Raw genomic sequence first — 56593 nt, 5'->3', positions numbered from 1 at the left:
CTGCCCGCAGGCGGGAGGCGGCGCGAGCCGGTTTGCCGGATGGGGCGTATCCGGTCGTATCCCTTTCCCGTGGGGAGGCGCCGGGGTCGCTCACACGACGACGCCGGGCCGCACCGTGAGCTGCTGGTAGCCGCCGCTCTCGTGCCGGACCGTGATGACCGTGGCCTCCCCCGGCTGGGTCCCGGCGACGGCGCGCGCGAGGTCGGTCGCGGAGTCGACGCGCTGGCCGCCGAAGGTGAGCAGGACGTCGCCGCGGACCAGGCCCGCCGCGTAGCCGGGGCCGGGCACGTGGACGCCGATGACCAGGGCGCCGGACTTCTCGGCGTCCAGGACCTCCAGGCCGAGGGTGGCGCGGGCGGCCGGGGGTGCGGGCGGCGCCGGTGCGGACTTCGGGGACGTGGTCGGGGGCGGCGACGCGGGGGCGCTGGGCGCGGCCGGTGCCGTGGCGGTGCCCGGGGCGCCCGGCCGCCCGGCCTGCCGCTGGACGTCGGCGAGCTTGCTCATGCCGATCACCGTGGCGCCGACGGTGCCGAGGCCGACGCCGGACAGCACCAGGACCGCGCCGACGAGCAGGCCGAAGAGCAGTGTCGTCAGCCGTCGGCCCCGGCGCCGCGCGGCGTGCGGGCGGCGCCGGGCCCTGCCGAAGCGGGAGCGGGTGCCGGGGCCCTTGGCGGGGCCGGACCCCTTGGCGGGGCATGTGCCGGTGTCGGTGCCGGGCTCCTGGCCGGGCATCGGCTTGGGACGCAGCGCGGTCTGTTCCATGGATCGCCTCCGGCTGATGCACTACCCCCGGCACTGGCGCACGACGTGCCACGAACGAGTGAGACTGACCCCGCGCCAGGGGCGGAAGGGTCCGCGGCCCACCCGGGGTCAGCCCACGGTGAGCGGCGGGGCCGGGGGCCGGTCGGGGACGAAGCCGTGGGCGCGGCGGGCGAGGTAGTCGGCCTGGTAACGCGGCACGTTGCGGTGCCAGTTGAGGATGCCCGCCATCCAGTTCTCCAGGGCGGTCACATAGCCGTCGAGCATCCCGCGAACCTCGCCCGACAGCGCGAAGTCCTCGCAGACGACCGGCAGTTCGGTCTTGACGACGTGCTGGAACTGCCGCATCCGCTGGTTCAGCAGATCGCCGACGATGGAGAGCGCGGTCGGGTAGTCGCAGCCGAAGAAGTGCTGCACCACCAGGACGGAGTTGTGGATCTCGCCCTCGTACTGGATCTCCTTCTGGTACGAGAACACGTCGTTGACCAGGCAGGCGTAGTCCATGGCGGCGTTCTCCAGGGAGCGCACCGGCCCGCTGCGGTACACCTCCGGGGGGATCGCGGGGCCGTGGCCCATCCGGCACAGGCTCATGGTGAGGTCGGAGCCGAAGGTGGAGCGGCGCATCTCCAGGTAGTCGACGGGGTCGGGGACGCGGTTCTGGATCTGGTTGGACAGCTCCCACAGCCAGCTCTCCGTCATCACGTTCACCGCGGCCTTGAGGTTGCGGCGGGCCGCCTCGTCCATCGGGGCGGTGGTGCGCCGCCACAGGTCGGTCAGGGCCCGCTCCATGGCGTTGGCGGGGACGAGGGGCTCCTCACCGGCCACCGGCATACAGGCGGCGAGGCGGGCGGTGGTGAGCCGGGCGGCGGCGAGGTCGCGGCGGTGGCCGTAGACGAGGGGGTAGTAGTCGTCGCCGTAGGTGCCGAAGGCCAGCCACTGGGAGCTGAGGTCGAGGGCCTCGGAGGTGCCGTCCGGGTCGAGTCCCGCGGCGCACAGCGGCAGGTCGCAGGAGTCGAGCTTGTCCTCGTCCCAGACGCCCTCGCTGAGCATCCCCATGGTCTCGGCCCAGGGCAGCAGTCGGCGCCGCGCCCCGTCCAGGTCGGCGTTGAGCCGGACCTGGAACGGCATGAGGATGTCGGGGACGCGGGAGGGGCCGACCTTCTCGAACGGCACGTGGGTGTAGGCGCGCAGCCGCTCGGCCCCGGCGGCGGCGAGCAGCGCGCGGACGTCGGCGCCCGAGGTGCCGAGGCCGGTGAGGGCGCGGCTCCACGGGGTGGTGGTGGCCCTCTCGTTCATGTAGCGGCTGGAGCGCAGGTGCCACTCGTGGCCGCCGGACTGCCAGTCCTGGAGTCCCTTGGTGTACGCGGCGACCGCGGCGACCTCGGCGGGGGTCAGGCCCCGCTCGGCGGCGAGGGCGGGCACTTCGGTGAGCGCGGTGTGCTCGAACTGGTGCAGCCGGGAGGTGAGGATGTCGTTGACGGTGTCGGCGGCCTCCTGCGTGGTGCAGCCGAAGAAGGTCTCCACCACCAGCACGCCGTTGCTGTTCTCCCCCTCGTCCTCGACCTCGCGCTGGTAGGAGAACAGGTCGTTGCGCAGGTGCACGCCGTCGGAGAACGTCTCCATCAGCACCCTGAGCGGCCTGGATTCGGCGACGGCGGCGGGCACCTCGGCGGTGGCGTACTCCACGAGCCCGGCCGACCAGGGCGCGCCGCCGACCTTGCGGCGCATCTCGATGTACTCGACCGGGTTGGCGATCCGCCCCTCGTTGATGTTGGACAGCTCCCACAGGGACTCGTTCAGCAGGTGCTCGGTGGCGACGGCGAAGCGGCGGCGCCACTCCGTCGACATCGACGGCACGGTCCGCGCCCACAGGTCCGCGAGCCCCGCCTCCACCGGGTTCTCCGGCTCCGGCACGGCGGTGGCGAGGTCCAGCGGCATGAACAGCGGCAGCCGGTCCAGGTGCGCCTTGCCGCCCGCCCGGTCCTGGGTGCGCTTGAACAGCTCCAGGAAGTGGTCGTCGAAGAAGAAGACCCACACGTACCAGTCGGTGATCAGGGAGAGCGCCGGGCCGTCGCAGTCGGGGTGGGTGTAGGCGCACAGCAGGCCGTAGTCGTGCGCTTCGAGGTCCGGCTGCTCCCAGACCCCGGAGCCTTCCAGCATCCCCATCTCGCGCGCCCACGCGGTGGAGTGCGCGCGGGCCTCCTCGACATGCGGGTTGAGCCGCGCGGGGTACGGCATGTAGAAGTGCGGGAGTTCGAAGGGCTGCGTCATGGCCGGGGGCTACCCGGGGCCGTACGGTGCCATCCGCCCGCCGGGACATGATCACACCATCGCGTGAATCACCCGGAATTCACGGTCCTCGCGCTCAGGTCCGTACCTGGATCAGGGCGTGGCTGCCCGCCGTCCGCCAGCGGTCGCCCTCGGCGGCGTCCAGCGCGGCCTCGGTGCGGGCGTCGAGGCCGCAGATGACGTCGGACTTCAGGGTGCGCAGCGCGGCGACCGGGCCGGGGAAGTGGGCGGTGAGGTCGGCGAAGGGCGTGGTCGGCGGCCAGCGCCGGTCGCCCACCAGGCGGCGGTAGTTGAGGTCGCCCTTGACGACGGTCAGCGCGGCGGCGCCGAACTCGGCGCGCAGGTCGGCGGGCAGGTCCGTAAAGGGCAGGGGCGCGGCGGCGAACGGGGGGGCGCGCAGCACGAGCCGCCCCTCCCCCAGCGCGTCCCACAGCCGCCGCCCGTACGCCGCCGCGGCACCCGGCGCCGCGCGGAGCCGCCGCAGGGCGTCGAGTACGTCGGCGGCGGTGGCGTCGGAGACGTAGTACGGGTACGGCTTGACGTAGAGCACGGCCCGTTCGACGAGCCGTCGGTGGAGGACGTGGGCGATGAGCAGCAGGTCGGGGACGAGTTCGCGGCCCGCGTTGTCAGCGATCAGGCAGAGGATGCCGGTGCCGGTGAGCAGGGGCCACAGGGCGTCGCTGTCGTCGGCGACCAGCGCGGGCACCGGACCGGCGGCGTCGGCGCCCGCCGCGGAGAGCCGGAAGCCGAGGTCGGCGCGGTTGCCCCACAGGGAGCCGTGCAGCAGGGCGGTGGCCGCCTCCGGGGCCGGGCGGCCCTCCAGGTCGTCGAGCGCGGCGAGTTCCGCGTCGGTCTCCGGGGCGTCGAGTTCGGTGAGCTTGGCCGGGCGGAAGGGGTCGATGCCCTGCCAGGGGCCGGGGGCGAAGTAGCCGACGGCGTCGAGGAGTCGCCGGTAGAAGTAGCTCTCGGACCACAGCCAGGGCGCCGCGAACCAGGAGCGGCCGGTGTGCTCGCCGAGGCCCCAGGCCGACCAGCGGTCGCGGTCGTGCGCGGCGTCGGGGAGCGGTTCGACCACGCCCTTGAGGCAGCTCGCCAGCAGCGCGTCGAGGGCGCGGTGCCGCTCGGGGTCGTACGGGAAGGCGTCCCGCACCTGCTGGATGATCGCGGGGTGCCGCTCGGCCAGGACGGAGTACGGGAAGGACCCGGGCACGTCACCGAGGATCACGGGCGGGGTGTCGGACATGCGGCTCACGCTACCCGCGCGCCCCGGCCGGTCGCTGGGGGGCGCGGCCCGTCACACGGTGCGGGTCTCGCGTTCCAGTTGGGCGGCGAGGCTGAGGTAGCGGGGGCGGCGGGTCACCGGGACCAGGGCGCGGACGAGGAACCGCCACATCTCGGCGACCCGGCGGGGCAGCCGGGTGTGCGGTTCGAGGGTGCGGCCGGTGACCCGGGTGCCGACGAGGAAGCTCACCAGGGCGTGGGCGGCGGCCTCGACGTCGGTGTCGGGATGGACGTCGGCCTCCTTGACCGCGCCGCGGAACCGGGCCGAGGCCAGGTCGAGGAGTTCCGTGAACGGGTGTGGCAGCGGCGGCCGTACGGCCATCCCGGAGGAGGCGAGCCGCAGTCCCGCGCGGGCGACCGGCAGGTCCACCGCGAGCCGGGTGAGCTGGAAGGTGATCCGCATCAGCGCCTCCAGCGAGGAGCAGCCGGTCTCCTCCACCTCATGGGCCAGCCGCCGCAGGGTCCGGGACTGGAACTCCATGATCTCGTGCGCCAGGTCCTCCTTCGCGGCGAAGTGGAAGTACAGGGCTCCCTTGGTGACCCGGGCGTGTTCGACTATCTCGCTCAGGCTGGTGGATTCGTAGCCGCGACAGTCGAAGAGGTCGGCGGCGGCCTCGATGATCGTCGCGCGGGTCTGTTCGGCGCGTAACTGCCTCGCCATGGCCTGGACTCCCCTGAAAAGTACGGGTCACACCGTATTTTTGTTACCGCGCGCACACGATAACTCACCGGGCTCCGCAACCCTAGAGGGTGGTCGAGAGTCTGACCAGCGTACGACGGTACGCGAAGAGCCCGCCCCCAGGGTCCACAGTGCTGAACTATACGGGGTGGGCGGTTTGATAATGTGCGCGAAATGGCTGGTGGCTGACCGCATATGACAGAAAGGCGGGCCGACCGGTGCCCATCCGCACCGGTCGGCCCGCCCGTCGAGGGAGCCTTGAGAAAAACCTCAGAACGTTAGCTTCCAGCCGTTGAGCCTGCCGGTGTCCTGCGCGTAGAGGTCCTGCACCCGCAGCTTCCAGGTGCCGTTGGCGGTCTCGGCGGAGGCGTTCACGGTGTAGGTGGCCACGACGTTGTCCGCGGAGTCCGAGGAGCTGGCGGACTTCAGCCGGTAGGCCGAACCGTCCGGGGCGACCAGGTCGATGACGAGGTCACCGCGGTAGGTGTGGGTGATGTCCACCCCGACCTGGAGGGTCGAGGGCGCGTTGCCGCTGCGCCCGCTGACGGTGATCGGGGACTCGATCGCCGTACCGGCGTCGGGGATGGACACGGCGGTGGTGGAGCTGTAGGTGGCGCCGCCGGTCGAGCCGCCGCCGCTGACCGCCTGCACCGTCCGGGCCGCGTCGGCCAGCCCGGCGCCGCAGCCGCCCGAGCAGGCGCCGGGCAGGGCCCGCGAGTTGGTCTTGATCGCGGACTCGATCTGGGCGGGGGTCAGCGCGCTGTTCGCCGACTTCATCAGCGCCGCCAGGCCCGCGATGTGCGGGGCGGCCATGCTGGTGCCCTGGTAGTAGGCGTAGGACTCGGCGCCCGGTGCCTGGGTGCCGGAGTTCAGGGTGGAGTAGATGCCGTTGGCGGTGGTGGTGCGGGTCTCGCCGCCGGGGGCCGCGATGTCCACGACCGTGCCGTAGTTGGAGTAGTAGGCACGGGCGCCGGAACGATTCGTCGCCGCCACCGAGATGACGTTGGCGCAGCTCGCGGGCGAGTAGTTGGCCGCGTTGGCATTGCTGTTGCCCGCCGCGACGACGACGGTGGTGCCGCGGCTCACGGCGGCGTTGATGGCGTTCTGGGTGGCCGTGGTGCAGGAACCGCCGCCGCCGAGGCTCATGTTGATGACCTTGGCGACGTTGGTGTTGGCGGGCACGCCGGAGACGGTGCCGCCGGACGCCCAGGTGATGGCGTCGATGATGTCGGAGTCGTAGCCGCCGCACTTGCCGAGCACCCGCAGCGGGGAGACCTTGGCGCCGTACGCGACGCCCGCGACGCCCTTGCCGTTGTTGGTGACGGCGGCGATGGTGCCCGCGACGTGCGTGCCGTGCCAGGAGGAGCCGTAGGCGGGGTCACCGGCCTGGCACTCGTTGGCGGCGGTCCAGTCGCCGGGGTCGGCCGGGTTGCTGTCGCGCCCGCCACCGTCGTTGGCGACGGTCGCGTCGGAGATGAAGTCGTACCCGCCGACGATGTTCGCGGCGAGGTCGGAGTGGGCGACGTAGCCGGTGTCGATGACGGCGACGGTCACGCCGCTGCCGGTGGCGACGTCCCACGCGCCCGGCACGTTCATGCCCGCGGTGGCCTCGAACAGGTCCCACTGCTTGCCGTAGTCGGTGTCGTTCGGGGTGGCCAGCGGCTTGTTGAGGCGGTCCGGCACGACGTAGGCGACCTGGGGGTCGGCCTCGTACTCGGCGATGACGTCGGCGACGCCCGCGCGGGTGGTGTCCTCGGCGAGGCCGACCAGGGCGGCGCCGGTGCCGAGGCGGCGCTCGAAGTCGAGGCGCTCGCCCGCCTTCTCGCCCTTGGCGGCGGCGTCGGCGGAGGCGGCCCGGTTGGATCTGGCCTCCTCGGCGCCGGACTTGTAGCCGACGATGAGGCGTTCGGCGGTGGTGCCGGGGGCGGCCTCGGTGAGCGCGGGGTCCGCCTGGGCGACCGCCGTGGCGGCGGTGGCGCCGGTGAGCAGGGCGGCGGAGAACGTGGACGCCGCGGCGACGGACACCAGCTTCCGCCGGAGCGTGGGGGATGTGGGGGTTATTCGCATGGGCTTGCCCTTCGTGGCCGTGCTCCGGGCAGCGCGGAGCGGCGGTCGGTCGCCTCTTCGTCGAGGCGGAGGGGAGTTGGTGCGAAGCCGTCCCGGTGGGGATGTTCTCTGTGGGTCGGCTGTGACCGAACGATAGGCAAGGGGTTACTGGTGGGGATACGGGGGAAACCCTCGATCCGGCCGGGAACTGACCCTCTATGTCAACCAGTTGACCGAGGTTGTCCACTTTGGGCTCACCCGTGGGACACCCACGCCGGACACCAGAACGCGCTGTGGGCGCCCCCGGTGACCGGGGGCGCCCACAGCGCGCGGTGCGTACGGCGCGGGTCAGTCCAGACCGACGGAGTTCAGCCAGGCCTTGGCGACGTCCAGCGGGTCCTTGTTCTCCAACTGCACCTGGGAGTCCAGGTCGAGCAGCGTCTTGGTGTCCAGCTTGGCGGAGACCGCGTTGAGGGCGTCGATGCCCTCCTTGGACAGGTCGCCCTCGTGGACCAGCGGGGTCACGTTGGCGAAGCCGAAGAGGTTCTTCGGGTCCTTGAGGACGACGAAGCCCTCCTTGGTGATGGTCGGGTCGGTGGTGAAGATGTCCGCGGCCTGCACGGTGTTCTTGGTGAGCGCGGCCTGGGTGAGCGGGCCGCCCGCGTCGAGGGCCTTGAAGGACTTGAACTTCAGCCCGTACTCCTTCTCCAGGCCGATCAGCCCCTGGTGGCGGGTCTGGAACTCCGGGGAGCCGCCGATGACCAGGTCGGGGGCGATGTCCTTGAGGTCGGCGAGCGTCGACTCACCGGTGAGGCCGTGCTCCTCGGCGGTCTCCTTGTTGATGGACACCGAGTCCTTGTCCTCGGCGGGCGCGGAGTCCAGCAGCGTCAGCTTGGCGTCGAGCTTGGTCTCGACGGCGGCGTTCACCGCCTCCACCGACTTCTGCTCCGCGTCGGGGTCGAGGTAGGCCAGCAGCGAGCCGTTGTACTCCGGCAGCACGGTGATGGTGCCGTTCTTCAGCAGCCCGTACGTCGTCTCGCGGCTGCCTATGTTCGGCTTGTAGGTGACCTTGATGCCCTTGGCCTTGAGGGCCTCGCCGTAGATGTCGGCGAGGAGGATGCTCTCGGCGAAGTTGTTCGAGCCGACGACGACGCTGCTGCCGTCCGCCTTGTCCTCCGCCAGCGGGTCGTCGCCCGAGTCGTCGTCGGAGCCGCAGCCCGCCGCGACGAGGGCCGCAGTGAGGGCGAAGGCGACGGTGGCCACGCGGCGCCTCTTGATGGACCAACTGCTCTTCACTGTAGAAGTCACAATTCCCGTTCCGGGGCTAGCGATTTGGTGGGGCGGGCGGCAGTCCTGCGCCGTCAACTGATCCAATCCAGCTCTTTCTCGGTCAGTCAAGTGTGGTCAGGTCACCAATTGGCGTCGATCCGAACCGAGCAGGTTGTAACGGATTCTTGACATGCAGTGGTGATCGATCACCACAAGAGACGATAGTCTCCCCGCTGTTGACCTCCGGCCACTCGCGACACCCCCAAGAAGGAGGCCCGGTGTCCACGAACGAGGGGCGCGGACTGCGCGGCTTCGCCGACCGCTGGCCGTTCCGACGCAAGCTCAACGTCCTCGTGGGCGTGCCGCTCGCGGGACTCGCCGTACTGCTCACCTACCTGATCGCCGACCAGGTGGACCAGGCCCGGGACGCGGCGGAGTCGGCCCAGCTCGTGCGGGACAGCATCCAGGTCGCGGAGCTGGTCGACCGGGTGGCGACCGAGCACCAGCAGGCCATCCTGCTCTCGGTGCGCCACGAGGCGTCCGGCCCCGGCACCCGGCCCTCCACCGCGGGCTACGAGGACGCGCAGAAGGCCGTCGACGCACAGGTGGAGAAGGTCCGCGAGACCTTCGGGGACCGGCTGCCGGAGACCGAGGCGCAGGCCCTGCGGGAGGTCAACGGCCTGGACAGCCTGCGGGCGACGATCGCGCAGGGCTATCTGCCCGCCGACAACATCGACCCGGCCTACACGGGCGCCTCCATGGGCCTCATCGACGGTCTCGGCCTGGACCGCACCACCCCGCTGGCGACCTCCTACACCGGCAGCCTGCTGGACTCGCTGCTGCGCGCCGACGCCGCCCACAGCGCCTTCGAGACCAGCGTGTTCTCCGCGACGACCGGTGACTCCAACGCCCTGATCGAGTTCATCAGCGCGGTCGGCTCCTACGACGTCTACACCAACCAGGCCGAGCGGTTCGCCCGGTTCGCCTCCGAGGAGCAGACGGCCGAGCTGCGCGGCATCGAGCACAGCCCGGCGCAGGCGACCATCGTGCGGCAGTACGCCGAACTCCAGATCGACCCGAGCAACCTCCAGGCCGGGACGCCGGAGGAGATCCGGGAGAAGTTCACCAGCGCGCTCGCCGCCTACCCCGCCTACCGGCAGCAGGCGCAGACCCGGCTGGAGATCACCGCCTCCCTCATCGACCAGATCGCCGACCGCGCCGACGAGGCGTCCAACGACGCCTGGTGGAACGCCGGATGGCTGCTGGGCAGCGCCGTGTTCGGCTTCGTGCTGTGGCTCGCCTTCTCCGTCGTCGTACGGCGGTCCGTGGTGCGGCCGGTGCAGGCGCTGACCGGGGCTGCCCGGCAGGTCGCGGAGGTGGCCGGGCGGGAGCTGGCGCGGGTCGCGGACGACGACACCGAGGACGACGCGCCGCCGCGGCTGAGCGAGGTGCCGGTCACCGCCCGCGACGAGATCGGTGACCTGGCCGAGGCGTTCAACCACGTCCAGACCACCGCGGCGGCGCTGCTGGAGCGCCAGGTGCTCAGCCGCCGCAACGTCGCGGAGATGTTCGGCAACGTGGGCCGCCGGGTCAGCAACCTCACCACCCGGCAGCTCACCCTCATCGACGCGGTCGAGCGCGGGGAGACCGACCCGGCGCTGCTGGAGCGCCTCTACCGCATCGACCACATCGCGGTCCGGCTGCGCCGCAACGCCGACAGTCTGATGCTGCTGGCGGGCATCCGGGAGACGGTGCTCGGCTCCGGTCCGGTCGACCTCACCAACGTGGTGCGGGCCGCGCTCGGGCAGATCGAGGGCTACCAGCGGGTCGAGCTGCACGCCGGGGCCGAGATCGTGGTGGAGCCCGACATCGTTGGCGACCTGACGCTGATGGTGGCCGAACTCATGGAGAACGCGGTGTCGTTCTCGCCCGCGGACAGCCCCGTCGAGGTGACGCTGCACGCCGGTCCGGACGGCGGCGCGACGATCACCGTGACCGACCACGGGCTCGGCATGAGCGCCGAGCGGCTGGCCGAGGAGAACGCCCGACTGATCCGCCGTGAGCGGCTCGACCTGGTGCCGACGAAGGTCCTCGGCCTGTTCGTGGTCGGCACCCTCGCCCGCCGCTGGGAGATCGGCGTGACGCTCTCCCGCACCCAGGGCGGCGGAGTCACGGCGGAGGTGACCATCCCGGCGTCGCTGCTGCTGACCATGCCGAACCCGCTGGCGGCGGACTCCACGGCGGCGGAGACGGCGCCGCGGGACACCCCCGTCAGCGCCGAACCGGAGCCGCGGGCCCTCAGCGCCGGGCCCACGGCCCCCCGGCCCGCCATCGTCGCGGACGCCCCCGCGGCGGCCGAGGACGACGGCGCCGGGGACGCCGTACAGCCGCTGCCCCGGCGCGTCCCGCGGCGGGACGCGGACGCGGACGCGGCGTTCATCCCCAAGGCCAGGAACGGCGAGGAGGGCGGCGGGCCACGGCCGCTGCGGCGGCGGGTCCGGGGGGCCACGCTGCGCACGACGTCCGCCGAGGCCGAGCGGCAGGCGCTGCTGAAGGCCACGCCGCCCGCGGACGCGGAAGCGGTCCGCGACGCGCTGGAGGAGTTCGAGGCGGCCGTGGCGCGGGCCCACCGCGACAGCGACACCGGCAGCCACCCCGTTCCCCAGCGGCACGACACCCCCGACGCCCGTGCGTCGGCGCGCGCGCAGGACCAGCGCACGCCCGGCCACGGTCAGAACAACCTCCCGGAAGGAGCGGAGCAGTGAGCACGTCGACAGGTGGCACTCCCACGGGCGGCGGCAGCACGCCGGACGACCTGCGGGCCGCCGCAGCCGACTTCACATGGCTGCTGAACCGTTTTGCTACGGAGACCGCGGGTGTCGTCGACGCCATCGCCGTGTCCTCCGACGGACTGCTCATCGCGGTGGCGCAACTGCGTGAGCGGGCGCACTCCGAGCGGCTGGCCGCGATCGTGTCGGGGCTGACCAGCCTGGCCGCCGGGGCCTCCGGCAACTACGGCCTGGGCGCCCTGAACAAGGTCATCATCGATCTGGAGGGCGGCCACGTCCTGGTCTCCGCGATCGGCAGCGGCGCCGTGCTCGGCGTGGTCGCCGACAAGGAGGCCAAGCTGGGCAACATCGCCTACGAGATGACGCTGTTCGCCAACCGCGCGGGCGCCGCGCTCAGCCCGCAGTTGGTGCTGGAGCTGAAGAACACCGTCGGCGTCCCGTCGACGGGCTGACCGGGCGCGACACCGCTCAGGTCTGAGAGAAAGAGAAGAGCGAGCCATGGCGGACGACCGCACCCCGGGCGGTGCCGGGAAGGACGGCCTCCTGCCGCCCCCCGGCGCGGAGCCGGTCGCCCCGTTCCCCGCCGTACGGCCGTTCCTGCTCACCGCGGGCCGGGTGGCGGGCGCCGCGGCCGGTCCGCCGATCCCCGTGGAGACCCAGGTGGTCGCCACCGCCGAGGGGCTCGACGCGCTGGACGGGCTCTCCTTCGAACGGCATGACATCGTCGCCGCCTGCAGGCAGCCGCAGTCCATCGCGGAACTCGCCGCCCGGCTGCGGCTGCACCTCAACGTGGTACGGGTCCTCGCCGAGGACCTGCGCGCCGCCGGACAGTTGGCGGTGCACGTGCCGGACAGCGCCGCCACCCATGACGCGTCCGTACTGCGAAGGGTTATCGATGGCCTCCGCGCCATCCCCGACTCCCGGGGGGTACTCCGTGACACCGACTGAACCACTGACCGGCGCCGCGGCGGCCAGGACGGCCGTACGACCGCCGCTGCCGGTGAAACTGGTGATCGCGGGCGGCTTCGGGGTGGGCAAGACCACCGCCGTCGGGGCGATCTCCGAGATCGAGCCGCTGACCACCGAGGCCGCCATCACCGAGGTCGCGGCGGGCGTGGACGACCTGTCGCTCACCCCGCGCAAGTCGACCACGACCGTGGCGATGGACTTCGGCTGCATCACCATCGACCCGACGCTGAAGCTGTACCTGTTCGGCACGCCCGGCCAGGAGCGGTTCGGGTTCATGTGGGACGACATCGTCGAGGGCGCGGTCGGCGCGCTGGTCATCGTCGACACCCGCCGACTGGACGACTGCTACGCCGCCGTCGACTACTTCGAGCACAAGGGCGTCCCGTTCGCCGTGGCGATCAACGCCTTCGACGGGGTGGTGGAGCACTCCCTGAAGGAGGTCCGCTGGGCCCTGGACGTCTCCGAGGGCGTCCCCGTGCTGGCCTTCGACGCCCGGGAACGCGGCTCGGTGCGGGACGCCCTGCTGGTCGTCCTGGAACAGGCGCTGGCCCGCACCGAGGGCTGAGGGGCCGCCCCCCTCAGCCGCCCCCCTCCTCAGCCGCCGCCCCCGGCGGCGCCTCAGCCGCCGCGCCGTACGCCCGGGGAGACCGTGAGCCTGGCCACCGTCCAGAAGACGCCGAGGGTGGCCAGGGCGAGGACGGCGACCAGGGTGGCGCCGCCGACGACCTTCTCGTAGTCGCGCTGGTAGAGGCCGTCGACGATGTAGCGGCCGAGGCCGCCGAAGCTGACGTAGGCGGCGATGGTGGCGGTGGAGACGATCTGGATGGCCGCGGAGCGCAGCCCGCTGAGGATCAGCGGCAGCGCGACCGGGAGTTCGACCCGGAACAGCACCTCGGCCTCGTGCATCCCCATGCCGCGGGCGGCGTCGACGGGCGCCGGGTCGACGGAGCGCACCGCCTCGTAGGTGGTGACGAGGATCGGCGGTACGGCGAGCACCACCAGCGGGATCATCACCGGGGCGAGGCCGAGGCCGAGCAGCACGAACAGCAGCACCAGCAGGCCGAAGCTGGGCAGCGCGCGGGCGGCGGTGGCGATGAAGGCGAGGGTGTTGCCGCCGCGCCCGGTGTGCCCGGTGACGAGGCCGACGGGCAGTCCGATGGCGGCGGCGATGGCGAGGGCCTCCAGGGAGTACCCGATGTGTTCGAGGAACCGGGTCGGGATGCCGTCGTAGCCGTGCCAGTGGGCGCCGTCGGTGAAGAACGCCTCGATGAAGTTCAGTACGTTCACCGGGTGGCCGCCTTCGCTGCGATGGTGCGGTTGTTCCTGCCGCCGCCGCGCGGCATCCACGGGGTGACCAGGATCCGCAGCAGCACCAGGGCGGCGTCGACGAGGACGGCGAGGACGGCGGTGCCGATGACGGAGAGCCAGACCAGGCGCGGCTGGTTGTAGATCATGCCGCTGTTGAGCAGGTTGCCGAGGGCGCCCTGGTTGCCGATCAACATGCCGACGCTGACCAGGGAGATGCTGGAGACGGACGCCACCCGCAGTCCGGCGATGATGGCGGGCGCGGCGATCGGCAACTGGACCTGGACGTAGCGGCGTACGGGTCCGAAGCCCATGGCTGTGGCGGCGTCGAGGGTCTCGCGCGGCACCGAGCGGACGCCGTCGACGATGGCCGGGACGAACACCACCAGGCTGTAGACGGCGAGCGGGATCATCACGGTGAGTTCGCTGAGGCCGGTGTAGTCGATGAGGATGACGAAGAAGGCCAGCGACGGCACCGCGTACAGCACGGTCGTCACCCACAGCACCGGCGGGTACAGCCAGCGCAGCCGGACGCAGAGCTGGGCGACGGGCAGCGACAGCAGCAGCCCGGCGAGGACCGGGACCATGGCGAGCCGCAGGTGCAGCACGACGAGCCCCCAGTAGCTGTTCTGGAGGTCGCTGGGCATGTCGAACAGGCCGTTCATCGCGCGGCCTTCTCGACCGGCGCGGTGGTACGGCCCCGCGCGTGCGCCCCGCGGATCGCCTCGGCGATGGTCTGCTGGGAGACGACCCCGGCGGCGCGGCCCTCGGCGTCCACGGCGACGGCCCAGCCGGTGGGGGACAGCACGGCGCAGTCGAGGGCGGCGCGCAGCGAGTCGGTGCCCGCGGTGAAGGGCCGTCCGCAGGGCAGCAGCCGCGCCGGGTCGATGTCGCCCGCGGTCAGCCGCTCGGGTTCGGCCCAGCCGAGCGGGCGGCCGTCGAGGCCGGTGACGAGGAGGTAGGGCACGTCGGGCGTGGTGCGGGCGGCGATCTGCTCGGCGGTGGCGTCGACGGCGACGATCGGCCCGGTGAGCAGGTCGAGTCCGGCGGCCGGGAAGAAGGAGAGCCGCCGGATGCCGCGGTCGGCGCCGAGGAAGTCCTCCACGAACGCGTCGGCGGGGTCGGACAGCAGTTCGGCGGGCGGCGCGAACTGGGCGAGGTGGCCGCCGGTGCGCATCACGGCGACCATGGTGCCGAGCTTGACGGCCTCGTCGATGTCGTGGGTGACGAAGACGATGGTCTTGCCCAGCTCGGCCTGGATGCGCAGCAGTTCGTCCTGGAGGCCCTTGCGGACGACGGGGTCGACGGCGGAGAACGGCTCGTCCATCAGCAGCACCGGCGGGTCGGCGGCGAGCGCGCGGGCCACGCCGACGCGCTGCTGCTGGCCGCCGGAGAGCTGGTAGGGGTAGCGGCGGGCGAGCGCGGGGTCGAGGCCGACGCGTTCCATCAGCTCCCGGGCCCGGCCGCGGGCCTTCTGCTTGCCCCAGCCGAGCAGCCGGGGCACGGTGGCGATGTTGTCGAGGATCGTGCGGTGCTGGAAGAGCCCGGCGTTCTGGATGACGTAACCCATGGACCGGCGCAGGGTGTTGACCGGTTGCCGCAGGATGTCGGTGCCGTCGAGGAGGATCGTTCCCTCACTCGGCTCGACCATCCGGTTGATCATGCGCAGGGTGGTCGTCTTGCCACAGCCGGACGGGCCGACGAGGACCGTGATCGAGCGGTCCGGGATGTCGAGGGAGAGCCGGTCGACCGCCACCGTGCCGTCCGGGTACCGCTTGGTGACTGAATCTATCCGTATCAAAACGCCGAATACCCTTCGGGTTTGGCTGTCTCCGCCCACTTTCACCGCGGTCCGCGGGCCGTTGGGGGAGAGTCTAAACCGGTACCGGGAAGCCGGGAGTACGCAGCACCCGGCGTTCGGCGTCCACGGCGTACACCTCGCAGTTGGGGCGGGCGGCGGCCCATGCCACGCCCGCCGTGCCCAGCGCGTACGCCGCGGTGGCGGTGGTGTCCGCCTCGGTGAGGGTGGGGGCGAGGACGGTGACGCTGAGCAGCCCGGTCGCCGGGCGTCCGGTGCGGGCGTCGACGATGTGGTCGCCGCGCTCGTAGCGGGCGGAGGTCGCCACCGCCCCGTCGGTCACCTCCGCCACCGCGCACAGCCGGTCGGCGTGGTCGGGGTGCCGTACGCCCACCCGCCAGGGCCCGCCGCCGACGACCACGTCTCCCCCGGCGTTGAGGCCGGCCCCGGGGCGCACGGAGTTCACGGTCCGGCTGCCCTTCCCCCGGCCGGGATCACACCTCCGCCGTCGGCAGGGTGACCTCGAACCGGCAGCCCCCGGTGACGTTGTGGACGGCGGCCCGCCCCTGGTGCGCCTCGACGATGCCCCGGACGATGGCGAGCCCGAGACCGGCGCCCGCGGGCGGCGTACGGGCGTCACTGCCGCGCCAGCCGGTGTCGAAGACGCGCGGCAGGTCCGCCTCGGGGATGCCGCCGCAGCCGTCGGTGACGGAGACCACGACGCCGTCCGGGCCCCGCTCGGCGGTCACCGCGACCGTGCCGTCGGCGGGCGTCCGCCGGATGGCGTTGACCAGCAGGTTGCCGAGCACCCGGCTCATCTCCTTGCCGTCCACCTCGACCGGCACCTGGTCGACCCGGTCGCCCACCAGCCGCACCCCGTGCTCGTGGGCGAGCGGCGCCGCGCCCGCGAGGGCGTCACCGACCAGGTCGTACACGGAGATCCGGGACGGGCTGAGGGCGAGGGCGCCCGCGTGGATGCGGGAGAGCTCGAACAGGTCGCCCACCATGACGTCCAGGCGCTCGACGGCGGCCCGCATCTGACGCAGATAGCGCTGCGGGTCGCTGGCCACGCCGTCCTCCAGCGCCTCGGACATCGCCCGCAGCCCGGCGAGCGGGGTGCGCAGGTCGTGCGAGATCCACGCGACCAGCTCCCGCCGCGAGGTCTCCAGCGCGCGTTCGCGGTCCCGGGACTCGGCGAGCCTGCGGCTGGTCTCCTCCAGCTCCCGGCTCAGCGCGGCGAGTTCGGCGGTGGCGGGACCGTCAGGGGAGGTGAAGTCGCCGCCGTCGCCGAAGGAGCGCGCGGCGAGGGTGAGGGCGCGGCTGCGGGCGACGACCCAGCGGCCGAGCAGCAGGGCGGTGCCGAGGGAGACGACGGCGGCCATCGCGACCACGGTCGTCACCACGCTCAGGTCGTGCGACGACAGGAACATCGCCCGCGCGACCGCGAGGGTCCCGGCGAGCATCGCGCCCACGGCGACCGCCGCGACGACCGTGACGTGCGCGATCAGCGACCGGCGCCGGATCATCCGCAGCACCCCGGCGCCGACCACCCCGGCGGCGGCGGCGCCGAGGAAGGCGAAGAAGGCGATGAGGAGGGTGTCACGCACGGGTCAGCCTTCCCCTGTTCCGGTGGCGTCGGCGGAGTCGAAGCGGTAGCCGACCCCCCACACCGTCTGGATGAACCGCGGCCTGGCCGGGTCGTCCTCGACCTTGCCGCGCAGCCGCCGCACGTGCACGGTCACCGTCGACAGGTCACCGAAGTCCCAGCCCCACACCTCCCGCATCAGCTCCTCCCGGCTGAACGCCCGCCCCGGGTGCCGCAGGAAGAACGCCAGCAGGTCGAACTCGCGGGTGGTGAGGGAGAGTTCCGTCGTCCCCTTCAGCGCCCGCCGCGCGGCCGGGTCGACGGTGAGTCCGGCACTGCTCAGCACCTCCGAGGGCTGACCCCCGGGCCGCGCCCTGCGCAGCACCGACCCGATCCGCAGCACCAGCTCACGCGGGCTGAACGGCTTGGTGACGTAGTCGTCGGCGCCGACCTCCAGGCCGAGGATGCGGTCGTCCTCGTCGCCGCGCGCGGTCAGCATGATCACCGGCACGGGGCCGTGCCCACGCATCCTCCGGCAGACCTCCAGGCCGTCCATGCCGGGCAGCATCAGGTCGAGCACCACCAGGTCCGGCCAGTGCGCCGCCGCCCGCGCCAACGCGTCGGGCCCGTCCCCGGCACGGTCCACGACGTACCCCGCCCGGTCCAGGTACCCCGACACGACCTCGGCCACGGTGGGATCGTCGTCAACGACCAGCACCCGCGCCCCCACCGCCCCACTCAACTGCTGCTCCATCCGGCCAGCGTCGCACTTCGGGGCCGGGGGTGGGACGGGCGGGCACGAATGTCCCGGATTCGTAAGGAGCCCACCCTTCACTGACCTGTGGACCGCGCGGACACCCCAACGCTCACCGCACCCCCGCCAACCACTCATCCACCGGCCCCAACGTCACCATCCCACTCCCCGCCCCCGCGATCTCCCCCGCCGCGGGCCGCAACCGCTCGCGCGCCGCACGCAGGCCCGCCTGGTCACCGAACCTCCCCGCGGCGGCAGCCTGAAGGCAGCACAGCGCCTCGTACATGAGATCCGGCGGCGGCTCAGGCAACGAAGCCACCCCCACCCCAGTCAACGCCTCCGCCCAGGGCCGGTACGGCCCCCAGTCCTCCCCCAGATCAACCTCCGGCTCCATCCCCCGAGCCACCCGCAGACACAGCAACGCCAACGGCAGCAACCCCCGCTCCGCCCCCGGCATCCCCGCACCATCCAGCCGCTCCGCGGCCCGCCGGTACGCGGACTCGGCCCGCCGCGGACTCCCCACCGCGGCGACCCGCGACGCCCGGTACCACTCCGTGAAGACACCGACGAGATGCAGCTCGTGCCGCGCGGCCAGCCGGTCCGCCGCCGCGGCGTGCGCGTCCGCCCCGGCGAAGTCCCCCCACGCCGACCGCGCCTGGACCCGGATCAAGTGCCCCAGCACCTCACTGGTGACCAGCCCGGTCCGCGCCCCCAGCCCCACCAGCTCCGCACCGATGCCGTCCCGCCGGTCCGCGAGCCCCGCCCGGTCGCAGGACTGCATGAACACACCGTTGAGGGCGAACGCGAGCAGCGCGGGATCGTCCAGCCGCCGCGCGAGCGCCTCGGCCTCGGCGGCGGCACGCGGCCCGCGCTCCGAGCGGATGCCGCGGGTCTCCAGGGCGACGGTGGCGAGCAGTCGGCAGCGCACGGCGTCCTCGGCGGGCCCCGGCGGCAGCGCGGCGAGGGTGCGCTCGGCCGCCGCGACCAGCCGGGCCGACTCCCCGGGGTCGTCGGCGCGGGGCCAGATCGCGGGCACGTCGTAGGCGCCGATGATGCGGGCGGTGAGTTCCGGGTCGCCGTACTCCTCGGCGGCGGTCACGGCGGCCAGCCGGGTCTCCTGGGCGGCCCGCAGCCCGCTGCCGCCGGTCACCGCGAGGGTGCGGATCAGGCCGACGGTGGACTCCAGCCGGGCGCGCGCGCCGGTGGCCACGGCACGGTCGTACGCCGCCGCCGTGCGCTCCCACAGCCGGGCGGCGGTCCCGGCCGGTCCGGTGGGGGCGTCCAGGCGGGGGTGCCGGGTGAGGATGTCGTCCTCCAGGCGGCGCAGCTCGGGCCCGGGGTCGAGGCCGAGGCGTCCGGCGAGTTCGCCGCGGCCCCGGCGCAGCACGGTCAGGGCGTCCGGCTGCCGTCCGGTGCGGTACAGCGCCAGCGCCAGCAGCCGCCGCGCCTCCTCGCGCCAGGGGTGCTCGGTGAGGTGGGCCTCCAGGTCGGGCACCGCCTCGGCGGCCCGGCCCGCGCCGAGCCGGGCCGCCGCGAGCCGTTCCACGGCCGTCAGCCGCAGCTCGCTGAGGCGGCCCGCTCGGCGCGGGTGAAGTCGGCGTCGGCGAAGTCGGCGTAGGCGGGGCCGCGCCACAGGGCGAGAGCGGCGCCGAGGCGTTCGGCGGCCCGCTCGGGCGGCAGCCCCGCCGCCTCGCCCACGGCGGCCTCGAACCGCCAGGCGTCCACGGTGTCCGGGTCGGCGCGCAGCGCGTACCCGGGGCCCTCGGTGACCAGCAGCCGGGCGGGCGCGCGGGGCGGCCGGTCGGGTTCCAGGGCGCGCCGCAGATCACCGACGAAGGTCCGTACGGCGCCCACGGCGCCCGCGGGCGGCTCCGGCCACAGGTCGTCGACGAGCAGGCCGACGGGGACGACGCGGCGGCGGGCGACGAGCAACCGGGCCAGGACGGCCCGGTGCCGGGGCCCCTTCAGGGCGAGGGCGACGCCCCGGCGCTCCGCCGTGACCGGCCCGAGCACCCCGAACGCGACTCGCTCCATCCCGGTACCGCTCCCTTCCGAACCCCGCGCTGACGACCACGCTGACCGCCGCACCGACCGCCGTACTGATTGTCCGCTGATCCGCCCCCGGCAGGCTCGACGTGTCCGTGACCAGCGCCCGAGAGGAACAGCGCACCCCATGACATCCGAATCGACCCCCGAGACGACCCCCGAGACGACTTTCGAGTCCATCCCCGGTTTCCAGCAGCACCGCGTGACCGTCGCCGACGGCGTCACGCTGCACGCCGCGGTCGGCGGTTCCGGCAGCCCCGTCGTCCTGCTGCACGGGTTCCCGCAGACCCACCTGATGTGGCGGCACGTCGCCGCCGACCTGGCGGCCGACCACACCGTCATCTGTCCCGACCTGCGCGGTTACGGCGCCAGCGACAAGCCCGCCGAGGCGGCGGACGGGTCGGCGTACAGCAAGCGCACCATGGCCGCGGACGTGGTGGCGCTGGCCCGTGCCCTCGGCCACGAGCGGTTCGCGCTCGCGGGCCACGACCGGGGCGCGCTGGTCGCCTTCCGCGCCGGGCTCGACCACCCGGAGACGGTCACCCACCTGGCGCTGCTGGACATCGTGCCCACGCTCGACATGTGGGACGTGCTGCACGGCACCAGCGCGGCGGTCGGCTTCCACCTGTACCTGATGGCGCAGCCGCCCGGCCTGCCCGAGGAGCTGATCGGCGCCGCGCCGGACGCCTTCTTCGGCCACTTCCTCGACCTGTGGACCCGCGACCCCGACGCCGTGCCCGCCGAGGTGCGCGCCACCTACCTGCGGGCCTGCCGGGAGGCCGTCCCGTCGATCGTCGCCGACTACCGCGCCTCGGCCGGGATCGACGTCGAGCACGACACGGCGGACCGCGACGCCGGGACCACGCTGCGGATGCCGGTGAGCGTGCTCCAGCAGGACTGGGGCGCCGCCCTCGGCTACGACGCCACCGCCCTGTGGCGCGCCTGGGCGCCTGACCTGGTGCACTCGACGGTCACCTGCGGCCACTTCATGGCCGAGGAGGACCCGGAGACGGTGGCGAAGGCCCTGCGCGACCTGCTGACCCGCTAGGGCGCGACGGGCTACCGGTCCCCGTCCGCCGGGGTGAGCCGCAGCGAGATGCTGTTGATGCAGTACCGCTGGTCGGTCGGGGTCGGGTAGCCCTCCCCCTCGAAGACGTGGCCGAGGTGCGAGCCGCAGCGCGCGCACCGCACCTCGGTGCGGACCATGCCGTGGGAGCGGTCCTCGATCAGCTCCACGGCGTCGGTGTCCTTCGGGTCGAAGAAGGACGGCCAGCCGCAGTGCGACTCGAACTTGGTGTCCGAGGTGAACAGCTCCGCGCCGCAGGCCCGGCAGGAGTAGACGCCCTTGGTCTTGGTGTCGGTGTACTCACCGGTGAAGGCGGGCTCCGTACCGGCCTGCCGCAGGACGGCGTACTCGGCCGGGGTCAGCTCCGCGCGCCACTGCTCGTCCGGCTTCTCGACGTCGTACGACATGAGCCTCAGCCCCTTCACTTGGTCAGGCGGTCCAGGATGCGCGGTCCGAGGTCGGTGACGTCGCCCGCGCCCATGGTCAGAACGAGATCACCGGCCTTCGCCATTCCCGCCACCACGTCGGGCACCTCGGCCTGGTCGTGGACGGCGGTGACGTCGGCGCCCGCCGCGCGGGCCGCGTCGGTGATCAGCTCGCTGGTGACGCCCGGGATCGGGTCCTCGCGGGCCGGGTAGATGTCGAGGACGACCGAGGCGTCCGCGAGGGCCAGGGACTGGCCCATCTCCTTGCCCAGCTCCTGGGTGCGGGAGAACAGGTGCGGCTGGAAGACCACGAGGATGCGGCCGTCACCGGCGGCGGCGCGCATCGCCTCCAGGTCGGCCGTCATCTCGGTCGGGTGGTGCGCGTAGGAGTCGACGACCTGCACCCCGGCCGCCTCGCCCTTGAGCTGCAGGCGCCGCTTGACGCCCGTGTAGGCGGCGAGCGCGGGGGCCAGCTCGGCGGCGGGGATGCCGAGGGCGGCGCCCGCGGCGAGCGCGGCGACCGCGTTGTGCGCGTAGTGGCGGCCGGGCACGGAGACCGTGAACGTCAGCTCCGCGCCGTCGAGCACCACGGTGACCTCGCTCTTCAGGCCCTGCGGTACGACGGACAGGACGCGCACGTCGGCGTCGGCGGCCTCGCCGTACGTCACCGTCCGCACCGATCCGGCCAGCCGCCGGGTCAGCTCGCGCGCGCCCTCGTGGTCCGCGGAGACGACCAGGGTGCCGCCCGGGACGATACGGCCCGCGAAGGTCTCGAAGGACTCGTAGATCTCGTCCATGGACGCGTAGTTGGCGTGGTGGTCCAGTTCGACGTTGAGGACGATCGCGACCTCGGGCGTGTACTTGTGGAAGCTGCGGTCGCTTTCATCCGCCTCCGCCACGAAGATCTCGCCCCGGCCGTGCTCGGCGTTGGAGCCGGGCGCGTCGAGGTCGCCGCCGATGGCGTACGACGGCTCCCGGCCCAGCTCGGCCAGGGAGACGGCGAGCATGGAGGTGGTGGTGGTCTTGCCGTGGGTGCCCGCGACGGCGATCGGGCGCAGGCCGTCCATCAGCGCGGCCAGCGCGTCGGACCGGTGCACGACCGGGATGCCCAGCTCGGCGGCGCGGGCCAGCTCGGGGTTGTCCGCGCGGATCGCGGAGGAGACGACGACGCAGCTCGCGTCGTCGGCGAGGTGCGCGGCGGCGTGCCCGAGGTGCACGGTCACGCCCAGCGCGCGCAGCGCGTCGGCGGTGTCGGAGTCCTTGGCGTCGCTGCCCGCGACGGCGGCGCCCCGCTGGGCGAGGATCTTGGCGATCCCGGACATCCCGGCGCCGCCGATGCCGATGAAGTGCGGTCGGTCCATGGCGGTGGGAAGGCCGGGTGTCATGCGTGTGTCTCCCAGGATCAGGAAGGGCGGGCGTGCGAAGGAAGCCTATAGAGCGGGGGAAGCGTGTGGAGCCGGGCCCCAGCCTAGGCGCCGGGGCCCGGCGGCGCGCCGGACGCCATGCGTCACGCCTTGCTGTGTGAGAACAGCTTCAGCACCGGCACGCCCACCTTGTGCCGGGCGCGGGAGGCCCAGTCGCGGTGGAAGAACTCCTCCACGTAGTGCGGGTCGGTCAGCACGATCACCTCGTCCGCGCCGGTCTCCCCCACGAGGTTCTTCAGCGCGTCCAGGGGGTGGTCCTCGACGAGCCGTCCCCGCGCCGTGCTGCCGGAGGCGCGCAGGGCGGTGAGGGAGACCTCCAGGGCCTGCTGTCCGACGCTCTTCGCCGCCTCGCCCTCGGGCGTCTCCCCCTCGCGCACGGCCTCGTCGAGTTCGCCGAGGGCCACGTCGTCGATGGCCCGCAGCAGCCGGTCGGCCTGTTCGCCGCGGGGCTGGAGCAGCACGTGGAAGGCGACCGGCTCGTCCCCGTGCAAGGTGGTGACGAACTCCACGTCGGCGGAGGTCAGGGCCTTCTCGATCATCAAAACGCTGGTGAACACCGGACGCCCCTTCTCTTCGAGGGCCCCTGGGCCCTCATGTCCTCCGTGGGCCGGTGCCCGGCCCTGCGGAAACCATCCTTCCCCGTGTTCGCACGGGGACCGCGAGTCCTAGTGTGCCCATCGGAAGGTAACCGGAACGGCAGATTCCGCCGATTCGGCACCGGTTGTCCCCACCGCCGCAGGGTCACGGCCGACGGTAACGGGTGAACAGGAAGCCGTCCTCCTCCAGCAGCGACGCCAGTTCGAACCGGTGCGGCACCGCCACCGACGGCCCTCCGGCGATCCGCTGGGCGTCACCGGCGGTGAGCATCGGGGCGACGGTCAGGCACAGCTCGTCCAGCACCTCGGCGGCCACGAGCTGTCCGAGCAGCCGTGGGCCGCCCTCGGTGAGCAGCCGGGTGTGCCCCAGGTCGGCGAGGGCGCGCACCGCCCGCGCGGGGTCCACGCCCATCCCGTCACCGGCGGTCACCACCCGGGCCCCGGCCTTCTCGGCGGCGGCGACCTTGTCGGGGGCCGCGGCGGCGCCGGTCAGGACGAGGGTGGGCACCAGGGGCGAGGTGAACAGCGGGAGCGTGTAGTCCAGCTCCAGACTGGCGCTGACTACCGCGATCGCCGGGGCGGGACCCTGCCCCGCCGCCTCCCGGCGCGCCGCGAACTCCGCACGCGCGCGTGCCGGGCGGTAGCCCTCCCGGCGGACCGTTTCGGCGCCGACGAGCACGACATCGGCCAGCGCCCGCAGGGTGCCGAAGACGCGCATGTCGGTGGCGTTGGAGATGGGCTGCGAGCGGCCGTCGTGCTGCGCGGCCCCGTCCAGCGTGGAGACCATGTTGGCCCGCAGCCACACCCGCGGCCCGCCCGGCCCCGGCTCGGCCTCCGGATAGGCGTAGGCGTCGGCCAGCTCGGCGAGGCTCCACTCGGCCCCGGCGGAGCCGCCGTCGCCCCCGGCGGAACCGCCGTCGCCCCCGGCGGGGCCCTGGGGCGGTGTCTGGTCTGTCTGGTCGGTCACAGGGAACAGGCGTCGCATGACGTGCAGTGTTCCACGACCCTTAGCATGGGTAACCGTGTCGTCTCCCACCTCCGGCTCCCCCGCCCCCGCCCCCGGCGTCGGCCACCCCGCCGACGCGGCCCCGCTGTCCCTGTGCGCCCGCGAGCCGCACGTCCCCGCGGAGCGGCTGGTCGCCGAGATGGTGCCGCCGCCACGCTTCGACTCGGTCCGGTTCGGCACGTACCTACCGGACCCCGACCAGCCCAGCCAGAGCGAGGCCGTCCGCGTCCTGGAGGGCTTCGCGGCCGGGCTCGGCGGCACGAGCGGCACCGGCGGCACCGGCAGGCGCGGCTTCCTCGGCTTCGGCCGCGCGAAGGCCAGGCCCGCGACCGGCCCGCGCGGCGTCTACCTCGACGGCGGCTACGGCGTCGGCAAGACCCACCTGCTGGCCTCCCTGTGGCACGCCACCCCCGCCGAGCCCGCGCTGAAGGCGTTCGGCACCTTCGTGGAGCTGACGAACCTGGTCGGCGCCCTCGGCTTCCAGCAGACCGTGCGCACGCTCTCCGGCCACCGCCTGCTGTGCATCGACGAGTTCGAGCTGGACGACCCCGGCGACACCGTCCTCGTCTCCACCCTGCTCGGCAAGCTGGTCGACGCGGGCGTGGCGCTCGCCGCCACCTCCAACACGCTGCCCGGCAAGCTCGGGGAGGGCCGGTTCGCCGCCGCCGACTTCCTGCGCGAGATACAGGGCCTGTCCGCGCACTTCCGCGCCCTGCGCATCGACGGCGAGGACTACCGCCACCGCGGCCTGCCCGAGGCCCCGCCGCCGTTCACCGACGAGCAGGTGACCCGGGCCGCGTACGCCACCGAGGGCGCCGCCCTCGACGACTTCCCGCACCTCCTCGACCACCTCGCCAAGGTCCACCCCAGCCGCTACGGCGCCCTCACCGACGGCCTGCGCGCGGTGTGCCTCACCGGTGTGCGCCCGGTGCCGGACCAGTCGACGGCCCTGCGCCTGGTGGTCCTCGCGGACCGGCTCTACGACCGTGAGGTGCCGGTGCTGGCGTCCGGGCTGCCCTTCGACCGACTGTTCAGCGAGGAGATGCTGAAGGGCGGCTACCGCAAGAAGTACTTCCGCGCGATCTCCCGCCTCACCGCCCTGGCCCGCGACGCCGGAAGCCTCGTCCAGTCCGGCTGAGCGCCCCCGCCGCCGGGCCATGGCCCCGGGCCCGGCACCGGCCTATCGTGGCAGGAGTAGCCCAAGCGCGCGCCACGGACCCCTGTGCAGCACCCCTGTGCAGCGCCACGGACCTCCGGGCCGCGCCACGGACCTCTGGGCGAGGAGGCCGTCATGGTGGAGGAGCTGCTGACGGTGGCCGTGGCGGCCGGTGCCGCGGGCGCGGTGTACGTCTCCGCGGCGGCCCGGGTCGTCAAGCAGTACGAGCGCGGGGTGGTGCTGCGGCTCGGCCGGTTGCGGGGCGCCGTACGCCCGCCCGGTTTCACGCTGATCGTCCCGTTCGTGGACCGGATGCGCAAGGTCAACCTGCAGATCGTGACGATGCCCGTGCCCGCCCAGGAGGGCATCACGCGCGACAACGTCACGGTGCGGGTCGACGCGGTCGTCTACTTCAAGGTGGTGGACGCGGCGGCGGCCGTCATCAACGTGGAGGACTACCGGTTCGCGGTCTCCCAGATGGCCCAGACGTCCCTGCGGTCGATCATCGGCAAGAGCGACCTGGACGACCTGCTGTCCAACCGCGAGAAGCTCAACCAGGGCCTGGAGCTGATGATCGACAGCCCGGCGGTCGGCTGGGGCGTGCAGATCGACCGGGTGGAGATCAAGGACGTCTCGCTGCCGGACGCGATGAAGCGGTCCATGGCCCGGCAGGCCGAGGCCGACCGGGAGCGGCGGGCCCGGATCATCAACGCGGACGCCGAACTCCAGGCGTCGCGCAAGCTCGCCGAGGCCGCGCAGCAGATGGCCGACACCCCGGCCGCGCTCCAGCTCCGGCTGCTCCAGACCGTGGTCGCGGTCGCCGCCGAGAAGAACTCCACGCTGGTGCTGCCCTTCCCGGTGGAGCTGCTGCGCTTCCTGGAGAAGGCCCAGGAGCAGCCGCGTACGGGGGAACTGACGCCGCGTCCGGAGTGACCCGCGCTACGCGCGTGGTTCCGGTGATCGACGGCCGGTGGTAGACACGTCGGCGCACAGTCCTGTCCGCCAGCAGGAAGGTCCGCCATGTCCGAGACGCAGCACACGTCCACGTCCGGAACGCCGCACACGTCCACGTCCAAGACGCACACGTCCGTGACCCGTCGTCAGATACTCGCCAGAACCGGCGCCGCGGGCGTGGGCATCGCCTTCGCCGGGTCCCTGACCGACCTCTTCGCCGGTACCGCCGCAGCCCAGGGCCTCGGACAGCGGGGGTACGGCCCCCTCGTCCCCGACCCGGCCGGGCTGCTCGACCTGCCGAAGGGCTTCCGCTACCGGGTGCTCTCCCGCGAGGGCGACCCGCTGCGCTCCGGCGAGGGCCCGGTGCCGTCGAACCACGACGGCATGGCGGCGTTCGGTGGCCGCGACGGCCGGGTCCACCTGGTCCGCAACCACGAGAACCGCCCCACCGCCGCCCTCCGCGTCCCGGCCGTCGAGGGGCTCACCTACGACCCGGCGGGCATGGGCGGCTGCACGGCGCTGACGCTGGACGCGGGCGGTGCCGTACGGTCGGAGCGGGTCGCGATCGCCGGTACCGCCGTCAACTGCGCGGGCGGCCCGACCCCCTGGGGCACCTGGCTGACCTGCGAGGAGACCGAGGACCGGGCGGGCACCAACGGCTACACCAAGGACCACGGCTTCATCTTCGAGGTGGACCCGGTGGACCCGCGCCGCACCGGCGCCGTCCCGCTGACCGCGATGGGCCGCTTCCAGCACGAGGCGATCGCCGTCGACCCGCGCTCCGGCGTCGTCTACGAGACCGAGGACGCCTTCCAGCGCCCCTTCGGCCTGTTCTACCGCTTCCTGCCCGAGCGCCCGCTCGGCGGCACCGGCTCGCTGCGCGCGGGCGGACGGCTCCAGGCGATGCGGGTGCCGGGCGTGCCCGACCTGTCCGCCGTCCAGGAGCCGGGCGCCCGCTTCGACGGCGTGGAGTGGGCGGACGTACCGGACCCGCTGGCCACCGACACCCCCGTGCGGCTCCAGGACTTCGGACCGCGCGGCATCACCCACGCGCAGAAGCTGGAGGGCTGCTACTGGGGCGGGCGCTGCGTGTACTTCGTGTCGTCGTTCGCGCGCAGCGGCGACGGCTCGGCCGCCGACCACTTCGGGCAGATCTGGCGCTACGACCCGGCGGGCCGCCACCTCACCCTGGTCGTCGTCTTCGGCCCGGACACCGACGTCCAACTGCCCGGCGAGTCCCCCGACAACATCTGCCTGGCCCCGAGCGGCGGCCTGATGGTCTGCGAGGACGGCGGCGGCGCCCAGCACGTGTACGGCGTCACCCGGCGCGGCGAGGTGTACGCCCTGGCCCGCAACCGCCAGAACACCGGCACCCAAGAGGCCCCCGAGTACGGCGAGTTCGCGGGCGTCACCTTCTCCCCCGACGGCTCGACGATGTACGTCAACTGCTACACCCCGGGCACGACCTTCGCGGTGACCGGCCCGTGGGCGGGACAGCCAGGCAGGTGACCCACCCGCCGCGTCACCCCGGAACGGGAGACTGATCATCGTACTTTCCTACGGTGATCAGTCCCGTACGCAGTGTCATCACCGCCGCCCTCCTGGGCGCCGCGACCGCCGCGCTCTCCGCCTGCGGCACCCAGGAGGCACCCCGCTCCGCCCCACCGGCCCCCTCCACCCCGGCGGCCGTGGTGTCCCGGCCGCCCACGCTGGCGCCGGGGCCCGCCGGGCTGGCCCCCGTCTTCCGGAACGGCCCGCGCGACCGGGGCCGGACCGTCGCCCTCACCTTCGACGCCGACATGACCGCCGACCAGGGGCCGCGCGCGGCGGCGGGCGAGCGGTTCGACCACCCCGAGCTGATCGCGGCGCTGCGGGCGCTGAAGGTCCCGGCCACCGTGTTCATGACGGGGCGGTGGGCCGAGGAGTACCCGGTGCAGGCCCGCGCCATCGGCCGCGACCCGCTCTTCGAGGTCGCCAACCACTCCTACAGCCACCACGCCTTCACCGCCGACTGCCACGGGCTGCCCGCCCTCGACGCCCAGCGGATGCGGGCGGACGTGGAGCGCGCGTACGCCGCCTTCCGCGCGGTGGGCGTACCGGACGCGATGCCCTACTTCCGCTTCCCCGGCGGCTGCTACGACCGGCGGGCGCTACGGGCCCTGGGCGCCACCGGCGTCACCGCCGTGCAGTGGGACGTGGTCAGCGGCGACGCGTTCGCGACCGACGCCGACGCGGTGGCCCGGCAGGTGCTGGACGGCGTACGCCCCGGCTCCGTCGTCGTCCTGCACTGCACCCGCAGCGCCGCCCCGGCGACCGAGCGCGCCCTGCGCCGGATCGTGCCGGAACTGCGGGCGCGGGGGTACCGGTTCGTGAAGGTGTCGGAGCTGATCGGCGCCACGGGCGGAGGGCGCTGAGCGGCTTACGCTGGGAGCATGAGTGACGCCGGTGACAACGACTACTGCCTGATCGACGCGAGCAGGCCGCCGAAGGCGGACGGGCCGCCGTACGCGGAGTGCGTGCTGTGCCGGGAGCCGACGGAGTACCCGGAGTCGTACAAGGGGATCACCTTGTGCCCGGTGTGCGAGTGGCAGGAGGCGCAGCGGACGGCCTGCTCGGGGTGAAATGCCTGCTGGCACACTGGGGGCGTGAGCGACAGTCCCTTCCGTCATGAGTCCACCCACCGTGACCAGGCACCGCAGTTCGTGCTGCCGCTGGTCGTACGCATCGAGCGGTCCGCGCCGCCCGCGCGGACGGACGCCCTGGAGACGGCCGCCCGCGCGGTGCTGGTGATGCTGAGCGACGAGCGGTCGCTGGGCGAGGGCGAGTGGGCCGAGGCGGTGCGGGACTGGCAGGACGCCCGTATCCGCAAGGTGGTGCGGCGGGCGCGCGGCGCGGAGTGGCGGCGCGCGGAGGCGCTGCCCGGGATCACGGTCACCGGGAAGGCGGCGGAGGTGCGGGTCTTCCCGCCGGTGCCGCTGGACGGCTGGCCCAGGGACCTGGCCCGGCTCCAGGTCTCCGGCACCGACCTCGACGACCCCGAGCCCCCGGCCCCGGCCGACCGGGGCGCGCCGGTGCTGTGGCTCAGCCCCGAGGTGGAGATGTCGGCGGGCAAGGCGATGGCGCAGGCCGGGCACGGCGCGCAGCTCGCCTGGTGGGAACTGTCCGCCGGGGAACGCGCGCTCTGGCGCGACGCGGGCTTCCCGCTCGCCGTGCGCACCGCCGACCCGGCCGCCTGGGCCGCCCTCACCGCCAGCGGGCTGCCGGTGGTCCGCGACGCGGGCTTCACGGAGATCGCCCCCGGCAGTTGCACGGTCGTCGCCGACCACCCGGCGCTGCGCCGCTGACCGGCCCGGCCGCGGTAGGCGATCGTCCAACCTCAAATGTTCCTCTGAACGTGCCCGGCGCGGGATTCGGCGCGTGACGCGATGGGCCATACCCCCGGGAAAGGTGCCGAGGAGGGGGACGGGCCATGGAACCGCTGGGTACGGGGATCGGGTGGCGGCCGGAGATCGCGGACGCCGTGGCGGGGCTGCCGGGTGTGGACTGGGTCGAGGTCGTCGCCGAGAACGTCTGCCCGGGGCACCTCCCGGAGCCCCTGCTGCGGTTGCGGGCGCGCGGGGTGACGGTGGTCCCGCACGGGGTCTCGCTCGGGCTCGGTGGCGCGGACCGGCCGGACGCGGACCGGCTGGCCGCGCTCGCCGAGCGGGCCGAGGCGCTGGGCTCGCCGCTGGTCACCGAGCACATCGCGTTCGTCCGCGCGGGCGGGCCGCTGACCGCGTCGCCGCGCCTGGAGGCGGGCCACCTGCTGCCGGTGCCGCGCACCCGGGACGCCCTGGACGTGCTGTGCGAGAACGTCCGCGTCGCGCAGGACGCGCTGCCGGTGCCGCTCGCCGTGGAGAACATCGCCGCGCTGTTCTCCTGGCCGGGCGAGGAGATGACGGAGGGCCAGTTCCTCTACGACCTCGCCGACCGCACCGGCGTACGCCTCCTCATCGACGTGGCCAACCTGCACACCAACCACGTCAACCGCGGCGAGGACCCGGCCGAGGCGCTCGCCGAACTCCCGCTGGAGGCACTCGCCTACGTGCATGTCGCGGGCGGCTTCCAGCGCGACGGCGTCTGGCACGACAGCCACGCCCACCCCGTGCCGCGGCCGGTCCTCGACATCCTGACCGACCTCGCCTCCCGGGTCCGGCCACCGGGCGTCCTGCTGGAGCGGGACGAGAACTTCCCGGCGCCGGCCGAGCTGGAACGGGAACTGACGGCGATCGGGGAGGCGGTGGCGAAGGGGCGGGCGCAGGCGGCACCGGACGGGCTGCGCAAGCGGCCCGCCGCGCCGTCGGCGCCGGACGGATCGCGGCAGCGGCTCACCCCGCCGTCCTCGCCGGACGGATCGCGGCAGCGCCTCGCCCTCCGGCAGACGGCCCTGCTCTCCGCGCTCGTCGCGGGCACCCCCGCGCCCGAGGGGTTCGACCGGGCGCGGCTGCGGGTGCAGTCCCGGGCGCTCGCCGGGAAGCGGGCGGACGTGGTGGCCAAGGTCGCCCCGGAGCTGCCCCGCATCCTCGGCGGCGGCTACCGTCCCGCCTTCCTCGCCTACGCCCACGCGCACCCGATGACGGGCGGCTACCGGCGCGACGCCCTGGACTTCGCCGGGAGCCTGCTGGACGCCGGGCGGCCGCAGGAGGCGCGGGCGCGGCGGGAGTTGCGGCAGTGGTGGCGGGAGCGCTCGGGACCGGCGCCGCGTCCGGCACGGCTGGGGCGGCGGTTGCTGGGGCGGCGGTCCGCGGTCTGACCCGGAGGACCCGGAACGTCACATACCGACAACTTCGGTGCCCGGATGGTGAACAGGGTGTGGCCAACCCCAGGCCATTGGCATAGAAACACGGCATGTTCTGGGTTCTGCTCCTGCTGCCCGCCTGGGTCGTCGCCGGTGTGGCGTGTACGCGGTTGTGCCTGGCCGCCGTGCGCGCGGCGGCGGTGGACACGGCACCCGGCGGGAGACGTGACCTCACCCTCTACGAGGCCGCCTTCCTCTCCGGCGGCCCGGCGCGGGTCGCCGATCTGACGCTGGTGTCGATGGCCCGTCAGCGGCGGTTGCTGCTCGCGCACACCGGCTGGGCCACCGTCGTCGACCCGCGCGGGCGCGATGACATCGAGCGGTCGGTGATCGGGGCGATCGGCCCGGAGGGGCAGTCCCCCATCGCGCCGGTGCGCACGGCGACGGCCGCCGCGGACCCGGTGCGGGGCCTCGCCGACGGGCTGGTCCGCGCGGGCCTCGCGGTGCCGGACGGTTCGCGTACGACGGTGGCGGCCGGAATCCGGCAGGTGCGGCTGGCCGCGCTGGTCGTGCTGGCGCTCGGCGTGACCGCGCTGCTGGCGCCCGCGGGGCTGCTGCCCACGGCGGCGGAGACGCCGCGCCCGCTGATCGCCCTGTGGTTCGCGCTGCCGCTGACGCTCACGCTGAGCTGCCTGATCATCGCCCGCATCGAGGTGCACCCCTACTCCCGCTGGGCCTCCCCCGCCGGTCAGCGCCTGCTGGGCGCCCTGACCCGCCGCAGCGCCCGCTCCACCGGCGACGACCACGCCTACCTGGCCACCGTCGCCGTGCACGGCATCCGCGCGGTGGGCGAGCCGGACCTGCGCGCGGCGTTCGCGCACCGCGCCCACGGCGCCCAGTACGTCCGCGACTGACCGGAGCGGCGCGCACGGGACGGGCGCACGGGACGGGCGCACAGGTGTACTGATGTCGACACCCGCACCGGGTGCTTGCCTTCCACCACAAGCGCCCGAAACATCCCTTTCGCCACCTCCGTACGGCGAAAGGGACACGCGATGCCAGCAGCCGCCCTCCTCTCGGCCACCGGGTCAGCCCTGCTCCTGGCCAGCCTCGTGGCCGCCCCAGCGGGCGGGGCGCCGGACGGCGGCGATGCCCCGCTCCGGCCCGAGGCGTCGGCCGAGGCGCGCGGCACCGCCGTGGCCGCCGCGCGGGCCGCGCCGCGGGTATCAGGTTCGGCAAGTGCGCCGAGGCGCAGGACATGCCGGGCAGCCTGCGCTGCGGCACGGTCAGCGTCCCGCTGGACTACGCCCGCCCGCACGGCCAGCAGATCCGGCTCACCGTCAGCCGTGTCCGCGCCACCGGCCAGGACCCGCGCGACGGCAGTCGCCGGGTGCCCCGGCAGGGCGCGCTCGTCTACAACCCGGGCGGCCCCGGCGACTCCGGCCTGTACTTCCCGCTGGTCGGCCTGGTCCCGGAGTGGAAGCGCCTCGCGGGCGCCTACGACCTCGTCGGCTACGCCCCGCGCGGGGTGGGCGACTCGGCGCCGCTGTCCTGCGAGGACCCCGAACGGTTCTTCAAGGGGCCCTCGCAGGCGCCCGCCCGCCCCTCGGAGTCGTACAAGCGCGAGCGGGTCGCGGAGGCGAAGGCGTACGCGCGCGGCTGCGCGGAACGCGGTGGCGCCGCCCTGCGGCACTACCACTCCCTCAACAACGCCCGGGACCTGGACGTCCTGCGCGCCGCGCTCGGTGAGCGGAAGCTGACGTTCATGGGCGGGTCGTACGGCACGTACTTCGGGGCGCTGTACGCGACGCTGTTCCCGTCGCACGTACGGCGGATGGTGTTCGACTCGGCGGTGAACCCGGACCCGGCGGGGATCTGGTACCGCAACAACCTCGCCCAGTCCGCCGCGTTCGAGGACCGCTGGACGGAGCTGCGGGAGTGGATCGCCACCCACGACGCCGTGTACGGCCTCGGCGCCACCGCCGAGGAGGTGCTGGACAGTTACGAGCGGGCGGCGGCGCGGCTCGCCACCGCACCGGCGGGCGGGAAGGTCGGCCCGGGGCAGTTGCAGAACGCGTTCCTGACGGCCGGGTACTACGACGACTACTGGCCGCTCCGCGCGCACGCCCTGTCGGCGTACCTGAAGGGCGATCCGCAGCCGCTCGTCGACATCGCCGCCCCGCCCGAGGAGGCCGCGGCCGAGGCGGAGAACTCCCGCGCGGTCTACACGGCGGTCGAGTGCAACGACGCGCCCTGGCCCACCGACTTCGCGGTCTGGGACCGGGACAACACCCGGCTCGCGCGGGTGGCGCCCTTCGAGACCTGGGACAACGCGTGGATGAACCTGCCGTGCGCGTTCTGGCAGGCTCCCCGGCAGCGCCCCCTGGACGTCCGCACCGGCCCCGGCGAGCTGCCGCCGACGCTCATCCTGGCCGCCGAGCGGGACGCGGCCACGCCGTACGAGGGCGCCCTCGAACTCCACCGCCGCCTGTCCGGCTCGACGCTGGTCACCGAGCGCGACGCGGGCACCCACGGCATCGCCTACGGCCCCAACGCCTGCGTCAACGCCCACGTGGACGCCTACCTGCTGGAGGGCCGCCTCCCGGCCCGGCGCGCGTCCTGCGCGGGCCACCCGCTGCCGGAGCCGACGAAGCCGGAGCCCGCGGCGCCGGACGGCGACCGGTCCGCCCAGCGGGCACCGGCCGCCCGGCCCGCCGCCTGAGCGGGGCCCTTACGCCAGGCCCGCCACCAGCTCCGCCACCGACTTGCGGCGGCCGGTGTAGAACGGCACCTCCTCGCGGACGTGCAGCCGCGCCTCGGAGCCGCGCAGATGACGCATCAGGTCGACGATGCGGTACAGCTCGTCGGCCTCGAAGGCGAGGATCCACTCGTAGTCGCCGAGGGAGAACGAGGCGACCGTGTTGGCGCGCACGTCGGGGTAGCCGCGGGCCATCTTGCCGTGGTCGGCGAGCATCCGGCGGCGGTCCTCCTCCGGCAGCAGGTACCAGTCGTAGGAGCGCACGAAGGGGTACACGCTGACGTAGTCGCGCGGGGTCTCGTCGGCGAGGAACGCCGGGATGTGCGCGCGGTTGAACTCGGCGGGCCGGTGCAGCGCCATGTTCGACCAGACGGGCTCCAGCGCGCGGCCCAGCCTCGTGCGGCGGAAGAGGTTGTACGCCTCCTGGAGCTGGTCGGCGGTCTCGGCGTGCCACCAGATCATCAGGTCGGCGTCGGCGCGCAGCCCGGAGACGTCGTAGGTGCCGCGGACGGTGACGTCCTTGGCGGCGAGCTGGTCGAACAGCTCCTGGACCTCGTCGGCGTAGCCCGCGCGGTCCTCGGGGAGGACCTCCTTCAGCCTGAAGACGGACCACAGGGTGTAGCGGATGACCTCGTTGAGGTCCTTGGCCAGCTTGCCCTTGTTGGGGATGCGGCCGGTGGCGGGGGTGGGGGCTTCGTCGCTCATGCTTCCTATTCTCCTGTTCCGCCCTGGGCGCGGGGCACCGGGTGGGCGGTGACTTCCTCCACACCGCGCGGGTCGCCGAGGGCCCGGTCGACGGCGGTGCGGGCGCCCGCGACGCAGGCGGGGATGCCGACGCCGTCGTAGGCGGCGCCGCAGACGGCGAGCCCGGGGAGCTTGCCGAGGTGTTCGCGGACGCGGGCCACGCGCGCGTGGTGGCCGACGACGTACTGCGGCAGGCCGTCGTCCCAGCGGGTGACGCGGGTGGCGACGGGGGCGGCGTCCAGGCCGGTCGCCGCGCGCAGGTCGGCGCGGGAGACGGCGACCAGGTCGGCGTCGTCGCGCGTGAGGATCTCCGTCTCGCCGTACCGCCCGAGGGAGGTGCGCAGGACGACGACGTCGGGGTCGTCGTCGGCGATCCAGCCCCACTTGCGGGAGGCGAAGGTGGACGCCTTGATGGTGTGTCCGTCCACCGGCGGGACGAGGAAGCCGCTGCCCTCGGGGAGGCGCTCGGCGTCGGCGCGCCGGTAGGCGAGGGTGACCAGCGCCATCGACGCGTACTCCACGGCGGCCAGTTCGGCCGCGGCGGCGGGGGCCTCGGCGCGCAGCAGGTCGGCGGCGGCGCGGGCGGGGGCGGCGACGACCACGGCGTCGGCGCGCAGCACGCGCTCCCCGGCGGTGACCCGCCAGCCGCCGTCGGCGTCCCGGCGCAGCCCGGTCACCGGGGTGCCGGTGAGGACCTCGCCGCCGCGCGCGCGGACGGACTCCGCGACCGCCAGCGGCAGGCTGCCGACGCCGCCCTCGATGCCCATGAACACCGGGCCGGTCTGTGGGGCGGCGGTGGCGGTGGCGGCCTTGGCCTGGAGGGCGCGGACGGCCTCGGTGAGCGAGGCGTGGGCGCGGGCGGCCTCGAAGAGCTGGGGGACGGACGCGCGCATCGAGATGCGGTACGCGTCGCCCGCGTAGACGCCGCCGAGCAGGGGTTCCACCAGCCGGTCGACGACCTCGCGGCCGAGCCGGGCCGCCACGTACTCCCCCACCGCGACGTCGTCGCCGACCTCGGTGCGGGGCAGGTCGGCGTCGCGCTCGATGCGGGCGAGGCCCTCGTCGGACAGCACGCCGCTCAGCGCGGCGGCGGTGCCGGGGACGCCCATGACGTGGCCCTTGGGCATGGGGCGCAGGGCGCCGCGGGTCCAGATCGCGGCGGTGGTGGTGGCGGGCGCCTGGAGGCGGTCGGCGAGCCCGGTCTCGCGCGCGAGGGCGACGGCCTCGGGGCGGCGGGCCAGCATCGACTCGGCGCCGAGGTCCACGCGGACGCCCGCGATCTCGCCGGGCAGCAGCTTGCCGCCGACCCGGCCGGACGCCTCCAGGACGGTGACGCGCGCGCCGTGGCCGAGGGCCTGGTGGGCGGCGGCCAGTCCGGCGATCCCGGCTCCGATGACGACGACGTGTGTGCTGTCCGTTGCTCCTGCGCCCATGGCTCCGCTTCTTGCTGCGCTCATGGGTCCACCCTCTCAGACACCACTGACACTCCGACCAGGGCCATGTGGCCCCACCGCGCGTCCGCCAGGGCCATGTGGCCCCGCCGAGTCCCGACCGTGACCGCATCGGGACCGGATCAGTCCAACGTCCCGGACCGCCCCCACGTCGAAGGAGCGTCAGTTCCACGAACCCGGGGGTGGACCCTTATGCGCACACCAGTCACCGCACGGCGGCGTTCCGTGCGGGCCCTGGCCGCGATCCTGCTGGCCTCGGCGCTCGCGCTCGCCGGATGCACCGGCTCCGACGACAGCGCGGGCGCCGACTCAGCCGCCGACCTTCAGGCGGACTCCAAGGCGGGCGGTGAGGAGGGCGCCGCCGGGCGCGCCAGCGGGGGCGACCAGGCGGCGAAGTCCACGCCGACCAAGCTCACGCCCAGCCACGTCATCCGCACCGCGTCCCTGACCGTGCGCGTGAAGGACGTACCGAAGGCCCTCGACGGGGCCCGCGCCGCCGCCGAGGGCGCGGGCGGCTTCGTCGGCAGCGAGACCACCACCCGCGACGAGCACGGCGGCGAGCACACGCGCGTGGTGCTGCGGGTGCCCAGTGACGCCTACGAGGACGTCCTGACCGATCTGGAGGGCGCGGGCAAGCTCCTGGAGCGTACGGCGAAGGCGCAGGACGTCACCGACCAGGTGGTGGACGTCGAGAGCCGGATCAAGACGCAGCGGGCCAGCGTCGCCCGCATCCGGGAGCTGATGGACCAGGCGACCAAGCTGAGCGACGTCGTCACCCTGGAGGGTGAACTGAGCACCCGCCAGGCCGACCTGGAGTCCCTGCTCGCCCAGCAGGCCGCCCTGAAGGACCGCACGAGCCTGGCCACCATCACCCTCACCCTGTCCCAGAACCCGGTGAGGGAGCGGGCCGCGGACGACGACGACCCCACGTTCGTGGACGCCGTCGGGGGCGGCTGGGACGCGTTCGTGACGATGCTGCGCTGGCTCGCGGTCGCGGTCGGCGCGGTGCTGCCGTTCGTCGCGGCGCTGGCGCTGCTGGTGCTGCTGTGGCTGCGGGTGGTGCGGGCCCGGCTGTCGCGCCGCCCGGCCCCCGCACCGGCGACGACCGCGCTGGGCCCGCTGCCGCAGGCCCGCCCCGCGCCGCGCCCCGAGCAGGGCGAGGGTGAGGGTGAGGGTGAGGGCGGGCGGGACTGAAGTACGCGCTGCCCGTAGCGTGTTCGTATGGACGACACCACTCCCGGGAGCCACAGCAGCCGTCTGGTCGTGATCGGCGGTGACGCCGCGGGCATGTCCGCGGCGTCCCAGGCCCGCCGTCTGAAGGGCCCCGGGGAACTGGAGATCGTCGCGTTCGAGCGCGGCCACTACGCCTCCTACTCGGCGTGCGGCATCCCGTACTGGGTGGGCGGCGAGGTCACCGGTCCCGAGGAGCTGATCGCCCGTACGCCCGAGGAGCACCGGGCCCGCGGCATCGACCTGCGGATGCGCACCGAGGTCACGGAGATCGACGTGGCCGGGCAGCGGGTACGCGCGCGTGACGTCGAGTCCGGGGCGGAGTCCTGGACGCCGTACGACCACCTGGTCATCGCCACCGGCGCCCGGCCGATCCGCCCGGACATGCCCGGCGCGGACGCCTCCGGGGTGCACGGGGTGCAGACCCTCGACGACGGGCGGGCGCTGCTGGACACCCTCGCACGCGCGCGTGGGCGTCGCGCGGTCGTCGTCGGCGCCGGGTACATCGGCGTGGAGATGGCCGAGGCGCTCATCAACCGCGGGTATGAGGTGACGGTCGTCAACCGCGGCCGGGAGCCGATGTCCACGCTCGACCCCGACATGGGCCGTCTGGTGCACCGGGCCATGGAGGGCCTCGGCATCCGCATGGTCAACGACACCGAGGTCACCGAAGTGCGCACCGACGCCGAGGGGCACGTCCGCGCGGTGGTCACCCCGGACGCCGAGTACCCGGCGGACGTGGTCGTCCTGGGCATCGGCGTCCGCCCGGAGACCTCCCTCGCCCGGGCGGCCGGGCTGCCGCTCGGCGAGCACGGCGGGCTGCTCACCGACCGGGCGATGCGGGTGCGCGGGCACGAGAACGTCTGGGCGGGCGGCGACTGCGTCGAGGTGCTCGACCTGGTCTCCGGCCGCGAGCGGTACATCGCCCTGGGCACCCACGCCAACAAGCACGGCCAGGTCATCGGCACCAACGTCGGCGGCGACTACGCCACCTTCCCCGGCGTGGTCGGCACCGCCGTCAGCAAGGTCTGCGACCTGGAGATCGCCCGCACCGGCCTGCGCGAGAAGGACGCCCACCGCGCGGGGCTGCGGTTCGTCACCGCCACCATCGAGTCCACCAGCCGCGCGGGCTACTACCCCGACGCCTCCCCCATGACGGTGAAGATGCTCGCGGAACGCCGCACCGGCCGCCTCCTCGGCGTCCAGATCGTCGGCCGCGAGGGCGCGGGCAAACGCGTCGACATCGCCGCGGTCGCCCTCACGGCCGGTATGACGGTGGACCAGATGACCGCCCTTGACCTGGGCTACGCCCCACCGTTCTCCCCGGTCTGGGACCCGGTCCTGGTAGCGGCCCGCAAGGCGGCGAAGGCGGTACGGGACTCCTGAGCGCGCCCGAGGCGTGCCGTTACGCCGATCCGCTGAGCCTCGGCAGGGACGCCACCGACCCGCTCCCCGGCGCCGCCGACGGCTGCTCACCCGCCCCCACCCCCGGCCGGGCGTGCGCGGCCGACGCGCGGGCGGACCGCAGCCGGTGGCTCACCGCCTCGTCCAGCGTCACCGGCCGCTGCATCTGCGCGGCGAGCCGTCCGGCCTCCTGGCCGAGGCGGGCCACGTCCTCCCAGGGCAGCCGTACCACGAGGGCCAGTTCGGCCTCACCGTCGGGCAGGGCCTGCATCGGGGGAACCACTCGGTCGCTCATCGCCTGTGTCCTCACGTCGTCGGTCGACAAGACCTACGGGAGGACATACGGGCGCACGGACGGCGGCGTTCACCGATTCGCGGGGCGCATCGCGGGCACTACTCCTGTGTGGTCATCCCCGTCCATGACGTGAACCCCGTGCGCCGCACCCCCTGGGTGACGTACGCGCTGATCGGCGGCTGCGTCTTCGTGTTCCTGTTCATGCCGGGCCTGTCCGGCTCCGTGGCGGGCGACAGCAGCCTGGCGCAGTTCTGCCACCTCCAGGCGTTCCTGGACCAGTACGCGGTGGTCCCGCGGGAGCTGATACACCACCAGTTCCCCCGGCTGGTGCCGACGGGCGAGGTGGCCGTGGGCCCGCAGGGCACGGGCTGTCTGCTCGGCCCGGCCGACTACGACAAGTCGCCCGAACTGAGCGTGCTCACCGCGATGTTCCTGCACGGGAGCTGGCTGCACCTGCTGGGCAACATGCTCTTCCTGCTGATCTTCGGCAACAACGTCGAGGACCGCATGGGCCATGTGCCCTTCGCGCTGTTCTACGGCGTCTGCGGCTACGCGGCGACCTACGGCTTCGCCCTGTTCAACGACGGCTCCGCCGACCCGCTGATCGGCGCCTCCGGGGCGATCGCCGGGGTGCTTGGCGCCTACCTGGTGCTGTACCCGAGGGCGAGGGTGTGGGTGCTGGTGCCGTTCCTGGTGTTCCTGCCGCTGCGGCTGCCCGCCTGGCTGGTGCTGGGATTCTGGTTCGTGCTCCAGGCGCTGTACTCCTCCGGGGAGGGCGTCTCCGAGGCGGGCACGGTGGCGTACGCGGCGCACATCGTCGGCTTCCTCGCGGGGATGCTCATCGCCTGGCCGCTGCGGCGCGGCACGCCACCGCCGCCGGAACCACGCGGCCTGCTGTTCGGCAGGCACGCCCGGCCCCGGCACACCTGGTGAGCGTCAGCGCGCCGTCCGCGTGTGGACGTACTCCACGAGCCGGGTGAGCGCGTCCGGTTCGGTGGTCGGCAGGACGCCGTGGCCGAGGTTGAAGACATGGCCCGCCAGGCCCGCCGCCGCGTCCAGCACCTCCTGGGTCTTGGCCTCGACGGCCTCCCGCGGGGCGAACAGGACGGCCGGGTCCAGGTTGCCCTGGAGCGCCTTGCCGGGGCCGACGCGGCGGGCGGCCTCGTCCAGCGGGACCCGCCAGTCGACGCCGACGACGTCCGCGCCCGCCTCGCCGAGCAGGCCGAGCAGCTCACCGGTGCCGACGCCGAAGTGGATGCGCGGGACGCCGTACTCCGCGACCGCCTCGAACACCTTGCTGGAGGCGGGCAGGATCGAGCGGCGGTAGTCGGCGGGGGCGAGCGCGCCGACCCAGGAGTCGAAGAGCTGGACGGCGCTGGCGCCCGCCTCGATCTGCACCTTCAGGAAGGCGGAGGTGATGTCGGCGAGGCGGTCGAGCAGGTCGGCCCACAGCTCCGGGTCGCCGTACATGAGCGCCTTGGTGTGCTCGTGGTTGCGGGACGGGCCGCCCTCCACGAGGTAGCTGGCGAGGGTGAACGGGGCGCCCGCGAAGCCGATGAGCGGGGTCTCGCCCAGCTCGGCCGTGAGCAGGCCGATCGCCTCGGTGACGTAGGAGACGTCCTCGGGGGTCAGGTCGCGCAACTGGGCGAGGTCGGCGCGGGTGCGGATGGGGCGCTCGACGACGGGGCCGACGCCGGGCTTGATGTCGAGGTCGACGCCGATGGCCTTGAGCGGGACGACGATGTCGCTGAAGTAGATCGCCGCGTCCACGCCGTGCCTGCGCACCGGCTGGAGGGTGATCTCGGTGACCAGCTCGGGCCTCATGCAGGACTCCAGCATGGGGATGCCCTCGCGGACCTTGCGGTACTCCGGCAGGGAACGCCCGGCCTGCCGCATGAACCACACCGGGGTGTGCGGCACGGGCTCGCGCCTGCACGCCCTCAGGAAGGCGGAGTCGTACGTGGCGGTCGGCTGCTTGCCCGTCGGGCTTCCCTTGGCACTCACGGGAAGAAGTCTCGCACGGCGCCGGGGCGCGTGTGGCGCGGGTCCGGGCGGGGTGTCCTCCCTGCGCTCGGGCCGCGTTCCGCTTAATCTTCCCCGCATGGCTGCGGCTCAGGGACGACTGTCGGACGGCGCTGGCGGAATGGGCGAATCCAGGGGGCATGACAAGGAGAACGAGGCCAACGAGGCCAACGACGGCACCGCGGGCGAGGCGGTCCCGGCGGCCTTCGCCGCCGCCGTCGACGCGCTGCGGTCGGCGCGGCTGCGGCCCCAGGTGGAGGTGGAGCCGACCCGGGCGCCGCGGCGGCTCGCGCCGTTCGCCTACGCGCTGGAGGCCACGGTCGTCGACGGCGAGCAGGACCTCGCCGACGGGCGTCTGGTGCTGCTGCACGACCCGGCCGGGCACGACGCCTGGCGGGGCGCGTTCCGGCTGGTGACGCTGGTGCGGGCGGAGCTGGAGCCGGAGATGGCCGCGGACCCGCTGCTGCCCGAGGTGTGCTGGTCGTGGCTGACCGGGGCGCTCCAGGCACGCGGGCTGACGTGCGGCGAGCCGAGCGGCACCGTCACGCGCGCGAGTTCGCACTACTTCGGCGGGCTGTCCGCGCGCCCGGCCGCCTCGCAGATCGAGATCCGGGCGTCCTGGACGCCGCGGGAGGGTCTGGGCGGGGTGCCGGACACGGCGGCGCACCTGGCGTCCTGGTGCGATCTGCTGGCCCAGGTCGCGGGGCTGCCCCCGGCCGGGCCGGGGGACGCGTCGGTGGTGACGTTGCCGCAGCGCCGCGGGCCGCAGTCACACTGAGTCCCGTCGGTCACGCCGGGCCTCGTTCCGGTCGGCACACTTTGTCGACACGACCACTTTTTGACACGTATCGACACACACGCGAGCGTGAACGATCCGACTTGGTCTTCGGATGATCGATCGCATGTCCGAATTGCACGGATTGTTACTCACCAGATCGTGATCATTTCCTAAAGGCGGACGCCTTGGGTGCCGAAGACGACTGTGACCTTGAAAGCCCGTCCCCGCACTTCCCGCACTCCAGGAGGCCTGGTGTCCGTTCTTCTCGAGCAGCCCGCAAGCCTGGTCGCCTACCGTCCGAACAAGCCGACCGCCATGGTGGTCGTCGCCGATCCGCGTGTCCGCTCCACCGTCACCCGCCACCTGTGGGCGCTCGGCGTTCGCGATGTCATCGAGGCCTCGTCCATCGCCGAGGCCCGCCCCCGCGTCGGCAACCCCCGCGACATCTGCGTCGCCGACGTCCACCTGCCGGACGGCTCCGGCCTCACCCTGCTCTCCGAGACCCGCGCCGCGGGCTGGCCCAATGGCCTCGCCCTGTCGGCCGCCGACGACATCGGCGCCGTGCGCAACGCGCTCGCGGGCGGCGTGAAGGGCTACGTCGTCACCGGCACCCGCACCAACATCGGCCTCCCCACCCGTCCGGGCGCCGCCCCGATCGGTGCCGCCGCCGCCCGGCTGCACCGCCGCCCCCCGGGCGCCCCGAGCCACCCCGGCGGCTACCGCGAGCTGTCCGGGCGCGAGGTGGAGGTGCTGCGGCTGGTGGCCGAGGGCCAGTCCAACAAGGCCATCGGCGTCTCGATGGGCCTGTCCGCCCTGACCGTCAAGAGCCACCTCGCCCGCATCGCCCGCAAGCTCGGCACCGGCGACCGCGCCGGAATGGTGGCGGTCGCCCTGCGCACCGGCATCATCCACTGACCCCACCCACCGCTCACCGCGCCCGCCGACGGGCCTGGACCGTCGACGGGCGCACCCGTGTCCGCGCCCGCCCTGGCCATGGACCTGTTCCAGCCACCTCCCCGCCGGACGACGCCGGACCGGCCGCGCCCGCCCCGCCCCGACCAGCCCCGCGACCGCGGGCCACCGGTTTGCGGAGAGCAACGGGACGCCCCGGCCCCGTGACCGCCGCCGCCCCCACCGGGCCGATCATGGATTCCGGCAGCGTTTCGGCAGGTCAGCCACCCAATGGCCGGAACGCGCAGGTCAGCGGGTCGAACATCCGGATACCCTTGACAGGTGACCGACGCCCAAGAGACCGCAGCAGACACTTCACTGCGAACCACCGGGGGCGCCCCTCCGGACGACGCCGGATCTGCGGAGACCAAGGCGCCGATCCCGCTGCTGGAACCACGGGAGGGCATTCCGCCGGTGGTCGCGGACGAAGCGGCCCTCGCGGAGGTCGTCGCCGCCTTCGCCGCCGGTTCCGGCCCCGTCGCCGTCGACGCCGAGCGCGCCTCCGGCTACCGCTACGGCCAGCGCGCCTACCTGGTGCAGCTCCGCCGGGAGGGCGCGGGGACCGCGCTCATCGACCCCGTGGCCTGTCCCGACCTGTCGGGCCTCGGCGAGGCGCTCGCCGGTGCCGAGTGGGTGCTGCACGCCGCCACCCAGGACCTGCCGTGCCTGCGGGAGATAGGCATGGTCCCCAGCGAGCTGTTCGACACCGAGCTGGCCGGGCGGCTCGCCGGGTTCCCGCGGGTCGGGCTCGGCGCGATGGTCGAGGGCGTCCTGGGCTTCGTCCTGGAGAAGGGGCACTCCGCCGTCGACTGGTCCACCCGGCCGCTGCCCGAGCCCTGGCTGCGCTACGCCGCCCTCGACGTGGAACTCCTCGTCGACCTGCGGGACGCGCTGGAGAAGGAGCTGGAGAGGCAGGGCAAGCTGGAGTGGGCCCGGCAGGAGTTCGACGCGATCGCCTCGGCGCCGCCGCCGGAGCCCCGCAAGGACCCCTGGCGGCGCACCTCCGGGATGCACAAGGTGCGGCGGCGCCGCCAGCTCGCCGTGGTGCGCGAGCTGTGGCAGACCCGGGACCGGATCGCGCAGCGCCGGGACATCTCCCCCGGCAAGGTGCTCTCCGACGCGGCCATCGTGGAGGCCGCGCTCGCGCTGCCGACCAACGCGCAGGCGCTCGGCGCGCTGAACGGTTTCGGCCCGCGCACCGGCCGCCGCCAGCTCGAACAGTGGCAGGCCGCGGTGGACCGCGCCAAGGCCCTGCCCGAGGCACAGCTCCCGCAGCCCGGCCAGCCGGTGCAGGGGCCCCCGCCGCCGCGCGCCTGGGCCGACAAGGACCCGGCCGCCGCCGCCCGGCTCTCCGCGGCCCGCGCCGGGGTCTCCGCGCTCGCCGAACGCCTCAACATGCCCCAGGAGAACCTGATCACCCCGGACACCGTCCGCCGGGTCTGCTGGGAGCCCCCGGCCGACACCACGCCCGAGTCGGTCGCCACCGTCCTCACCGGCTACGGGGCCCGGCCCTGGCAGGTGGAGCTGGTGACACCGGTCCTGGCGAAGGCGCTGGCCGCGCAGGCCGGTTGAGGAGCGCCGTCACCGCGTCGCCCCCCGGGTGAACCCGTTGTAGATGAACCGCTGGAGGAACAGGAAGACGATCAGCGTCGGGAGGATCACCAGGACCGTCCCCGCCGAGATCGTCTCCCAGTGGGCGCCGAAGGGTCCCTTGAAGCGGAACAGGGACGTCGAGATCACGCCCAGGTCCTCGGAGGGCATGTAGAGGAACGGGAGGTAGAAGTCGTTGTAGGTGGTGATGCCCTTGACGATCACCACCGTAGCGATCGCCGGTTTCAACAGCGGGAAGATGATCTTCCAGTAGATGGTGAAGGCGTTGGCGCCGTCCAGCCGGGCCGCCTCGTCCAGGGAGACCGGGATGGACCGGACGAACTGCAGGAAGATGTAGACCGAGACGATGTCCGTGCCCATGTAGAGGACGATCGGCGCCCAGAGGCTGTCGAACATGCCGAGGCTGTTGACGATCTGGAAGGTGGCCACCTGCGTGGTGACACCGGGAACCAGGGCCGCGACCAGGAAGAGCGCGACCACCAGCTTCCGGAAGCGGAAGGTGAACCGGTCGATCGCGTACGCCGTCATCGAGCCGATGAGGACCGTGCCGCCGATGGCGACGGCCAGGATGACGGCGGTGTTGGCGAACGCCCGCAGCATCTCGCCGTCCTGGAAGGCGGTGACGTAGTTGGCGAAGTTGAGCGGGTCGTCGGGGAGCGCGAGCGCGCCGCTGCCGTCCGCCATCTCCCGCTCCGACTTGAGGGAGGTGAGGAGGACGGCGGTCAGCGGAAGCAGTACGACCACCGTCGCGCCGATCAGGGACAGGTACACCAGGGTGCGGGCCACCGCGCGGCGCGTCATGTGAGGTCCACCTTGTCGTCGGGGACGAGGCGCCGCTGCACCCAGGTCACCGCGAGCACGATGAGCAGCAGCACCACCGCCGCCGCGGAGGCGAGCCCCGTCTTGTTGAACTGGAAGGCCAGCTTCACGGTCTGGATCACGAAGGTCTCGGTGCCGGTCGCCCCGCCGGTCATGATGTACGGGATCTCGAAGACGGCCAGCGAGCCGGAGACGGAGAGGATCACCGTCAGCGACAGCACCGGCCTGATGCCCGGCGCGATGATGTACCGGAACTGGTGCCAGCGGCTGGCCCCGTCCAGCTCGGCCGCCTCGTACAGCTCCCCCGGGATGGACTGGATCGCGCCGAGGAAGAGCACGAAGTTCAGGCCCAGGTAGCGCCAGACGGAGACGGCGGCCAGCGAGGTGTTCGCCGACTCCGGGGTGCCGAGCCAGGCGCGGTCGCTCTCCACGCCGAGCAGGCCGAGCACGGAGTCGAGGGTGCCGCCGTCCTGGAAGAAGTAGAGGAAGACGAAGCCGATCGCGACGCCGTTGATCAGGTACGGGAAGAACAGCACGCCCTTGAAGAAGTTCCGGAAGCGGACGTTGAAGCTGAGGACCGTGGCGAAGTACAGCGCGGCGACGATCTGCACGACGGAGGCGGCCAGGTAGTAGCCGCTGACCCAGAAGACCTCGAACAGGTCGGGGCGGGTGAGGAGTTCGGTGTAGTTCTCGGTGCCCGTGTAGTGCAGTTCGGGGCTGAGGCCGTCCCAGTCGGTGAAGCTGTACGCCACCATGTTGGCGATCGGCGCGTAGGTGAAGACGGTCAGCAGGGTGAGCGGGGCCAGCAGGAACAGCCAGGGGGTGATCCCGCGCCACAGCCGCGCCGGGCGCGGGGCCGGGGCGGGCGCGGGGACGGCCGGTGGAGCCGCCCCCGCGCTGGTGCCGACGGCCGCCTTGTGGGTCGTCTCCGCCATCAGGACCCCAGGGACGCTTGGGTGTCGGTCCACCGCTTGCTGAGGTCGGCGAGGAAGTCGTCCAGGCTGCCCTTGGTGGCGCCGCGGGCGAGGTCGACGAGGTCCTGGCGGTAGTCGGGCTTGTTGATGCCGACCTCCGACTGGTTGTCGATGGACTTCACCTGGGCGCCTTTGGTGTCGTCGAGGTCGAGCAGCTTGACGCCCGCCTCCTCGAACGGCTTGAGCACGTCGGGCAGCGGGGCGTCCTTGCGCGGGTCCAGCGCCAGGTTGTCGGCGGCGTAGCCGGACTCGTCGGTGAACCAGTCGATCCAGGCGCGGGCGGCGGCCTTGTGGTCGGAGTGGATGTTGACGGCCTGGTTGTAGTCGGGGAGCGTCACCGCGCAGAACGCGCCGTCCCGCTGGACGGGAAGGGCATGAAGCCGATGTCGTCGGGGTCGGCGCCCGCCTGCTCGGCCGCGCCCCGCATCTGGATGACCGCCCAGGAGCCGAGCCACATGGTGGCGATCTCACCCTTGGCGATCCGGGGCTTGGACGCCTCCCAGTTGGTGGTCGTCGGGTCCTTCTCGGTCAGCCCCTCGCGCACGATGTCGTACAGCAGGGTGTCGGCGGTGCGCAGGTCGGAGCCCTCGGCCCACGGGTCGCCCTCGGCGAGCCGGGTGGTGGCCTGGTCGTCGCAGCTCACCGAGCCGTTGACCTGGGTCCACTGGCTGAGCGGCCACATGTCCTTGAAGTTGGTGTAGTACGGGATGGCGTCGGTCCTGGACCGGATCGCCTTGAGGTCGTCGAGGAACTCGGCCGGTGTGGTGGGCCAGTCGGTGATCCCGGCCTCGCTCCACACCCGCTTGTTGTAGATGAACCCCGGGACCGCGCCCAGCGGGCTCTGCCCGTACACCTTGCCGTCGACGGTGGTGTAGTCGGTGAAGCGGTACTTCGCGCCACGCTCCTCGGCGGTGCCGAGGGAGGCGAAGAACCTCGGGTAGTCCTTCTTCTCGACCACTCCGGGGATCATGAGGACGTCGCCGTAGTTCTCCGTGTTCATACGGATCTTGACCTCGCCCTCGTAGTCGGTGATGCCGTCGAACTTCACCTTCACCTTGGGATAGGTCCTGTTGAACGCGGCGGCGTACTTCTCCATCGTCCCGTCCTGCACCAGGTCGGTGCGGTGGGTGAGGACCGTGATGGTGCCGCTGACCTGCTGCGGGTCGTCGGGCGCGTCGGCGTCGGCGCCGCCGGAGTCGCCCGCTGTACCGGTACAGGCGGCGAGCAGCAGCGCGGCGGTGGTGGCGGTCACGGCCAGGAATGTGCGGCGGTTCATGTGCGTCAGCTCCGTTCGTGGGACGGACGAGCACGTGCGAGTTGGCTGGTTCGGCACTCTGACAGCCGGGACTGAACCGGTAAAGTCCCTATTCCGCCAAGGTTGCGGAAAAGTATCGAGGTCGATTGAGGTCGTGGACTAGACCGGTTAAGGAGTGTGCATGTTCCAGGCCACACCGCTCACCGACGGATGGGTCCTGCGGCACCCCGACGACGCGGGGGCCGTGCTCCCGGCGACGGTGCCGGGCTGTGTGCACACCGACCTGCTGGCGGCGGGGCTGATCCCGGACCCGTTCCTCGGCGCGAACGAGACCGAGGTGGCGTGGGTGGGGCGCCGGGAGTGGACGTACGAGCGGCGGCTGCGGGCCGGGGCCGGGCACGAGCAGACCGACCTCGTCTTCGACGGCCTCGACACCGCCGCCGAGATCCTGCTCGACGGGCGGGTCCTCGGCCGGGTACGGAACATGCACCGCTCGTACCGCTTCGACGTGACCGGCCTGGAGGGGCTGCTGACCGTCCGGTTCGCCTCCGCGTACGCCGAGGCGGAGGCGGTACGCGGACGGCTGGGCGAGCGCCCCGGCGCGTACCCGGAGCCGTACCAGTACCTCCGCAAGATGGCCTGCTCCTTCGGCTGGGACTGGGGCCCGACCCTGGTGACCGCCGGGATCTGGCGGCCGGTGCGCCTGGAGCAGTGGTCCACCGCCCGCATCGCCCGCGTACGCCCGCTGGTGACCGTCGAGGACGGCACCGGGCGCGTGGAACTCGTCGTGGACGTGGAGCGCAGCCGGGTGGAGGCCGGGCTGACGCTGGAGGCCCGGATCGGTGACGTCCGCGCGCGTGGCCGCGTCGACGGCACCCGGGGCACCGTACGCCTCGACGTGCCAGACGCCGAGCTGTGGTGGCCGCGCGGCTACGGCGAACAGCCGCTGTACGAGGTCGAGTTGACGCTGCTGCACGGCACCGACCCGCTCGATGACTGGCGGCGGCGGGTCGGGTTCCGCAGCGTGGAGCTGGACACCTCCGCCGACGCGCACGGCACCGGGTTCACGCTGGTCGTCAACGGGGAGCGGCTGTTCGCGCGCGGCGTGAACTGGATCCCGGACGACGTGTTCCCGTCCCGGATCACCGCCGAGCGCTACCGGCGGCGGCTGCGGCAGGCGGCCGACGCGGGCGTGGACCTGGTCCGCGTCTGGGGCGGCGGGATCTACGAGAGCGAGGACTTCTACACCGCCTGCGACGAACTGGGCCTGCTGGTCTGGCAGGACTTCCCGTTCGCCTGCGCCGCCTACCCCGAGGAGCAGCCGCTGCGCGGCGAGGTGGAGGCCGAGGCGCGGGAGAACGTCGTACGGCTGATGCCGCACCCGTCGCTGGTGCTGTGGAACGGCAACAACGAGAACCTGTGGGGGTTCCGGGACTGGGAGTGGGAGGGGAAGCTGGCCGGGGACTCCTGGGGCGAGGGGTACTACCTGGGGCTGCTGCCGCGCGTGGTGGCCGAACTCGACCCGACCCGGCCGTACACGGCGGGCAGCCCCTGGTCGGGGTCCTGGCGGCACCACCCGAACGACCCGGCGCACGGCACGCACCACTCCTGGGAGGTGTGGAACCGCGCCGACTACGCCGACTACCGGCGCGACGTGCCGCGCTTCGTGGCCGAGTTCGGCTGGCAGGCGCCGCCCGCGTACGTCACCCTGCGGCGGGCGCTGCCGGGCGAGGCGCTGGCGCCGGACTCCCCGGGGATGCTGCACCACCAGAAGGCCGACGACGGCAACGGCAAGCTGCGCCGGGGCCTGGAGCGGCATTTCGCCTTCCCGGAAGGGGACTTCGACCGCTGGCACTACCTCACCCAGGTCAACCAGGCGCGCGCCGTCGCCGCCGGGATCGAGCACTGGCGGTCGCACTGGCCGGTCTGCGCGGGGACGGTCGTCTGGCAGCTCAACGACTGCTGGCCGGTGACCTCGTGGGCCGCCGTCGACGGCGACGGACGGGAGAAGCCGCTCTACCACGAGCTGCGACGGCTGTACGCGGACCGGCTGCTGACGCTGCGGGCGGCGCCGGGCGGCGGGCTGACGCTGGTCGCCGTCAACCAGGCGGCGGACGGGTGGGACGGGGAGGTGGTGCTGCGCCGGATGTCCGTGGACGGCGCGGTACTGGGCTCCGTACGCGCCGCGTTCACGGCCGGGCGGCGGGCGGTGGCCGAGGTGCCGGTGCCGGTGGAGCTGGTGCCGGACGGGGCCAAGGAGTTCCTGGTCGCGGACGCCGACGGGCTGCGCGCCCTGCGCTTCCCGGCGCCGGACCGGGAGATCCCGTACCCCCGGCCGGAGTTCGAGGTGGCGCTGGCGCCGGGCGGGGTCACCGTGCGGGCCCGTACCCTCGTACGGGACCTGCTGCTCCAGGCGGACCGGCTGGCGCCGGGGGCGCGGGCCGACCGGGGGCTGGTGACGCTGCTTCCGGGGGAAGAGGTGACCATCGGGGTCTCCGGCTGGGAGACTCCGGACGCGGCCACCGCCCGGTCCGCCCTGTACTGCGTGGAGCCCACTCGATGACATCGACGCCGTCCGCCCGCGTCACCATCAAGGACGTCGCCGCGCGCGCCGGGGTGTCCAAGGGTGCCGTGTCGCTCGCCTTCAACCACAAGCCGGGGCTGTCGGAGGCGACCCGGGACCGGATCTTCCGGGCCGCGCGGGAGCTGGGCTGGGCGCCCAACCTGACCGCGCGGTCGCTGGCCGGGTCGCGGGTGGACGTGGTGGGGCTCGCGGTGTGCCGTCCGGCGCGGCTGCTGGGCCTGGAGCCCTTCTACATGGAGTTCGTGTCGGGCGTGGAGAGCGTCCTGACCGAGCACTCCTGCTCCCTCCTCCTGCGTCTGGTCAAGAGCGTGGAGGAGGAGGCCGGGCTGCTGGACTCCTGGTGGCAGGCGCGGCAGATCGGCGGTTCGATCCTGGTGGACTTCCGCGCGGACGACCCCCGGGTGGCGGTCGCCGAACGGCTCGGGCTGCCGGTGGTGGCGGTCGGGCACCCGTCCCTCACCGGCGGTCTGACGTCGGTGTGGACGGACGACGCCACCGCCGTCACCGAGGCGGTGCGCTACCTCGCGGCGCTCGGGCACCGCCGGATCGCCCGCGTCGGCGGCGCGGCGGCCCTCGGCCACACCGCGATCCGCACCGCCGCCTTCGAGGAGGCGGCCCGCGAGCTGGGGCTGGCCGGGGCCGCGCAGCTCGCCACCGACTTCTCCGGCGCCGAGGGCGCGCGGGCGACGCGCTCCCTGCTGGCGGCGGCCCCGCAGGACCGCCCCACGGCCGTCGTCTACGACAACGACATCATGGCGGTCGCCGGTCTCTCGGTCGCCGCGGAGATGGGCCTGCGGGTCCCGGCCGACGTCTCCCTGCTGGCCTGGGACGACTCCCAGCTCTGCCGCCTCACCCACCCGACCCTCTCCGCGATGAGCCACGACGTCCACGGCTTCGGGGCGGAGGTGGCCCGCACGCTGTTCGGCGTGCTCACGGGCGAGGGGCCGGGCTCGCATCCGGTCCCGACGCCGGTCCTGACGCCCCGGGGGTCGACGGCTCCGCCGGAAGTGTGACCTTCGCCGCTAAGGGCGGGGGGACTGGGCAGCTACATTACCCACAAGTAGCATGGGCCTGAGCGCGCGCTCAGCGCATCGCAGCAGTGCCGTCCCGCATCCTGGAGGAGAGCCATCGTGCCTCGTACCGTCAGGGACGTCGTCTTCGTCGACGGCGTCCGCACCCCGTTCGGCAAGGCGGGCCCGAAGGGCATCTACCACGAGACCCGCGCCGACGACCTGGTCGTGAAGGCGATCCGGGAGCTGCTGCGCCGCAACCCCGGTCTCGACCCCAAGAAGATCGACGAGGTCGCCATCGCCGCGACCACCCAGATCGGTGACCAGGGCCTCACCATCGGCCGCACCGCGGGCATCCTCGCCGGGCTGCCGCAGTCCGTCCCCGGCTACTCCATCGACCGGATGTGCGCGGGCGCCCTGACGGCCGTCACGACCACCGCCGGTTCCATCGCCTTCGGCGCCTACGACGCCGTCATCGCGGGCGGTGTCGAGCACATGGGCCGCCACCCGATGGGCGAGGGCGTCGACCCCAACCCGCGGTTCGTCAGCGAGAAGCTGGTCGACGAGTCCGCCCTGTTCATGGGCATGACCGCGGAGAACCTGCACGACCGCTACCCGCACATCACCAAGCTGCGCGCCGACGAGTACGCCGTGCGCTCCCAGGAGAAGGCCGCCAAGGCGTACGCCAACGGCAAGATCCAGGCCGACCTGGTGCCGATCTCGGTGCGCCGCACCAACGCGGAGGCCGGGGAGACCGGCTGGGGCCTGGTCACCGCCGACGAGCCGATGCGCCCGGGGACGACCCTGGAGAACCTGGCGAACCTGAAGACGCCGTTCCGTGTGCACGGCCGGGTCACCGCCGGTAACGCGGCCGGTCTCAACGACGGCGCCACCGCCTCCATCATCGCCAGCGAGGACTTCGCCCGGGAGAACAACCTCCCGGTCAAGATGCGCCTGGTCTCCTACGCCTTCGCGGGCGTCGAGCCCGAGGTCATGGGCTACGGCCCGATCCCGGCCACCGAGAAGGCGCTCGCCAAGGCGGGCCTGGACATCTCCGAGATCGGCCTGTTCGAGATCAACGAGGCGTTCGCCGTCCAGGTGCTGGCCTTCCTCGACCACTACGGCATCGCCGACGACGACGAGCGCGTCAACCAGTACGGCGGCGCCATCGCCTTCGGCCACCCGCTGGCCTCCTCCGGCGTCCGCCTGATGACCCAGCTCGCCCGCCAGTTCGAGGAGCAGCCGCACGTCCGCTACGGCCTGACCACCATGTGCGTCGGCTTCGGCATGGGCGCGACGGTCATCTGGGAGAACCCGCACTTCGAGAACGCCGGAGGCAGCAAGTGAGCACCACCGCTGAGCTTTTGAAGGGTGCGGCCGAGCTGTTCCCGGACGAGGTCGTCACCACGGCGCACGTACGCCACTTCGACCTGCCGTTCGGCGCGGGCCGGTTCGCGCTGATCACCCTGGACAACGGCTTCGACCACACCAAGCCGACCACCTTCGGCCCGCAGTCGCTGGCGAACCTCAACGCCGCGATCGACCAGGTCGAGAAGGAGGCCGCGGACGGCGACATCGTCGGCGTCGGCGTCACCGGCAAGCCGTTCATCTTCGCCGTCGGCGCCGACCTCAAGGGCGTCGAGCTGCTGAAGAGGCACGAGGACGCGCTCGCCATCGGCAAGGGCGGCCACGAGGTCTTCAAGCGCCTCTCCTCCCTCGCCGTCCCCACCTTCGCCTACTACAACGGCGCGGCGATGGGCGGCGGCGTCGAGGTCGGCCTGCACTGCACCTACCGCACGGTGTCGAAGTCGGTGCCCGCGTTCTCGCTGCCCGAGGTCTTCCTCGGCCTGGTGCCCGGCTGGGGCGGCTGCGCGCTGCTGCCGAACCTGATCGGCGCCGAGAAGGCCGTCAAGGTCATCATCGAGAACAGCCTCAACCAGAACAAGCAGCTCAAGGGCGAGCAGGTCTTCGACCTCGGCATCGCCGACGCGATCTTCGAGGGCGCCGACTTCCTGGAGCAGTCGCTGCTGTGGACCGCGAGCGTCCTCAAGGGCGACACCAAGGTCGAGCGCCCGGTCATCGACCGCGGTGAGGCGTGGGACCAGGCCGTCGCCCAGGGCCGCTTCATCGCGGACGGCAAGGTGCACGGCGCCGCCCCGGCCGCCTACCGCGCCCTGGACATCATCGCCGCCGCCAAGGACGGCGACCTCCAGGCGGGCTTCGACGCCGAGGACCAGGCGCTGGCCGACCTCATCATGGGCGGTGAACTGCGCGCGGGGATCTACGCGTTCAACCTGGTGCAGAAGCGCGGCAAGCGTCCCGCGGGCGCCCCGGACAAGAACCTCGCCCGCCCGGTCACCAAGGTCGGCGTGGTCGGCGCCGGTCTGATGGCCTCGCAGCTCGCCCTGCTGTTCCTGCGCCGCCTCGAGGTGCCGGTCGTCCTCACGGACATCGACCAGGAGCGCATCGACAAGGGCGTCGGCTACGTCCACGCCGAGATCGACAAGCTGCTCGGCAAGGGCCGCATCAACCAGGACAAGGCCAACCGTCTCAAGGCGCTGGTGACCGGTGTCCTGGACAAGGCCGAGGGCTTCGCGGACGCGGACTTCGTCATCGAGGCCGTGTTCGAGGAGATGGGCGTCAAGCAGCAGGTGTTCGCGGAGGTCGAGGCGGTCGCCCCGGCGCACGCGATCCTCGCGACGAACACGTCCTCGCTGTCGGTGTCGGAGATGGCGTCGAAGCTGAAGCACCCCGAGCGGGTCGTCGGCTTCCACTTCTTCAACCCGGTCGCGATCCTGCCGCTCCTTGAGATCGTCCGCGGCGAGCAGACCGACGACGCCTCGCTGGCGACCGCGTTCGCGGTGGCCAAGAAGCTGAAGAAGACCGCGGTGCTGGTGAAGGACGCCCCGGCGTTCGTCGTCAACCGCATCCTGACCCGCTTCATGGGCGAGATCCAGAACGTCATCGACGAGGGCACGCCGGTCGAGGTCGCGGAGAAGGCGGTCGAGCCGCTGGGCCTGCCGATGTCCCCGCTGGTGCTGCTGGAGCTGGTCGGCCCGGCGATCGGCCTGCACGTCTCCGAGACGCTCAACCGGGCGTTCCCGGACCGCTTCACGGTCTCCCCGAACCTGAAGGCGGTCGTCGAGGCGGGCAAGCGCGGCTTCTACGTCTACGACAGCGGCAAGCCCGAGCTGGACCCGGAGGTCGCCGCGCTGCTGAAGCAGGGCGACACCGTCCTCACCGAGGAGCAGACGCGGGCGCGCGTGCTGGACGCGGTGGCGCAGGAGATCGGGCTCATGCTCGACGAGGGCGTCGTCGCCGAGGCCCAGGACATCGACCTGTGCCTGATCACCGGCGCGGGCTGGCCCTTCCACCTGGGCGGCATCACGCCGTACCTGGACCGCGAGGGCGTCGCCGAGCGGGTGAACGGCAAGCGGTTCCTGGAGCCGGGCGTGGCGAGCGTCCCCGCGTAGCGCTCCGCTGGTTCCGCCGGTGCCCTCGCACGCCTGTGGGTGTGCGAGGGCACCGGCGTCGGTGTGTCGGGGCTCCGCCCCCGAAGCCCCGTACCGGCCCGCACGGCCTCGTCCGCAAGCGCCGGACGGGCTGGGACACGCCTGCCCGGTGCCTGCGGAGGCACCCCGTCAGACCTCCTGCCAGGCCGCCAGCGCCAGCCCCGGTTCCTCCTTCTGGCGGGTCAGGCGCAGCGTCCCGTCCGGGGTCGTCGTCGCGGCGATGACGCGGCCCTCGGCGTCCTCCGCGAGGGCGACCCTGGTGTCCGCGGGGAGCTGGGGGCCCGACTCCGTCCACCACAGGCCCGCCGACTCCCGCTCCGTCGGGTACGCGGCGAAGGCGACCCGGCCGGAGGCGGAGCGCTGGGCCAGCACCGTGCAGTCGTGGCCGCCGAGGACGCAGCGCAGGGCGGCCACCGGGCCGGGGCCCGCCGCCGGGGTCAGCGGGACCGGGTCGCCGCCCGCACGCCAGGCGTACAGGGTGCCGTCCTGGTCGGCGTAGAACAGCGTCGTGGCCTCCTTGGAGGTGGCCAGCGCGGTCAGCGTGCCCGGCACCGCCCGCACCGGCAGCGGATCGGCGGCGACGGGCCGGGCGCCGGGCTCCTCCTGGGCCCAGCGCAGGATGCCCGCCGGGCTGGTGCCGTACGCCTCGACGAGGCCCGACTCCCCGGTGACGGCGACGAGTTCCTCGTCCACCTTGGAGCCCTTGAGGTCGTGCCAGGCGTTCCAGCCGCCGCGCGCCTTCTGGTTGACGGTGTGCACGCCCAGGCCGCGGTTGCGGACGAAGACGAACGCGCGCCCCTCCGCGTCGACGGCCACGGCGGGCGGGCCGTGCGGTCGCCCCGCCGGTGGGGGTGGCCGATCGGCAGCCAGTCGAGGGCGGCGAGGTGCCCGCGGAAGTGGGTGGAGTGCACCAGACCGGACTCGCCGTCCCTGGTGGGCCGCCAGGCCACGAGGTGCGCGTAGCCGTCGGCGCCCTGACCGACCGCGAACCCCGGGTGCAGCCGCTGGTCGCCGCCCGTTCTGCGGGCGGGCAGGAAGGGGCCGCCGGGGCGCTGCTCCGCCCGGCACCACACCGCGTCGTCGCCGGGGGCGTAGGCGGCGATCCGGCCGTCGCGGCCTCGTATCAGCCAGCCGCCGTTCACTGTGCGGACCTTTGACACCCGCCCACTGTAAACGGGCACCGCACGGCGTCGGTGGCGTGGGCCCGTGCGACCCTGGGTGTCATGAGTGACCCGCTGCTGGTGATCGTCGATGCCGCGAACGTCGTCGGGTCGGTGCCCGACGGGTGGTGGCGGGACCGGCGCGGGGCGGCGGAGCGGCTGCGGGACCGGCTGGCCACGGAGGGTCTGCCCGGTCACGCGGAGCCCGTGGAGATCGTCCTCGTCGTGGAGGGCGCGGCGCGCGGGGTGGCGTCCGTGCCCGGCGTCCACGTGGAGTCGGCGCCGGGCAGCGGGGATGACCACATGGTGGAGCTGGTCGCCCGAGCGGGTGAACGGCGGTGCCTGGTGGTGACGGCGGACCGGGAGTTGCGGCGGCGGGTGGGGGCGTTGGGGGCGGAGGTGCTCGGGCCCCGAGCGGTACCTCGTTGACGGCCGGGCGCCGCGGGCGGTGCGGGTTGTTCGCCGTCCGCGGCGCCGTGGGGGCTGATCGCGCCCACGCGGCGGAGCCGCACATCGGCACAGCCCCGCGCCCCTCGGGCGTTGCCCCCTACGGCGATGTATAAGTCCCGTCAGTCCCTCGCCGCCTCCACCTCGGTGGTCTCCGTGCGGTCGTAGCGTCCGTCCAGCTTCGAGACCAGGCCCGTGACCTGGCGGGCGATGTCCGGGGCCGTCAGGCCGATCTCCGTCATCACCTCGGCGCGGGAGGCGTGGTCGAGGAAGCGCGGCGGGATGCCGAAGTCGCGGAGCGGGACGTCGACGCCCGCGTCCCGCAGGGACTGGGAGACGGCCGAGCCGACGCCGCCGACGCGGGAGTTGTCCTCGACGGTGACGACGACGCGGTGGCGTTCGGCGAGCGGGGCCATGGCCTCGTCGACCGGCTTGACCCAGCGCGGGTCGACGACGGTCGTGGAGATGCCCTGCTTGTCGAGGAGGGACGCGATCTCCAGGCACATCGGGGCGAGCGCGCCCACGGAGACGAGGAGGACGTCCGGGCGGTCGGTGCCCGGCTCGCGCAGCACGTCCATGCCGCCGACGCGGCGCACGGCGGGTACGGCGGGGCCG

At 73.4% G+C, this 56593-nt stretch carries 46 protein-coding genes and 5 pseudogenes (1 of these 51 running past the window's edge); 25 read left to right on the top strand and 26 right to left on the bottom strand.

All coding sequences use genetic code 11. The features are described from left to right. Positions 1 to 90: 90 nt before the first annotated feature. The 6 genes from ACFQZ6_RS27960 to ACFQZ6_RS27935 all read right to left on the bottom strand — a co-directional run bounded on the left by ACFQZ6_RS27960 (position 91) and on the right by ACFQZ6_RS27935 (position 8362). Positions 91 to 762: a PDZ domain-containing protein gene (locus ACFQZ6_RS27960; RefSeq protein ID WP_381614208.1), complete on the bottom strand. Its 672-nt coding sequence runs from the start codon at positions 760 to 762 to the stop codon at positions 91 to 93. Between the two features lie 108 nt (positions 763 to 870). Then, positions 871 to 3030, bottom strand: coding sequence for a germacradienol/geosmin synthase Cyc2 (gene cyc2, locus ACFQZ6_RS27955; protein ID WP_381614205.1), 2160 nt, complete (start codon positions 3028 to 3030; stop codon positions 871 to 873). Positions 3031 to 3124: 94 nt separating this feature from the next. Then, positions 3125 to 4291, bottom strand: coding sequence for a damage-control phosphatase ARMT1 family protein (locus tag ACFQZ6_RS27950; RefSeq protein ID WP_381614202.1), 1167 nt, complete (start codon positions 4289 to 4291; stop codon positions 3125 to 3127). A 51-nt stretch (positions 4292 to 4342) separates the two neighbouring features. Then, a complete protein-coding gene (locus ACFQZ6_RS27945; RefSeq protein ID WP_381614199.1) occupies positions 4343 to 4990 on the bottom strand; it encodes a ScbR family autoregulator-binding transcription factor in 648 nt (215 codons plus the stop codon). A gap of 288 nt (positions 4991 to 5278) precedes the next feature. Further along, the gene (locus tag ACFQZ6_RS27940; protein ID WP_381614196.1) at positions 5279 to 7075 is read right to left on the bottom strand and encodes a S8 family peptidase; all 1797 of its coding nucleotides are present in this window, start codon (positions 7073 to 7075) and stop codon (positions 5279 to 5281) included. 327 nt (positions 7076 to 7402) lie between these two features. After that, the gene (locus ACFQZ6_RS27935) at positions 7403 to 8362 is read right to left on the bottom strand and encodes an ABC transporter substrate-binding protein (protein ID WP_381614194.1); all 960 of its coding nucleotides are present in this window, start codon (positions 8360 to 8362) and stop codon (positions 7403 to 7405) included. 239 nt (positions 8363 to 8601) lie between these two features. Between ACFQZ6_RS27935 and ACFQZ6_RS27930 the strand changes: the two genes are divergently transcribed. From ACFQZ6_RS27930 to ACFQZ6_RS27915, 4 genes are read left to right on the top strand one after another with little or no spacing between them, the layout of a single operon-like run. Then, complete coding sequence (locus ACFQZ6_RS27930; protein WP_381614191.1) at positions 8602 to 11088, top strand: sensor histidine kinase; 2487 nt, start codon at positions 8602 to 8604, stop codon at positions 11086 to 11088. Next, positions 11085 to 11564 (top strand): roadblock/LC7 domain-containing protein, encoded by a 480-nt coding sequence (locus tag ACFQZ6_RS27925; protein ID WP_360224763.1) that lies wholly within the window; start codon positions 11085 to 11087, stop codon positions 11562 to 11564. The genes ACFQZ6_RS27930 and ACFQZ6_RS27925 overlap by 4 nt, the downstream gene beginning before the upstream one ends. A 46-nt stretch (positions 11565 to 11610) precedes the next feature. After that, positions 11611 to 12060, top strand: coding sequence for a DUF742 domain-containing protein (locus ACFQZ6_RS27920; RefSeq protein WP_381614188.1), 450 nt, complete (start codon positions 11611 to 11613; stop codon positions 12058 to 12060). Beyond that, entirely contained in the window at positions 12047 to 12646 is a 600-nt protein-coding gene (locus tag ACFQZ6_RS27915; protein WP_381614186.1) for a GTP-binding protein, read from the top strand. The genes ACFQZ6_RS27920 and ACFQZ6_RS27915 overlap by 14 nt, the downstream gene beginning before the upstream one ends. 53 nt (positions 12647 to 12699) lie before the next feature. Here ACFQZ6_RS27915 and ACFQZ6_RS27910 read toward each other — a convergent pair whose 3' ends face one another. The 7 genes and pseudogenes from ACFQZ6_RS27910 to ACFQZ6_RS27880 all read right to left on the bottom strand — a co-directional run bounded on the left by ACFQZ6_RS27910 (position 12700) and on the right by ACFQZ6_RS27880 (position 19557). Further along, positions 12700 to 13368: an ABC transporter permease gene (locus ACFQZ6_RS27910; protein WP_381614183.1), complete on the bottom strand. Its 669-nt coding sequence runs from the start codon at positions 13366 to 13368 to the stop codon at positions 12700 to 12702. Continuing rightward, positions 13365 to 14051, bottom strand: coding sequence for an ABC transporter permease (locus ACFQZ6_RS27905; RefSeq protein WP_381614180.1), 687 nt, complete (start codon positions 14049 to 14051; stop codon positions 13365 to 13367). Before ACFQZ6_RS27905 ends, ACFQZ6_RS27910 begins: the two co-directional genes overlap by 4 nt. Continuing rightward, positions 14048 to 15187: an ABC transporter ATP-binding protein gene (locus ACFQZ6_RS27900; protein ID WP_381614177.1), complete on the bottom strand. Its 1140-nt coding sequence runs from the start codon at positions 15185 to 15187 to the stop codon at positions 14048 to 14050. Before ACFQZ6_RS27900 ends, ACFQZ6_RS27905 begins: the two co-directional genes overlap by 4 nt. 73 nt (positions 15188 to 15260) lie before the next feature. Then, positions 15261 to 15623: pseudogene (locus ACFQZ6_RS27895) on the bottom strand (FAD:protein FMN transferase); the annotation flags it as partial. Between the two features lie 55 nt (positions 15624 to 15678). After that, positions 15679 to 16791: a sensor histidine kinase gene (locus ACFQZ6_RS27890; RefSeq protein ID WP_381614175.1), complete on the bottom strand. Its 1113-nt coding sequence runs from the start codon at positions 16789 to 16791 to the stop codon at positions 15679 to 15681. Positions 16792 to 16794: 3 nt separating this feature from the next. Then, on the bottom strand, positions 16795 to 17523 hold the full coding sequence (locus ACFQZ6_RS27885) for a response regulator transcription factor (protein WP_381614172.1): 729 nt from the start codon (positions 17521 to 17523) through the stop codon (positions 16795 to 16797). A gap of 112 nt (positions 17524 to 17635) precedes the next feature. Continuing rightward, positions 17636 to 19557: pseudogene (locus tag ACFQZ6_RS27880) on the bottom strand (BTAD domain-containing putative transcriptional regulator). A 139-nt stretch (positions 19558 to 19696) separates the two neighbouring features. On the opposite strand from ACFQZ6_RS27880, the gene ACFQZ6_RS27875 reads away from it, so the two are divergent. Next, on the top strand, positions 19697 to 20617 hold the full coding sequence (locus tag ACFQZ6_RS27875) for an alpha/beta fold hydrolase (protein WP_381614169.1): 921 nt from the start codon (positions 19697 to 19699) through the stop codon (positions 20615 to 20617). Between the two features lie 11 nt (positions 20618 to 20628). Here ACFQZ6_RS27875 and msrB read toward each other — a convergent pair whose 3' ends face one another. The 4 genes from msrB to ACFQZ6_RS27855 all read right to left on the bottom strand — a co-directional run bounded on the left by msrB (position 20629) and on the right by ACFQZ6_RS27855 (position 24065). Further along, positions 20629 to 21042: a peptide-methionine (R)-S-oxide reductase MsrB gene (gene msrB, locus ACFQZ6_RS27870; RefSeq protein ID WP_381614166.1), complete on the bottom strand. Its 414-nt coding sequence runs from the start codon at positions 21040 to 21042 to the stop codon at positions 20629 to 20631. Between the two features lie 14 nt (positions 21043 to 21056). Continuing rightward, complete coding sequence (gene murC, locus ACFQZ6_RS27865; RefSeq protein WP_381614163.1) at positions 21057 to 22445, bottom strand: UDP-N-acetylmuramate--L-alanine ligase; 1389 nt, start codon at positions 22443 to 22445, stop codon at positions 21057 to 21059. A gap of 122 nt (positions 22446 to 22567) precedes the next feature. Then, a complete protein-coding gene (locus tag ACFQZ6_RS27860) occupies positions 22568 to 23041 on the bottom strand; it encodes an indole-3-glycerol phosphate synthase (RefSeq protein ID WP_381614160.1) in 474 nt (157 codons plus the stop codon). A 184-nt stretch (positions 23042 to 23225) separates the two neighbouring features. Continuing rightward, entirely contained in the window at positions 23226 to 24065 is an 840-nt protein-coding gene (locus tag ACFQZ6_RS27855) for a pyrimidine reductase family protein (RefSeq protein ID WP_381614157.1), read from the bottom strand. Here ACFQZ6_RS27855 and zapE point away from each other — a divergent pair. The 9 genes and pseudogenes from zapE to ACFQZ6_RS27810 all read left to right on the top strand — a co-directional run bounded on the left by zapE (position 24064) and on the right by ACFQZ6_RS27810 (position 33695). Then, on the top strand, positions 24064 to 25224 hold the full coding sequence (gene zapE, locus ACFQZ6_RS27850; protein WP_381614154.1) for a cell division protein ZapE: 1161 nt from the start codon (positions 24064 to 24066) through the stop codon (positions 25222 to 25224). The two genes, ACFQZ6_RS27855 and zapE, sit on opposite strands and share 2 nt — an antisense overlap. A gap of 153 nt (positions 25225 to 25377) precedes the next feature. Next, positions 25378 to 26175, top strand: a complete 798-nt coding sequence (locus tag ACFQZ6_RS27845) for a slipin family protein (RefSeq protein ID WP_381614151.1) — start codon at positions 25378 to 25380, stop codon at positions 26173 to 26175. Between the two features lie 87 nt (positions 26176 to 26262). Further along, positions 26263 to 27705, top strand: coding sequence for an alkaline phosphatase PhoX (locus ACFQZ6_RS27840; RefSeq protein WP_381614148.1), 1443 nt, complete (start codon positions 26263 to 26265; stop codon positions 27703 to 27705). 53 nt (positions 27706 to 27758) lie between these two features. Next, the gene (locus ACFQZ6_RS27835; protein WP_381614145.1) at positions 27759 to 28610 is read left to right on the top strand and encodes a polysaccharide deacetylase family protein; all 852 of its coding nucleotides are present in this window, start codon (positions 27759 to 27761) and stop codon (positions 28608 to 28610) included. Positions 28611 to 28628: 18 nt separating this feature from the next. Then, positions 28629 to 28817: a hypothetical protein gene (locus ACFQZ6_RS27830; RefSeq protein WP_381614142.1), complete on the top strand. Its 189-nt coding sequence runs from the start codon at positions 28629 to 28631 to the stop codon at positions 28815 to 28817. A 24-nt stretch (positions 28818 to 28841) separates the two neighbouring features. After that, positions 28842 to 29540 carry a peptidyl-tRNA hydrolase gene (locus ACFQZ6_RS27825; protein WP_381614139.1) on the top strand — a complete coding sequence of 233 codons (699 nt, stop codon included), beginning with the start codon at positions 28842 to 28844 and terminating at the stop codon, positions 29538 to 29540. A gap of 125 nt (positions 29541 to 29665) precedes the next feature. Then, positions 29666 to 30988, top strand: coding sequence for a DUF692 domain-containing protein (locus ACFQZ6_RS27820; protein WP_381614136.1), 1323 nt, complete (start codon positions 29666 to 29668; stop codon positions 30986 to 30988). A 95-nt stretch (positions 30989 to 31083) separates the two neighbouring features. Continuing rightward, positions 31084 to 31887 (top strand): TIGR04222 domain-containing membrane protein, encoded by an 804-nt coding sequence (locus ACFQZ6_RS27815; protein ID WP_381614133.1) that lies wholly within the window; start codon positions 31084 to 31086, stop codon positions 31885 to 31887. Positions 31888 to 32028: 141 nt separating this feature from the next. After that, positions 32029 to 33695: pseudogene (locus ACFQZ6_RS27810) on the top strand (alpha/beta hydrolase). Positions 33696 to 33704: 9 nt separating this feature from the next. On the opposite strand, the gene hemQ reads toward ACFQZ6_RS27810, so the two are convergent. Together hemQ and hemG are read right to left on the bottom strand one after the other, a co-directional pair. After that, complete coding sequence (gene hemQ / locus ACFQZ6_RS27805) at positions 33705 to 34436, bottom strand: hydrogen peroxide-dependent heme synthase (RefSeq protein WP_381614130.1); 732 nt, start codon at positions 34434 to 34436, stop codon at positions 33705 to 33707. A gap of 5 nt (positions 34437 to 34441) precedes the next feature. Continuing rightward, on the bottom strand, positions 34442 to 35908 hold the full coding sequence (gene hemG, locus ACFQZ6_RS27800; RefSeq protein WP_381614127.1) for a protoporphyrinogen oxidase: 1467 nt from the start codon (positions 35906 to 35908) through the stop codon (positions 34442 to 34444). Between the two features lie 210 nt (positions 35909 to 36118). On the opposite strand from hemG, the gene ACFQZ6_RS27795 reads away from it, so the two are divergent. Together ACFQZ6_RS27795 and ACFQZ6_RS27790 are read left to right on the top strand one after the other, a co-directional pair. Beyond that, a complete protein-coding gene (locus tag ACFQZ6_RS27795; protein WP_381614124.1) occupies positions 36119 to 37120 on the top strand; it encodes a DUF4349 domain-containing protein in 1002 nt (333 codons plus the stop codon). A gap of 27 nt (positions 37121 to 37147) precedes the next feature. After that, positions 37148 to 38542, top strand: a complete 1395-nt coding sequence (locus ACFQZ6_RS27790) for an FAD-dependent oxidoreductase (RefSeq protein ID WP_381614121.1) — start codon at positions 37148 to 37150, stop codon at positions 38540 to 38542. A gap of 19 nt (positions 38543 to 38561) precedes the next feature. Here the strand turns inward: ACFQZ6_RS27790 and ACFQZ6_RS27785 are convergent, their stop codons facing one another. Beyond that, complete coding sequence (locus ACFQZ6_RS27785; protein ID WP_381614118.1) at positions 38562 to 38855, bottom strand: hypothetical protein; 294 nt, start codon at positions 38853 to 38855, stop codon at positions 38562 to 38564. 108 nt (positions 38856 to 38963) lie between these two features. Between ACFQZ6_RS27785 and ACFQZ6_RS27780 the strand changes: the two genes are divergently transcribed. Continuing rightward, positions 38964 to 39788, top strand: coding sequence for a rhomboid family intramembrane serine protease (locus ACFQZ6_RS27780; protein WP_381614115.1), 825 nt, complete (start codon positions 38964 to 38966; stop codon positions 39786 to 39788). A gap of 3 nt (positions 39789 to 39791) precedes the next feature. Here the strand turns inward: ACFQZ6_RS27780 and hemE are convergent, their stop codons facing one another. Next, positions 39792 to 40859: a uroporphyrinogen decarboxylase gene (gene hemE / locus ACFQZ6_RS27775; RefSeq protein ID WP_381614112.1), complete on the bottom strand. Its 1068-nt coding sequence runs from the start codon at positions 40857 to 40859 to the stop codon at positions 39792 to 39794. A 97-nt stretch (positions 40860 to 40956) separates the two neighbouring features. On the opposite strand from hemE, the gene ACFQZ6_RS27770 reads away from it, so the two are divergent. The 3 genes from ACFQZ6_RS27770 to ACFQZ6_RS27760 all read left to right on the top strand — a co-directional run bounded on the left by ACFQZ6_RS27770 (position 40957) and on the right by ACFQZ6_RS27760 (position 44178). Continuing rightward, on the top strand, positions 40957 to 41655 hold the full coding sequence (locus ACFQZ6_RS27770) for a DUF3000 domain-containing protein (RefSeq protein WP_381614109.1): 699 nt from the start codon (positions 40957 to 40959) through the stop codon (positions 41653 to 41655). Between the two features lie 252 nt (positions 41656 to 41907). Then, positions 41908 to 42570 (top strand): helix-turn-helix transcriptional regulator, encoded by a 663-nt coding sequence (locus tag ACFQZ6_RS27765; protein ID WP_360224832.1) that lies wholly within the window; start codon positions 41908 to 41910, stop codon positions 42568 to 42570. Positions 42571 to 42888: 318 nt separating this feature from the next. Continuing rightward, entirely contained in the window at positions 42889 to 44178 is a 1290-nt protein-coding gene (locus tag ACFQZ6_RS27760; protein WP_381614105.1) for an HRDC domain-containing protein, read from the top strand. Positions 44179 to 44187: 9 nt separating this feature from the next. Here the strand turns inward: ACFQZ6_RS27760 and ACFQZ6_RS27755 are convergent, their stop codons facing one another. The 3 genes and pseudogenes from ACFQZ6_RS27755 to ACFQZ6_RS27745 all read right to left on the bottom strand — a co-directional run bounded on the left by ACFQZ6_RS27755 (position 44188) and on the right by ACFQZ6_RS27745 (position 47286). Next, on the bottom strand, positions 44188 to 45018 hold the full coding sequence (locus ACFQZ6_RS27755) for a carbohydrate ABC transporter permease (protein WP_381614102.1): 831 nt from the start codon (positions 45016 to 45018) through the stop codon (positions 44188 to 44190). Further along, the gene (locus ACFQZ6_RS27750) at positions 45015 to 45971 is read right to left on the bottom strand and encodes a carbohydrate ABC transporter permease (protein WP_381614099.1); all 957 of its coding nucleotides are present in this window, start codon (positions 45969 to 45971) and stop codon (positions 45015 to 45017) included. The genes ACFQZ6_RS27755 and ACFQZ6_RS27750 overlap by 4 nt, the downstream gene beginning before the upstream one ends. Beyond that, positions 45971 to 47286 (bottom strand): annotated as a pseudogene (locus tag ACFQZ6_RS27745) (ABC transporter substrate-binding protein). Before ACFQZ6_RS27745 ends, ACFQZ6_RS27750 begins: the two are co-directional and overlap by 1 nt. Before the next feature lie 160 nt (positions 47287 to 47446). Here ACFQZ6_RS27745 and ACFQZ6_RS27740 point away from each other — a divergent pair. From ACFQZ6_RS27740 to ACFQZ6_RS27725, 4 genes are all read left to right on the top strand, one after another. Beyond that, positions 47447 to 49828 (top strand): glycoside hydrolase family 2 protein, encoded by a 2382-nt coding sequence (locus ACFQZ6_RS27740; protein WP_381614096.1) that lies wholly within the window; start codon positions 47447 to 47449, stop codon positions 49826 to 49828. Then, complete coding sequence (locus ACFQZ6_RS27735; RefSeq protein WP_381614093.1) at positions 49825 to 50862, top strand: LacI family DNA-binding transcriptional regulator; 1038 nt, start codon at positions 49825 to 49827, stop codon at positions 50860 to 50862. Before ACFQZ6_RS27740 ends, ACFQZ6_RS27735 begins: the two co-directional genes overlap by 4 nt. 117 nt (positions 50863 to 50979) lie before the next feature. Beyond that, a complete protein-coding gene (locus ACFQZ6_RS27730) occupies positions 50980 to 52206 on the top strand; it encodes a thiolase family protein (protein ID WP_381614090.1) in 1227 nt (408 codons plus the stop codon). After that, a complete protein-coding gene (locus tag ACFQZ6_RS27725) occupies positions 52203 to 54332 on the top strand; it encodes a 3-hydroxyacyl-CoA dehydrogenase NAD-binding domain-containing protein (RefSeq protein WP_381614088.1) in 2130 nt (709 codons plus the stop codon). Before ACFQZ6_RS27730 ends, ACFQZ6_RS27725 begins: the two co-directional genes overlap by 4 nt. Before the next feature lie 168 nt (positions 54333 to 54500). Here ACFQZ6_RS27725 and ACFQZ6_RS27720 read toward each other — a convergent pair. After that, positions 54501 to 55513 (bottom strand): annotated as a pseudogene (locus ACFQZ6_RS27720) (hypothetical protein). An 81-nt stretch (positions 55514 to 55594) separates the two neighbouring features. Between ACFQZ6_RS27720 and ACFQZ6_RS27715 the strand changes: the two are divergent. Then, a complete protein-coding gene (locus ACFQZ6_RS27715; protein ID WP_381614085.1) occupies positions 55595 to 55960 on the top strand; it encodes an NTP pyrophosphohydrolase in 366 nt (121 codons plus the stop codon). 140 nt (positions 55961 to 56100) lie between these two features. On the opposite strand, the gene dxs is transcribed toward ACFQZ6_RS27715, so the two are convergent. Beyond that, positions 56101 to 56593, bottom strand: the final stretch of a protein-coding gene (gene dxs / locus ACFQZ6_RS27710; protein ID WP_381614082.1) for a 1-deoxy-D-xylulose-5-phosphate synthase. The gene runs 1430 nt beyond the window's last position; 493 of the gene's 1923 nt are visible here — the last part of the coding sequence; the start codon falls outside the window, past its right edge; its stop codon occupies positions 56101 to 56103.

The sequence above is a fragment of the Streptomyces flavalbus genome (assembly GCF_042674625.1).
Taxonomy (GTDB): Bacteria; Actinomycetota; Actinomycetes; order Streptomycetales; family Streptomycetaceae; genus Streptomyces; species Streptomyces flavalbus.
This window is presented reverse-complemented; position numbering and strand designations above follow the sequence as displayed.

What these genes read in the sequence shown, in the direction of transcription:
- ACFQZ6_RS27920 (WP_381614188.1), top strand. Translation starts at nt 11,611, where the DNA reads ATGGCGGACGACCGCACCCCGGGCGGTGCCGGGAAGGACGGCCTCCTG.
- ACFQZ6_RS27905 (WP_381614180.1), bottom strand. Translation starts at nt 14,051, where the DNA reads ATGAACGGCCTGTTCGACATGCCCAGCGACCTCCAGAACAGCTACTGG.
- ACFQZ6_RS27845 (WP_381614151.1), top strand. Translation starts at nt 25,378, where the DNA reads ATGGTGGAGGAGCTGCTGACGGTGGCCGTGGCGGCCGGTGCCGCGGGC.
- ACFQZ6_RS27785 (WP_381614118.1), bottom strand. Translation starts at nt 38,855, where the DNA reads ATGAGCGACCGAGTGGTTCCCCCGATGCAGGCCCTGCCCGACGGTGAG.
- ACFQZ6_RS27755 (WP_381614102.1), bottom strand. Translation starts at nt 45,018, where the DNA reads ATGACGCGCCGCGCGGTGGCCCGCACCCTGGTGTACCTGTCCCTGATC.
- zapE (WP_381614154.1), top strand. Translation starts at nt 24,064, where the DNA reads ATGACGTGCAGTGTTCCACGACCCTTAGCATGGGTAACCGTGTCGTCT.
- ACFQZ6_RS27815 (WP_381614133.1), top strand. Translation starts at nt 31,084, where the DNA reads ATGTTCTGGGTTCTGCTCCTGCTGCCCGCCTGGGTCGTCGCCGGTGTG.
- ACFQZ6_RS27790 (WP_381614121.1), top strand. Translation starts at nt 37,148, where the DNA reads ATGGACGACACCACTCCCGGGAGCCACAGCAGCCGTCTGGTCGTGATC.
- ACFQZ6_RS27875 (WP_381614169.1), top strand. Translation starts at nt 19,697, where the DNA reads ATGACATCCGAATCGACCCCCGAGACGACCCCCGAGACGACTTTCGAG.
- ACFQZ6_RS27960 (WP_381614208.1), bottom strand. Translation starts at nt 762, where the DNA reads ATGGAACAGACCGCGCTGCGTCCCAAGCCGATGCCCGGCCAGGAGCCC.
- ACFQZ6_RS27735 (WP_381614093.1), top strand. Translation starts at nt 49,825, where the DNA reads ATGACATCGACGCCGTCCGCCCGCGTCACCATCAAGGACGTCGCCGCG.
- murC (WP_381614163.1), bottom strand. Translation starts at nt 22,445, where the DNA reads ATGACACCCGGCCTTCCCACCGCCATGGACCGACCGCACTTCATCGGC.
- ACFQZ6_RS27715 (WP_381614085.1), top strand. Translation starts at nt 55,595, where the DNA reads ATGAGTGACCCGCTGCTGGTGATCGTCGATGCCGCGAACGTCGTCGGG.
- ACFQZ6_RS27795 (WP_381614124.1), top strand. Translation starts at nt 36,119, where the DNA reads ATGCGCACACCAGTCACCGCACGGCGGCGTTCCGTGCGGGCCCTGGCC.
- ACFQZ6_RS27885 (WP_381614172.1), bottom strand. Translation starts at nt 17,523, where the DNA reads ATGGAGCAGCAGTTGAGTGGGGCGGTGGGGGCGCGGGTGCTGGTCGTT.
- cyc2 (WP_381614205.1), bottom strand. Translation starts at nt 3,030, where the DNA reads ATGACGCAGCCCTTCGAACTCCCGCACTTCTACATGCCGTACCCCGCG.
- ACFQZ6_RS27770 (WP_381614109.1), top strand. Translation starts at nt 40,957, where the DNA reads ATGGCTGCGGCTCAGGGACGACTGTCGGACGGCGCTGGCGGAATGGGC.
- hemG (WP_381614127.1), bottom strand. Translation starts at nt 35,908, where the DNA reads ATGGGCGCAGGAGCAACGGACAGCACACACGTCGTCGTCATCGGAGCC.
- ACFQZ6_RS27940 (WP_381614196.1), bottom strand. Translation starts at nt 7,075, where the DNA reads ATGCGAATAACCCCCACATCCCCCACGCTCCGGCGGAAGCTGGTGTCC.
- ACFQZ6_RS27750 (WP_381614099.1), bottom strand. Translation starts at nt 45,971, where the DNA reads ATGGCGGAGACGACCCACAAGGCGGCCGTCGGCACCAGCGCGGGGGCG.
- msrB (WP_381614166.1), bottom strand. Translation starts at nt 21,042, where the DNA reads ATGTCGTACGACGTCGAGAAGCCGGACGAGCAGTGGCGCGCGGAGCTG.
- ACFQZ6_RS27840 (WP_381614148.1), top strand. Translation starts at nt 26,263, where the DNA reads ATGTCCGAGACGCAGCACACGTCCACGTCCGGAACGCCGCACACGTCC.
- ACFQZ6_RS27740 (WP_381614096.1), top strand. Translation starts at nt 47,447, where the DNA reads ATGTTCCAGGCCACACCGCTCACCGACGGATGGGTCCTGCGGCACCCC.
- ACFQZ6_RS27820 (WP_381614136.1), top strand. Translation starts at nt 29,666, where the DNA reads ATGGAACCGCTGGGTACGGGGATCGGGTGGCGGCCGGAGATCGCGGAC.
- ACFQZ6_RS27855 (WP_381614157.1), bottom strand. Translation starts at nt 24,065, where the DNA reads ATGCGACGCCTGTTCCCTGTGACCGACCAGACAGACCAGACACCGCCC.
- ACFQZ6_RS27945 (WP_381614199.1), bottom strand. Translation starts at nt 4,990, where the DNA reads ATGGCGAGGCAGTTACGCGCCGAACAGACCCGCGCGACGATCATCGAG.
- ACFQZ6_RS27950 (WP_381614202.1), bottom strand. Translation starts at nt 4,291, where the DNA reads ATGTCCGACACCCCGCCCGTGATCCTCGGTGACGTGCCCGGGTCCTTC.
- ACFQZ6_RS27830 (WP_381614142.1), top strand. Translation starts at nt 28,629, where the DNA reads ATGAGTGACGCCGGTGACAACGACTACTGCCTGATCGACGCGAGCAGG.
- hemQ (WP_381614130.1), bottom strand. Translation starts at nt 34,436, where the DNA reads ATGAGCGACGAAGCCCCCACCCCCGCCACCGGCCGCATCCCCAACAAG.